The 56,863-nt window shown below is 56.5% G+C and carries 56 protein-coding genes (2 of these 56 cut by a window edge); 36 read left to right on the top strand and 20 right to left on the bottom strand.

The genetic code is table 11. The annotated features are described in order from the left end of the window. From AC1RKG_RS01535 to ydfG, 8 genes are all read left to right on the top strand, one after another. Positions 1-537 carry the 3' portion of a carbohydrate kinase family protein gene (locus tag AC1RKG_RS01535; protein WP_082144825.1) on the top strand. The gene continues 417 nt to the left of window position 1, outside the view, so only the last 537 of its 954 coding nucleotides appear in the window; the start codon falls outside the window, past its left edge; it ends in the stop codon at positions 535-537. Further along, positions 537-1,616 carry an ABC transporter ATP-binding protein gene (locus AC1RKG_RS01530; RefSeq protein WP_493181780.1) on the top strand — a complete coding sequence of 360 codons (1,080 nt, stop codon included), beginning with the start codon at positions 537-539 and terminating at the stop codon, positions 1,614-1,616. Before AC1RKG_RS01535 ends, AC1RKG_RS01530 begins: the two co-directional genes overlap by 1 nt. A gap of 93 nt (positions 1,617-1,709) precedes the next feature. Beyond that, positions 1,710-2,231: a ferric citrate uptake sigma factor FecI gene (fecI, locus tag AC1RKG_RS01525; protein ID WP_493181779.1), complete on the top strand. Its 522-nt coding sequence runs from the start codon at positions 1,710-1,712 to the stop codon at positions 2,229-2,231. Further along, positions 2,231-3,187: a ferric citrate uptake sigma factor regulator FecR gene (gene fecR, locus AC1RKG_RS01520; protein WP_142815255.1), complete on the top strand. Its 957-nt coding sequence runs from the start codon at positions 2,231-2,233 to the stop codon at positions 3,185-3,187. The genes fecI and fecR overlap by 1 nt, the downstream gene beginning before the upstream one ends. A 110-nt stretch (positions 3,188-3,297) precedes the next feature. Further along, entirely contained in the window at positions 3,298-5,628 is a 2,331-nt protein-coding gene (fecA, locus tag AC1RKG_RS01515) for a TonB-dependent Fe(3+) dicitrate receptor FecA (RefSeq protein ID WP_262255398.1), read from the top strand. A gap of 169 nt (positions 5,629-5,797) precedes the next feature. Then, positions 5,798-7,240 (top strand): MFS transporter, encoded by a 1,443-nt coding sequence (locus AC1RKG_RS01510; protein ID WP_122079221.1) that lies wholly within the window; start codon positions 5,798-5,800, stop codon positions 7,238-7,240. A gap of 97 nt (positions 7,241-7,337) precedes the next feature. Continuing rightward, positions 7,338-7,859, top strand: a complete 522-nt coding sequence (locus tag AC1RKG_RS01505; protein ID WP_041414537.1) for a GNAT family N-acetyltransferase — start codon at positions 7,338-7,340, stop codon at positions 7,857-7,859. Between the two features lie 177 nt (positions 7,860-8,036). After that, a complete protein-coding gene (gene ydfG / locus AC1RKG_RS01500; protein WP_115058896.1) occupies positions 8,037-8,786 on the top strand; it encodes a bifunctional NADP-dependent 3-hydroxy acid dehydrogenase/3-hydroxypropionate dehydrogenase YdfG in 750 nt (249 codons plus the stop codon). 35 nt (positions 8,787-8,821) lie between these two features. Here the strand turns inward: ydfG and AC1RKG_RS01495 are convergent, their stop codons facing one another. Further along, on the bottom strand, positions 8,822-9,148 hold the full coding sequence (locus tag AC1RKG_RS01495) for a YnfA family protein (RefSeq protein WP_020826763.1): 327 nt from the start codon (positions 9,146-9,148) through the stop codon (positions 8,822-8,824). Between the two features lie 148 nt (positions 9,149-9,296). Here AC1RKG_RS01495 and AC1RKG_RS01490 point away from each other — a divergent pair, with 148 nt between their 5' ends. Together AC1RKG_RS01490 and AC1RKG_RS01485 are read left to right on the top strand one after the other, a co-directional pair. Then, positions 9,297-9,665, top strand: coding sequence for a DUF1283 family protein (locus AC1RKG_RS01490; protein WP_020826762.1), 369 nt, complete (start codon positions 9,297-9,299; stop codon positions 9,663-9,665). 88 nt (positions 9,666-9,753) lie between these two features. Continuing rightward, on the top strand, positions 9,754-10,053 hold the full coding sequence (locus AC1RKG_RS01485) for a DUF1161 domain-containing protein (RefSeq protein WP_493181775.1): 300 nt from the start codon (positions 9,754-9,756) through the stop codon (positions 10,051-10,053). Positions 10,054-10,086: 33 nt separating this feature from the next. Here AC1RKG_RS01485 and AC1RKG_RS01480 read toward each other — a convergent pair whose 3' ends face one another. Next, positions 10,087-11,574 (bottom strand): MDR family MFS transporter, encoded by a 1,488-nt coding sequence (locus AC1RKG_RS01480; protein WP_493181774.1) that lies wholly within the window; start codon positions 11,572-11,574, stop codon positions 10,087-10,089. Between the two features lie 274 nt (positions 11,575-11,848). Between AC1RKG_RS01480 and clcB the strand changes: the two genes are divergently transcribed. After that, positions 11,849-13,129 (top strand): voltage-gated ClC-type chloride channel ClcB, encoded by a 1,281-nt coding sequence (clcB, locus tag AC1RKG_RS01475; RefSeq protein ID WP_493181771.1) that lies wholly within the window; start codon positions 11,849-11,851, stop codon positions 13,127-13,129. Here the strand turns inward: clcB and bioD are convergent. The 3 genes from bioD to AC1RKG_RS01460 all read right to left on the bottom strand — a co-directional run bounded on the left by bioD (position 13,126) and on the right by AC1RKG_RS01460 (position 16,217). Continuing rightward, positions 13,126-13,797, bottom strand: a complete 672-nt coding sequence (gene bioD, locus AC1RKG_RS01470; protein WP_020826758.1) for a dethiobiotin synthase — start codon at positions 13,795-13,797, stop codon at positions 13,126-13,128. The genes clcB and bioD overlap by 4 nt on opposite strands. A 152-nt stretch (positions 13,798-13,949) precedes the next feature. After that, entirely contained in the window at positions 13,950-15,167 is a 1,218-nt protein-coding gene (gene mlc, locus AC1RKG_RS01465) for a sugar metabolism global transcriptional regulator Mlc (RefSeq protein WP_020826757.1), read from the bottom strand. A 159-nt stretch (positions 15,168-15,326) separates the two neighbouring features. Continuing rightward, on the bottom strand, positions 15,327-16,217 hold the full coding sequence (locus AC1RKG_RS01460; protein ID WP_122079214.1) for a LysR family transcriptional regulator: 891 nt from the start codon (positions 16,215-16,217) through the stop codon (positions 15,327-15,329). A gap of 129 nt (positions 16,218-16,346) precedes the next feature. Here AC1RKG_RS01460 and AC1RKG_RS01455 point away from each other — a divergent pair, with 129 nt between their 5' ends. Beyond that, a complete protein-coding gene (locus AC1RKG_RS01455) occupies positions 16,347-17,612 on the top strand; it encodes an MFS transporter (RefSeq protein WP_198639676.1) in 1,266 nt (421 codons plus the stop codon). Positions 17,613-17,761: 149 nt separating this feature from the next. Then, positions 17,762-18,700 (top strand): DNA replication terminus site-binding protein, encoded by a 939-nt coding sequence (tus, locus tag AC1RKG_RS01450; RefSeq protein ID WP_122079212.1) that lies wholly within the window; start codon positions 17,762-17,764, stop codon positions 18,698-18,700. On the opposite strand, the gene AC1RKG_RS01445 is transcribed toward tus, so the two are convergent. The 4 genes from AC1RKG_RS01445 to AC1RKG_RS01430 form a co-directional block, all read right to left on the bottom strand. Beyond that, positions 18,690-19,058, bottom strand: coding sequence for a VOC family protein (locus AC1RKG_RS01445; protein ID WP_187962822.1), 369 nt, complete (start codon positions 19,056-19,058; stop codon positions 18,690-18,692). The two genes, tus and AC1RKG_RS01445, sit on opposite strands and share 11 nt — an antisense overlap. An 89-nt stretch (positions 19,059-19,147) precedes the next feature. Then, complete coding sequence (locus tag AC1RKG_RS01440; RefSeq protein WP_493181768.1) at positions 19,148-19,837, bottom strand: helix-turn-helix transcriptional regulator; 690 nt, start codon at positions 19,835-19,837, stop codon at positions 19,148-19,150. A gap of 58 nt (positions 19,838-19,895) precedes the next feature. Then, complete coding sequence (fumC, locus tag AC1RKG_RS01435) at positions 19,896-21,293, bottom strand: class II fumarate hydratase (protein ID WP_116690548.1); 1,398 nt, start codon at positions 21,291-21,293, stop codon at positions 19,896-19,898. Positions 21,294-21,554: 261 nt separating this feature from the next. Continuing rightward, the gene (locus tag AC1RKG_RS01430; RefSeq protein ID WP_122079206.1) at positions 21,555-21,887 is read right to left on the bottom strand and encodes a hypothetical protein; all 333 of its coding nucleotides are present in this window, start codon (positions 21,885-21,887) and stop codon (positions 21,555-21,557) included. 525 nt (positions 21,888-22,412) lie between these two features. Here AC1RKG_RS01430 and manA point away from each other — a divergent pair. Both manA and AC1RKG_RS01420 read left to right on the top strand, forming a co-directional pair. Then, a complete protein-coding gene (gene manA, locus AC1RKG_RS01425) occupies positions 22,413-23,591 on the top strand; it encodes a mannose-6-phosphate isomerase (RefSeq protein ID WP_128864961.1) in 1,179 nt (392 codons plus the stop codon). A 141-nt stretch (positions 23,592-23,732) separates the two neighbouring features. Then, complete coding sequence (locus AC1RKG_RS01420) at positions 23,733-25,256, top strand: YdgA family protein (RefSeq protein WP_493181765.1); 1,524 nt, start codon at positions 23,733-23,735, stop codon at positions 25,254-25,256. 193 nt (positions 25,257-25,449) lie between these two features. Here AC1RKG_RS01420 and AC1RKG_RS01415 read toward each other — a convergent pair whose 3' ends face one another. Continuing rightward, positions 25,450-26,616, bottom strand: a complete 1,167-nt coding sequence (locus AC1RKG_RS01415) for a serine hydrolase domain-containing protein (protein ID WP_493181763.1) — start codon at positions 26,614-26,616, stop codon at positions 25,450-25,452. Between the two features lie 101 nt (positions 26,617-26,717). On the opposite strand from AC1RKG_RS01415, the gene AC1RKG_RS01410 reads away from it, so the two are divergent. From AC1RKG_RS01410 to AC1RKG_RS01400, 3 genes are all read left to right on the top strand, one after another. Further along, on the top strand, positions 26,718-27,647 hold the full coding sequence (locus AC1RKG_RS01410; protein WP_493181762.1) for a LysR family transcriptional regulator: 930 nt from the start codon (positions 26,718-26,720) through the stop codon (positions 27,645-27,647). Between the two features lie 163 nt (positions 27,648-27,810). Next, complete coding sequence (locus AC1RKG_RS01405; RefSeq protein ID WP_493181761.1) at positions 27,811-28,413, top strand: TetR/AcrR family transcriptional regulator; 603 nt, start codon at positions 27,811-27,813, stop codon at positions 28,411-28,413. A gap of 75 nt (positions 28,414-28,488) precedes the next feature. Then, complete coding sequence (locus tag AC1RKG_RS01400) at positions 28,489-29,643, top strand: MFS transporter (RefSeq protein WP_048760933.1); 1,155 nt, start codon at positions 28,489-28,491, stop codon at positions 29,641-29,643. 45 nt (positions 29,644-29,688) lie between these two features. On the opposite strand, the gene ampC is transcribed toward AC1RKG_RS01400, so the two are convergent. Next, complete coding sequence (ampC, locus tag AC1RKG_RS01395) at positions 29,689-30,825, bottom strand: cephalosporin-hydrolyzing class C beta-lactamase (protein ID WP_130015675.1); 1,137 nt, start codon at positions 30,823-30,825, stop codon at positions 29,689-29,691. 204 nt (positions 30,826-31,029) lie between these two features. Here ampC and AC1RKG_RS01390 point away from each other — a divergent pair, with 204 nt between their 5' ends. Then, positions 31,030-31,908 carry a LysR substrate-binding domain-containing protein gene (locus tag AC1RKG_RS01390; protein WP_493181758.1) on the top strand — a complete coding sequence of 293 codons (879 nt, stop codon included), beginning with the start codon at positions 31,030-31,032 and terminating at the stop codon, positions 31,906-31,908. A 2-nt stretch (positions 31,909-31,910) separates the two neighbouring features. Here AC1RKG_RS01390 and AC1RKG_RS01385 read toward each other — a convergent pair whose 3' ends face one another. Beyond that, positions 31,911-32,942 carry a Mal regulon transcriptional regulator MalI gene (locus AC1RKG_RS01385; RefSeq protein WP_046373658.1) on the bottom strand — a complete coding sequence of 344 codons (1,032 nt, stop codon included), beginning with the start codon at positions 32,940-32,942 and terminating at the stop codon, positions 31,911-31,913. A 262-nt stretch (positions 32,943-33,204) separates the two neighbouring features. Here AC1RKG_RS01385 and malX point away from each other — a divergent pair, with 262 nt between their 5' ends. Then, positions 33,205-34,824 (top strand): maltose/glucose-specific PTS transporter subunit IIBC, encoded by a 1,620-nt coding sequence (malX, locus tag AC1RKG_RS01380; RefSeq protein ID WP_048760927.1) that lies wholly within the window; start codon positions 33,205-33,207, stop codon positions 34,822-34,824. Then, positions 34,817-35,998 (top strand): MalY/PatB family protein, encoded by a 1,182-nt coding sequence (locus AC1RKG_RS01375; RefSeq protein ID WP_493181756.1) that lies wholly within the window; start codon positions 34,817-34,819, stop codon positions 35,996-35,998. Before malX ends, AC1RKG_RS01375 begins: the two co-directional genes overlap by 8 nt. Before the next feature lie 44 nt (positions 35,999-36,042). On the opposite strand, the gene AC1RKG_RS01370 is transcribed toward AC1RKG_RS01375, so the two are convergent. Together AC1RKG_RS01370 and AC1RKG_RS01365 are read right to left on the bottom strand one after the other, a co-directional pair. Beyond that, positions 36,043-36,411 carry an NUDIX hydrolase gene (locus AC1RKG_RS01370; protein WP_493181755.1) on the bottom strand — a complete coding sequence of 123 codons (369 nt, stop codon included), beginning with the start codon at positions 36,409-36,411 and terminating at the stop codon, positions 36,043-36,045. Further along, positions 36,408-37,004: an NUDIX domain-containing protein gene (locus tag AC1RKG_RS01365; RefSeq protein ID WP_261448424.1), complete on the bottom strand. Its 597-nt coding sequence runs from the start codon at positions 37,002-37,004 to the stop codon at positions 36,408-36,410. The genes AC1RKG_RS01370 and AC1RKG_RS01365 overlap by 4 nt, the downstream gene beginning before the upstream one ends. A 100-nt stretch (positions 37,005-37,104) precedes the next feature. Here AC1RKG_RS01365 and AC1RKG_RS01360 point away from each other — a divergent pair, with 100 nt between their 5' ends. From AC1RKG_RS01360 to add, 9 genes are all read left to right on the top strand, one after another. Beyond that, positions 37,105-37,860 carry a DeoR/GlpR family DNA-binding transcription regulator gene (locus tag AC1RKG_RS01360; RefSeq protein ID WP_020826733.1) on the top strand — a complete coding sequence of 252 codons (756 nt, stop codon included), beginning with the start codon at positions 37,105-37,107 and terminating at the stop codon, positions 37,858-37,860. 384 nt (positions 37,861-38,244) lie between these two features. Then, positions 38,245-39,225, top strand: a complete 981-nt coding sequence (locus tag AC1RKG_RS01355) for a 6-phosphofructokinase (protein ID WP_048760914.1) — start codon at positions 38,245-38,247, stop codon at positions 39,223-39,225. Between the two features lie 10 nt (positions 39,226-39,235). Continuing rightward, positions 39,236-39,550: a PTS sugar transporter subunit IIB gene (locus AC1RKG_RS01350; protein WP_020826731.1), complete on the top strand. Its 315-nt coding sequence runs from the start codon at positions 39,236-39,238 to the stop codon at positions 39,548-39,550. Then, a complete protein-coding gene (locus AC1RKG_RS01345) occupies positions 39,543-40,910 on the top strand; it encodes a PTS sugar transporter subunit IIC (protein ID WP_129982929.1) in 1,368 nt (455 codons plus the stop codon). Before AC1RKG_RS01350 ends, AC1RKG_RS01345 begins: the two co-directional genes overlap by 8 nt. After that, entirely contained in the window at positions 40,897-41,739 is an 843-nt protein-coding gene (locus AC1RKG_RS01340) for a class II fructose-bisphosphate aldolase (RefSeq protein WP_493181752.1), read from the top strand. The genes AC1RKG_RS01345 and AC1RKG_RS01340 overlap by 14 nt, the downstream gene beginning before the upstream one ends. A gap of 95 nt (positions 41,740-41,834) precedes the next feature. After that, positions 41,835-42,101 (top strand): hypothetical protein, encoded by a 267-nt coding sequence (locus AC1RKG_RS01335; RefSeq protein WP_258089746.1) that lies wholly within the window; start codon positions 41,835-41,837, stop codon positions 42,099-42,101. 9 nt (positions 42,102-42,110) lie between these two features. After that, complete coding sequence (locus tag AC1RKG_RS01330) at positions 42,111-42,548, top strand: PTS sugar transporter subunit IIA (protein ID WP_041415363.1); 438 nt, start codon at positions 42,111-42,113, stop codon at positions 42,546-42,548. Beyond that, complete coding sequence (locus tag AC1RKG_RS01325) at positions 42,545-43,138, top strand: P-loop nucleotide/nucleoside kinase family protein (RefSeq protein WP_493181750.1); 594 nt, start codon at positions 42,545-42,547, stop codon at positions 43,136-43,138. Before AC1RKG_RS01330 ends, AC1RKG_RS01325 begins: the two co-directional genes overlap by 4 nt. 177 nt (positions 43,139-43,315) lie before the next feature. Beyond that, positions 43,316-44,314, top strand: a complete 999-nt coding sequence (gene add / locus AC1RKG_RS01320) for an adenosine deaminase (RefSeq protein WP_129982931.1) — start codon at positions 43,316-43,318, stop codon at positions 44,312-44,314. 37 nt (positions 44,315-44,351) lie between these two features. On the opposite strand, the gene AC1RKG_RS01315 is transcribed toward add, so the two are convergent. The 6 genes from AC1RKG_RS01315 to AC1RKG_RS01290 all read right to left on the bottom strand — a co-directional run bounded on the left by AC1RKG_RS01315 (position 44,352) and on the right by AC1RKG_RS01290 (position 51,147). Further along, on the bottom strand, positions 44,352-45,356 hold the full coding sequence (locus AC1RKG_RS01315) for a bile acid:sodium symporter family protein (RefSeq protein ID WP_115058920.1): 1,005 nt from the start codon (positions 45,354-45,356) through the stop codon (positions 44,352-44,354). A gap of 66 nt (positions 45,357-45,422) precedes the next feature. After that, a complete protein-coding gene (locus AC1RKG_RS01310; RefSeq protein WP_048760903.1) occupies positions 45,423-46,463 on the bottom strand; it encodes an oxidoreductase in 1,041 nt (346 codons plus the stop codon). An 81-nt stretch (positions 46,464-46,544) separates the two neighbouring features. Next, positions 46,545-47,462 (bottom strand): arabinose operon transcriptional regulator AraC, encoded by a 918-nt coding sequence (gene araC / locus AC1RKG_RS01305; protein ID WP_020826722.1) that lies wholly within the window; start codon positions 47,460-47,462, stop codon positions 46,545-46,547. A gap of 104 nt (positions 47,463-47,566) precedes the next feature. After that, positions 47,567-48,550 carry an L-arabinose ABC transporter permease AraH gene (gene araH, locus AC1RKG_RS01300; protein ID WP_493181748.1) on the bottom strand — a complete coding sequence of 328 codons (984 nt, stop codon included), beginning with the start codon at positions 48,548-48,550 and terminating at the stop codon, positions 47,567-47,569. Between the two features lie 17 nt (positions 48,551-48,567). Further along, a complete protein-coding gene (araG, locus tag AC1RKG_RS01295; protein WP_493181747.1) occupies positions 48,568-50,103 on the bottom strand; it encodes an L-arabinose ABC transporter ATP-binding protein AraG in 1,536 nt (511 codons plus the stop codon). Between the two features lie 60 nt (positions 50,104-50,163). After that, positions 50,164-51,147, bottom strand: a complete 984-nt coding sequence (locus AC1RKG_RS01290) for an arabinose ABC transporter substrate-binding protein (RefSeq protein ID WP_020826719.1) — start codon at positions 51,145-51,147, stop codon at positions 50,164-50,166. Between the two features lie 361 nt (positions 51,148-51,508). Between AC1RKG_RS01290 and AC1RKG_RS01285 the strand changes: the two genes are divergently transcribed. The 6 genes from AC1RKG_RS01285 to rsxC all read left to right on the top strand — a co-directional run. Beyond that, complete coding sequence (locus AC1RKG_RS01285; RefSeq protein ID WP_493181745.1) at positions 51,509-53,194, top strand: ribulokinase; 1,686 nt, start codon at positions 51,509-51,511, stop codon at positions 53,192-53,194. A 34-nt stretch (positions 53,195-53,228) separates the two neighbouring features. After that, positions 53,229-54,734: an L-arabinose isomerase gene (araA, locus tag AC1RKG_RS01280; protein ID WP_493181743.1), complete on the top strand. Its 1,506-nt coding sequence runs from the start codon at positions 53,229-53,231 to the stop codon at positions 54,732-54,734. Between the two features lie 159 nt (positions 54,735-54,893). Further along, a complete protein-coding gene (locus AC1RKG_RS01275; protein WP_128864973.1) occupies positions 54,894-55,334 on the top strand; it encodes a DUF2569 domain-containing protein in 441 nt (146 codons plus the stop codon). A gap of 144 nt (positions 55,335-55,478) precedes the next feature. Then, a complete protein-coding gene (rsxA, locus tag AC1RKG_RS01270) occupies positions 55,479-56,060 on the top strand; it encodes an electron transport complex subunit RsxA (RefSeq protein WP_004938443.1) in 582 nt (193 codons plus the stop codon). Then, on the top strand, positions 56,060-56,632 hold the full coding sequence (gene rsxB / locus AC1RKG_RS01265) for an electron transport complex subunit RsxB (protein ID WP_004943888.1): 573 nt from the start codon (positions 56,060-56,062) through the stop codon (positions 56,630-56,632). The genes rsxA and rsxB overlap by 1 nt, the downstream gene beginning before the upstream one ends. Then, positions 56,625-56,863 carry the beginning of an electron transport complex subunit RsxC gene (gene rsxC, locus AC1RKG_RS01260; protein WP_493181742.1) on the top strand. Its footprint extends 1,990 nt past the window's final position, so only the first 239 of its 2,229 coding nucleotides appear in the window; it begins with the start codon at positions 56,625-56,627; its stop codon lies off the right edge, out of view. Before rsxB ends, rsxC begins: the two co-directional genes overlap by 8 nt.

Genomic DNA, 56,863 nt, shown 5'->3' with positions numbered 1-56,863 from the left:
TTGTTGTGCGGCACCTTCCTGTGCACCACCTTGTTGGCGGACTACCCGGCGTTGCTGAAGACCCTGCGCCAGCGCGGCTATCGCATTGCGGTTGATACCGGTTGGCCCCCACAGGGCTGGAGCGAATCGTTACGCACGCAAATCGCCGACTGGTTGCCATTCTGTGATGTTTTGCTGCTCAATGAAGTGGAAACCTGTGGCATGGCGGGCAGTGAGGATCTGTACACCGCCGCTCGTACCCTGAATCGTCAACAGCCTGCCGACGCCGCCTGCGTGGTGAAATGTGGTCCGGACGGTGCGCGCATGTGGTGCGGCGAACGCTTATTGCAGGCGGCGGCACATCCGATCAAGGTGGTCGACACCATTGGTGCCGGCGACAGTTTCAATGCCGGTTTCCTGACCGCCTGCCTGCATGGCCACTCGTCAGCAGTGGCGCTGCGCTGGGGTATTCGTGCTGCCAGCCACGCTATCAGCAGCTCGCCGCGCCAATACCTGGACTGGAATACTCTGAAAACCTGCGCCGGAGAAATGGTCTGATGGCAAGTGTAGAACTGGTTAAAGTGGCCAAATACTACGGCAAACAACGGGTATTGAACCCCCTGGATCTGGTGATCCCCGACGGCAGTTTTACCGTGCTGGTCGGCCCGTCAGGCTGCGGCAAGTCCACGCTGCTGCGCCTGTTGGCCGGGCTGGACAGCCTGACGGAAGGCACGATCCTGCTGGATAAAAAGAAGATCAACGATCTGGATCCTGCCGACCGCGACATCGCCATGGTGTTCCAGAGCTATGCGCTCTATCCGCACCTGACGGTGGCGGAAAACATGGCTTTTCACATGCAGGTGATGAAGGTAACCAAGGCTGAGCAGCAGGCCAAGGTTCAGCAAGCAGCGCGCATTTTGGCGATCGATCATCTTTTGCAGCGCTATCCAAAAGAACTCTCCGGCGGCCAACGGCAGCGGGTAGCGATGGGCCGCGCCATGGTGCGTAATCCCAAGGTATTTTTATTCGACGAACCGCTGTCCAATCTCGATGCCCAACTGCGCATGGAGCTGCGTGCCGAGATCAAGGCCCTGCATCAGCAGTTCAAAACCACCACGGTGTATGTCACCCACGATCAGATTGAAGCCATGACGCTGGCGGACCAAATCGTGGTGATGAAAGACGGCAATATCGTGCAGCAAGGCAAACCGTTGGAGATCTACGACGCTCCCGCCGATACCTTTGTGGCGCGCTTTATCGGCTCACCGCCAATGAACCTGTTGGACGGCGTCGTCACGCCGCGCGACGACCGGCCTGGCGTCGCCTGTGGCGAACTCTGGCTGCCATTGCCCGCGAAATGGCGGCATGTTGCGGCAGGCAGCAAGGTGATCCTCGGGCTGCGTCCCCATGACTTCCACCTGGTCGACACCAGCGAGCAACCTGCCGCCCAACTGCGACTGATGGAGATCACCGGCGATGTCAGCCTGCTGCATATCAACTGGGGCGGTTATCGCCTGCACGTACAGTTCAACGGACGAATTAACGCACAAAGCGACCAGCCGCTGTGGTTAGCGCCCAACCGTGACGCGATCCACCTGTTCGATGCCGCAACGGGACTGCGCTTGAGTGAAAGTTGAAAGTTCGCGTGGCCAGGGATGGCGTCAAACTTGAAACGATAACCATTCTCAATTATCATCCGCGCATCTTTTTTGACCGGCAGCGCGGAACCCATGTCAGCCACAGCCCCTACTTCCTCAGATCCGCTTACACGCCTCTACGCAACCCATCACGGTTGGCTGCGGGGCTGGCTGCAACGTCGACTCGGTTGCGCTTTTGACGCCGACGACCTGGCACAGGACACCTTCATGCGGGTCCTGAAAAACGACTCCGCCGCCGCTATTCGCGAACCCAAAGATTTTTTGGTTACCCTCGCCAAGCGGGTGATGGTCGATTTCTTCCGCCGCAAAACGCTGGAGCGCGCTTATCTGGATATGCTGGCGCTGATGCCGGAGGCGCAGGCGCCCTCACCCGAACAGCGCCACAGCCTGCTTGAAAGTCTGCAACACATCGACAGCATGCTCGACGGGCTGGGGCCGAAGATCAAACAGGCCTTTTTGCTGTCGCAGCTCGAAGGACTGGGCTATGCCGAGATTGCACAACGCCTCGGCGTTTCGGTCAGTTCAGTAAAAAAATACATGGCCAAAGCCGCCGAGCATTGCCTGCTGTTCAGCCTGGAAACAGAATACCCGTAATGAGCCACACCCTCCCCCCCGAGCAGCGCCAGGCGCTGAAAATGGCCGCCCAATGGTTTGCCCTGTTATGCGACGAAAACGTCACCGAGCACCAACGGCAACAGTGGCAGGCCTGGCACCAACAAAACGAAGATCACCGCTGGGCCTGGCAACGCGTTGAAGCACTGCAAAGTCAGTTGCAGGGCGTACCTGGAAAATTCAGCTATCGCACGCTCGACCAGGCCGGCCGCCAGTCCACGCTGGATCGCCGCACCCTGCTGAAAAGTCTGTTGCTGTTGCTGGGCGTCGGTGGCAGTTGGTTGGGCTTTCAGTCCCCGTTGGGTCGCGAGCTGCGCGCCGACTACCGCACCGCTACCGGTGAAATTAAACCCATCGTCCTCAGCGACGGCAGCCAGTTGGTACTCAATACCGCCAGCGCTGTCGATGTTCGCTACAGCGCTGAAAAACGGCTGATCCTGCTGCACAGCGGAGAAATCAGTTTGATTACCGGCCGCGACGACCGGCCGTTTTGGGTCGAAAGCCGGCAAGGTGCCATGCGCGCACTCGGCACCCATTTCCTGGTGCGAGAAAACGACGATCAAACGCAACTGACGGTGCTTGAACACGCCGTGGAAGCCCAACTGGCACAGTTCCCACAGGAAAAACGACGGGTCAACGCCGGGGAACAAATCAGCTTCAGCGCTGTGGCATTCGGCCAACAACAGGCTGCCAGCAACGGCGACAGCTGGACCCGCGGCGTGCTGAGCGTCAGTCAATGGCGCCTGGAACAGGTGCTTGCCGAACTGGCGCGTTACCGTCACGGCCGTTTGGATTGCGATCCGGCCATTGCCGGCCTACGCGTGAGCGGCAGTTTCCCACTGAAGGAGCCCGATCGCGCACTCCTGCTGCTCAGCCAAACGCTGCCGATCCGGCTGCAAAGCTTTACCCGTTATTGGTTAAAAGTGGTCCCCGCCTGATTTATTTAAATGAAAATGATAAAAAATCGCATTCTTGATTGTCCCTTTTTCGTTTTCATCCGACTCCAGTTAAAACACTGCAGCAAAAAATAGAATAATCAGGAGAAGGTATGAACAATTTTTGGGGAAAACCGCTTCAACCACTGGCGGTCGCCGTGGGTCTGGCATTCGCTTCACCCTTGCTGGCAGCGCAGACAGCACCGGTTGCCGCTACCGCTTATCAGATCCCCGCAGGCGATCTGGATGGCGCGCTAAATGCCTTTGCCGCCCATGCTGGCATTGCGCTGTCCGTTGACGGAAGTTTGACCGCCGGCAAGCGTTCACCAGGGCTGAAAGGCAACTACGACGTTAATCAGGGGCTGAACGCACTGCTGGCGGGCAGCGGCTTACAGGCCAAGGCGTTGGGAGCTAATGGCTTTACGCTGGTCCAACAGCCGACGGTGCAGCAAGAACAAGACATCACCGTGGTCGGTGACTGGCTGGCTGAAGGCCGTCAGATTGACGTATTCGAACACGCCGGCGCGCGTGACGTGGTGCGCCGAGAAGAGTTTGCCAAAACCGGCGCAACCACCTTGCGAGAAGCACTGAATCGCGTGCCGGGCGTGGTTGCTCCGGAAAATAACGGCACCGGCAGCCACGATATGGCACTCAATTTCGGCATTCGTGGTTTGAACCCGCGCCTGGCCAGCCGTTCGACGGTGCTGATGGATGGCATTCCGGTGCCCTTCGCCCCTTATGGCCAGCCGCAGCTGTCGCTGGCGCCGGTATCCCTCGGCAATATGGATGCGGTAGACGTGGTCCGCGGCGGCGGTGCCGTACGTTACGGGCCGCAAAGCGTCGGTGGCGTAGTGAACTTTGTCACCAAGGCCATCCCGAAAACCTTCGGCATGGAAGCCGGCATGCAGGGCCAACTTAGCCCGACCTCCCGTCAGGATCACCCCAAAGGCACCGGCAACCTGATGATCGGTGGTACCGCCGACAACGGCTTTGGCAGCGCGTTGCTTTATTCCGGCACCCGCGGCAGCGACTGGCGCGAACACAGTTCGACCAAAATCGACGACGTGATGTTGAAAAGCCGCTATGCGCCAAACGAGGTGCACACCTTTAATAGCTTATTGCAATATTACGAAGGCCAGGCCGATATGCCGGGGGGATTAAGCCGGGCGGATTACAACGCCAATCCATTCCAGTCTACGCGTCCTTATGACAAATTCTGGGGCCGTCGCCAGTTGGCCAACTTCGGCTATCAATATCAGCCGGATCAGCAACACAAATTCGACGTGCAGAGTTTCTATACCTATACCCTGCGCAGCGGCTATCTCGATCAGGGCAAGAACCTGACGCTTTCGCCGCGCGAATATTGGGTACGCGGCGTGGAGCCACGCTACAGCCAAAGCTTCCGTTGGGGCCAGTCGGCGCATGAAGTCGGCGTAGGTTATCGCTACGTCAGCGAATCGACCCATGAGCTACGCTACTACAGCAAGGCCAGCAGCGGCGTATTACCTTCAACCAGCAGCCCTTACGATCGCGATACTCAGTCCGGCACTGACGCCCACGCCTTTTACATTGATGACCGCATAGATATCGGCGATTGGACCATCACGCCGGGCATGCGCTATGAGCATATCTCTTCCTATCAGAATAATTACATCAAGAATAATCGCCTCGACGTCAGCTACAACGCCCCGCTGCCTGCGCTGAATGTCATGTATCATCTGAACGAATATTGGAACCTGTACGCCAATACCGAAGGCTCGTTCGGCACGGTGCAATACAGCCAGATGGGTAAAGCGGTCGACAGCGGCAATATCGAACCGGAAAAAGCGCGAACCTGGGAACTGGGCACCCGCTATGAAGGCGATGCGCTGCAAAGTGAGATTGGCCTGTTCCTGATCAACTTCAATAATCAGTATGATTCGAACCAGGTCACCGACAGCGTCACCGCACGTGGCAAAACTCGACACGCCGGGCTGGAGGGCAACCTGCGTTACGATCTGTCGCAGTTGACTCCCAAACTGGACGACGTGACGGTTTACGCCAGCTATGCCTATGTCAACGCCACCATCCGTGAGGAAGGCGCCTACAAAGGCAACCAGGTGCCGTTCTCACCGAAGCATAAAGGTACGCTGGGGCTGGATTACACGCCGGGCAGTTGGACGTTCAACCTCAACAGTGAATTCCAGTCCAGCCAGTTCGCCGACAATGCCAACACCGTGGCGGAAAGTGCCGACGGCAGTACCGGCCGCATTCCTGGCTATATGCTGTGGGGCCTGCGCGCCGCCTATGATTTTGGACCGGAAATGGCCGGACTGAATCTGGGCCTCGGGGTTAAAAACCTGTTTAACCATGAATATTTCACCCGCGCTTACGACGATAACAACAAGGGGCTATACATCGGTCAGCCACGAACCCTGTATTTGCAAGGTTCGGTGAAGTTCTGATTTCCCTGTGCGGGCGCAAGCGCTGCGCCCGCTAATTATCACCCGCTCAACCTCTTTTTAACCTCGGCGCAATGCGTTATCCTCAAAAACTCTTCCGGCGTTAACATTTTTGAAACGGGGTTTCTGCCATGTCCGCATCCTGTCTGCGCTTCGCCCGGTGTGCTTTGCCATGAGTTTCTTTTCACGCGCCAGTGCGCTGCCACTGCTGGTGGCGGGTGCCTTTTTTATGGAAAACCTCGACGGGACAGTGATCGTCACCGCCATGCCGCAAATGGCGGCGGCTTTCGGCGTGCGACCGGTGGACATGAACATCGGTATTTCGGCCTATATTCTGACGCTGACGGTATTTATTCCTGCCAGCGGCTGGATTGCCAACCGCTTTGGCGCGCGCAATATCTTCGCGGCGGCAGTGCTGATTTTTACCCTGGCATCGGTGCTCTGTGCCGCCAGCGTTAACCTGCCGACGTTTACTGCTGCCCGAATTCTGCAGGGCTTCGGCGGAGCGTTGATGGTGCCGGTCGGGCGCCTGGTGGTGCTGCGCAATACCGCCAAACCCGATTTGATCAAAGCCATCGCCACCATTACCTGGCCGGGCCTGGTGGCCCCGATCCTCGGCCCGCCGGTCGGGGGATTTATTACCACTTACGCCTCGTGGCACTGGATTTTTATTCTGAACGTGCCGCTGGGCATCGCCGCACTGTGGCTGGCCTGGCGACTGATCCCTCAGGAAGCGCCGCAGAAAGGCGTTCCCTTTGACGCTCTCGGCTTCGTGCTGACCGGCATTGCCTGCTTCGGCCTGATGTTCGGTTTGGATCTGATCAACCATCCGCAATTGTCCTGGCTGGTACCCGCGTTGTGCATTTTTGGCAGCCTGGCACTGGGTGCACTGGCGGTTCGCCATGCCAAGCGTACGGCACATCCTTTAATCAACCTGTGGGCGATGCGGATAAAAAGTTACGCCGTCACGATTTGGGGCGGTACGCTGTTCCGTATCGCCATCGGCGCCGTGCCCTTCTTGCTGCCGCTATTGTTCCAGATTGGGTTTGGCCTTAACGCCTTCGATGCCGGGCTGTTGGTGCTGGCGGTGTTCGCCGGCAACCTGGTGATGAAGCCCTTTACCTCGGCGGTGCTGTACCGTTTTCGCTTCCGTACTACGCTGGTGGTGAACGGTTTGCTCAATGCCGCTACCATTTTCGCCTGCGCGTTGTTGACGCCGCAGACGCCGACCTGGCTGATTTTGGGGCTGCTGTTCGTCAGTGGACTGACGCGCTCCATGCAGTTCACTGCGCTCAACACGTTAGCATTTTCCGAAGTGCCGCAGCCGCAAATGAACGGCGCCAATACGTTGTTTAATGTCTCGCAGCAAATGGGCAGCGGGCTGGGTATCGCCATCGGCGCGTTGGCACTGCGCCTGGCGGAAATGCTGATGCCGCAGTCTACAGCGCGCATTCCATTGGTCGATTTCCAACTGGCGTTTGTGGTCATCGGCGTTATCGCGCTGCTGGCGGTGATTGACAGCTTTACCCTGGATCCGAACGCTGGCAGTGAGGTACGCCAGCGAAAACCGGCGGCCGAACCTTTGCCGCTCTCGCCTCAGCGATTGCAGAAATAAGTCGCATCTGTCGCCAATCAACGTAATATCGATGATCCGCCCCGTTTCACCGGTGCGGATTTTTTGCCGTTTTGGCCTGAAAAGCGAGGTAATAATAATGATCCACAGTGACCTTTCTCAGTGCCGCGTGAACACCGACCGGTTGTTGATTGCCCCTTTTACCGCAGCAGATGCCGATGATGTTTACCAGGCGATTACCCCTACACTGACGCGCTTTATGAATTTTGAGCCTGAAGAGTCGCCGGAGGCCTTCGCCAACGTTTGGCAAACCTGGCTGCCGCTGATCCGCGAAGGTGAGGAGCTGATTTTCGTCGCTCGCCTGCGCGACAGCAAAGAGTTTGTCGGCATGGGCGGCCTGCATGACTTGCACAACACCACCCCGGAGCTGGGTATCTGGGTAAAAGAGAGCCTGCACGGTAACGGCTACGGCCGCGAAATCGTTCATGCCATGGCGGTGTGGGCCAGCGAGCGCTACCGGCCGCGTCACTTTATCTATCCGGTGGCAGAACAAAACACCCCCAGCCGACGCATCGCCGAATCTCTGGGCGGCGTAGTGGCAGGCCGACGCGAAAATACCAAATATGACTGCGTGGTGTACCACGTACCGCCTCAGCTGTAGCAACATTGCAGAACCGGCACTTTCAGCCCGGCTTGCATAACCCTCTGACCAAAAAACCGCCCGTCTGGCAGCAGCGATGGCGGTTTTTTTATGTCGACGCTGATAACCACTGCCACTTAAACCGGGATTATGCTAATGCTATTAGCATGTGGTTAAAAACAGTTGAGGAACAGTAGCATGATCATTTTTGTCACGGGCGCCACCTCAGGGTTTGGTGAGTCCATCACACGACGTTTTATCCGCGAAGGCCATCAGGTGATCGCCTCCGGCCGCCGTATTGAACGTCTGGAAGAGTTGAAAGACGAATTGGGCGAGGCGCTGCATATCGTCCGTCTGGACGTACGTAATCGCGCGGCAATTCAGCAGGTGATTGATGAGCTGCCTGCGGCACTGCGCCAGATTGACGTGCTGGTGAACAACGCCGGTCTGGCGTTAGGTTTGGAGCCTGCGCACAAGGCCAACGCCGATGATTGGGAAACCATGATCGACACCAATGCCAAAGGCCTGGTGAACATGACCCGCGCCCTGCTGCCGGCAATGGTTGAACGCAACGTCGGCCATGTGATCAATATCGGCTCCGTTGCTGCCAACTGGCCCTATGCCGGCGGTAACGTCTACGGCGCGACCAAGGCCTTCGTCAAGCAATTCAGCCTCGGCCTGCGCGCCGACCTGCACGGCACCCGCATCCGCGTAACCGACATTGAGCCAGGCCTGGTGGGCGGCACGGAATTCTCTAACGTGCGCTTCAAAGGCGATGACGGCAAGGTGGATAAGGTCTACGACGGCGCCAATGCGTTGACGCCGGAAGATATTGCCGAGTCGGTGTTCTGGGTGGCGACTCTGCCGCCCCACGTTAACATCAACTCGCTGGAGATCATGCCGGTCAGCCAATCCTTTGCCGGATTGAATATCCACCGCGAAGCGTGATTTTATGCGGCAGGGCCAGCCCCTGCCGCCGCTTGTCAGGCCGCTCGCCAGCCCGAAACAATAATCAGCATCCCCGCCAACGCCACCCCGGCGCCCAGCCAGTCCAACGCCGACAGTTTCACCCCATCAACCACCCGCAGCCACAACAGTGCCGTCGCAACGTAGACTCCGCCATACGCCGCATATACGCGCCCGCTGGCTGCAGGATGCAGCGTCAATAACCAAACAAACAGCATTAGGCTGGCCGCCGCCGGCAGCAGCAGCCAGGCGCTGGCGCCCTTTTTCAACCACAGATAAGGTAAGAAACAGCCGACGATCTCAGCCAGCGCAGTGGCGAAAAATAACAGGGTGGTCTTTAACATGGGGAAAGCTTTCTCTCTGTAAAGTAAACGATGCGGCGCTTAATTGGTGCACTCCAAGAGCAGGATGGTATATTTATCAGCACGCCCGAGGGCGCGTTAAAGCCAGTGCTGCCGCTATCAGGCAACACTAACTCATAAGGATGAAACGATGAAAACACTTTCTACTCAACGACTGCTGCGCGGGATGCTGCCGGTCGCCATGCTGATGCTGATGGGCGCCTGGCAGGCACCGGCACTGGCCGCCAGTTGCACTCAGGGCAGCACCTGCGTGACCGTCGACGGCAGTAACAGCGGCGCCATGAGTACCGAAGCGGCTCGTCAGAGCAAAGAACAGTTCAACGACACCAAATCTCTGCGCCATAAGGTCAACACCCGCGTGGAGAAAGAGTTCGACAAGGTAGACAAGGCGATTGATAACGAAGACCGCTGCAACGACAGCCTGAACGTTAATGCATATTGGGAACCCAATACTCGCAAGTGTCTGGATCGTCAGACCGGTCGTCAGATTAATCCTTAATCTTGCAGCAGCACGCGGCGGCCGTTACTCTCCGCCGCCGTTGCTGCTATTCTGACTAAGGAAGCCCATTCTCAAAAAGGACGAATTGATGAAAAAAGCGCTTATCTTGGGTGCAGTGCTGATGGCCGCAGCCCCCCTGGCCGCCCTGGCCTCGTGCGAGAGCGTGAAGGCGGACATTTCGCAGAAAATTATCAACAACGGCGTGCCGGAATCCGGCTTCAAGCTGGATATCGTGCCTAACGATCAGGCCCAACAGGCCGGCGGGCTGGTGGTTGGCCACTGCGAGAACGACACCCAAAAGATTGTATATACTCGCCTGAGCAACGGCGACGACAGCGGTGATGCGGCCCAGACCGGCACCAGTCAAGATACCAAAATCGCACAGTAATTCTGATCCAGGGCGCTATCGGCGCCCTTTCCTTTAGGCTTGTTCCGCCTCTTCTCCCTCACCCTGCGGCCGATGCCGGGCGGGGATCAACATCGCAGCCGCCAATGCCAACAGTGAAATGATGGCGGAGACCAAAAATACCCAATGCAGTGAGGCGGCAACCTGCTGCGTCATCTCTGCCAGCATTTCCGACCCCATTGCGCCACGCGTAGCCGGCTCCATCAACTGTTGGACCGGATCGGTCGTTTGCGGCAGACGCACCTGAAGGTTAATGTTCAGCGTGGCCCCCAAGATCGCGGTACCGATCGCCGAGCCCATCATACGGGTAAACACCGTGCAAGCAGTGGCGATGCCACGGATGCTGTGGTGCGCGGCGTTCTGCACCGAAACCAAAAACGTGGTGTTGCACAGCCCCATACCGGCGCCGATCATAAAGGCGGCCACTCTGCCCCACAGCAAACCGCCGCTCGGTTGCATCAGCAATAAGATCACCCCGCCGGCCACCAGCAACAGCGCGCCCAGCAGCGCCGTCGTACGGTAGGACGTCATCAGCATCAGCCGTCCGCTGAAGGTGCTGGCCAGCGGCCAGCCAATCGACATCAGCGCCAGCGTGGTACCGGCTTCCAGCGGTGTCCCGCCCATCACGCCCTGAATAAAGGTCGGCAGGAAAGCGCTGATCCCCATCATCGCCGCACCAATCACCAGACCGCCAATATTGCCGGCCACAATCACCCGGCTTTGCCACAGCGCCAGCGGGAACAATGGCTCCGGCGCACGGCGTTCCTGTCGAACCAACAACATCAGCGCAACGGCCGCCACCCCTAACAGCGGCAGCACCCACCACCCGAGGTTTTCGGCCTGCAGCAGCGACAACAACAGCGCCGAAACAAACAGCGTCAGCCAAGCCGTGCCCGCCAGATCCAACGCATGCTTACGTAGCTGTTGGTGAGAAGGCAAATAGCGGCCAAGGAAAAACATCGCCAACAGGCCAATGGGTAAATTAACCCAGAACACCAACGCCCAAGGCAGATGTTGGACGATAAACGCGCCCAGCAGCGGGCCAACGATCGCCGAAACACCCCAGACGCTGGACAGATAGCCCATTACCTTCGGCCGTTCGGTGGCGCTGTAAACATCCCCGATGATGGTGGTGGCTATCGGCATAATCGCCCCGGCCCCCAGGCCCTGCAGCAGCCGAAAACCGATCAGCCAGTACATATTGGGTGAGAAACCGCACAGTACCGAGCCCAGCAAAAACAGCGTGGCGCCAAAGAAAAATACCCGTTTGCGCCCGAGGAAGTCCGCCAGCCGGCCATAAATCGGAATGGTAATGGCCTGCGCCAATAAATACACTGCAAACACCCAGCCCAGCAGAGAAAACCCGCCCAGATCGCCGATAATTGTGGGCATCGCCGTGGCGACAATCGTCGCCTCAATGGCTGACATAAACATCGCCAACATGCAGGCAATCAGGATCAACGGACGATGAGGGAGTGGCGCTGGGGCTTCGTTATTTGTCATAGCGTGAATACAAACCTTGGATTCTCATTTTCATCCCATTATATCAGCCCGACGAGTCGCTGCCGTTACCGCTGTCTAGTTAGCTGTTTTCGCTGGCGAAAAACGCACCATTTGAACTTCAAGTGACATCGTCACAAAAATCAGGGTGAATCCCTGCCACCCCGCTAAACCATGAGCCCTCCGCCAATTCTGCAAAGATTCACTGGCCTTCGGCTGACACGGCAAGCACAATACTCCGCTGTACCTTTCATTTTTCTCCTGATTTTACTGACGCATGAAACGATGGGTCCACCTGCACCACTATCGCGCCCTGCTGCGCCGCCTGTTTATTGCCATCTTTCTTGGTATCGCCGCCGCGTTGGTGGTTTGGCTGTTTCACCGTGCGATGCTGGGCCTGGAATGGCTGTTGCTCGACCATGAGAGCGGCAGCCTTGTCGCTGCCGCCTCCGCGTTACCGGGCTGGCGAAGAGCGCTGACCCCGGCGTTAGGCGGCCTGGCGGCGGGCACGCTGCTGTGGGTTTACCAGCGCTATCAACATCAACGACAGATAGCGCCAACCGATTATATGGAAGCGATCGAAACCGGCGACGGGCGGCTGGACGTCAGTGCCAGTCTGGTGAAATGCCTGGCTTCGCTGCTGGTGGTCTCCAGCGGCAGCGCCATCGGTCGCGAAGGTGCGATGATCCTGCTGGCCGCGCTGGTGGGTTCCGTGTTTGCTCAACGCTTCACCCACGAGAAAGAATGGAAACTGTGGGTCGCCTGCGCCGCGGCTGCGGGGATGGCCAGCGCTTACCACGCCCCGTTGGCAGGCAGCCTGTTTATTGCGGAAATCCTGTTTGGCACGCTGATGCTGGCCTCGCTGGGCCCGGTGGTGATTGCCGCCGTTTGCGCACTGTTGATGACCAACTTGCTTAACGGTGGCCAGGCGCCGCTGTATCTGGTTGAGCCTCTGCCCGCCCCCTGGCCGGTGCAATATCTGCTGATGGCGCTACTGGGCGTATTGGCCGGCATTTGCGGCCCGCTATTTTTATGGGCGATGCAGGCCACCGGCCATGCTTTCCGTTCGCTGCGCCTGAAGCCCCCTTTGCAATTGGCGCTCGGCGGGTTGATCGTGGGGTTGCTTTCGCTGCTGTTTCCTGAGGTGTGGGGCAATGGCTACAGCGTGGTGCAGTCACTGCTCAGTGCGCCGCCCGGCGTATTGCTGGTTGGCGCCATTCTGATTTGTAAACTGTTGGCGGTGCTCGCCAGCAGCGGTTCCGGAGCGCCCGGCGGCGTATTCACGCCAACGTTGTTTGTCGGGGCCGCTCTGGGTTCGGTGGTTGGGCAACTGTGCGCCACCTGGCCGGAACTGGGCAGCGCGGTGCCGCTGCTGATGGCGCTGACCGGTATGGCCACGCTGCTGGCCGCAACCACCCACGCGCCGATCATGGCTGCGTTGATGGTGTTCGAAATGACCGGTGAATACACCCTGCTGCCGGGCATTTTGCTGGCCTGCGTGATCGCCACTACCGTTTCACGGGGTTTGCGCTCGGTGTCGGTCTATCACAACGCCTAGCGGTTCAGCAGCGGTGAGATATCCAGGTAATGCGCCAATTCACGCTGCTCAGCCCGCGGCAGATAAGGAATTTCACCCAGCAACGGCGCAGGAATGCGCTGCTGCAACGCGTCGATGGTTTCGGCATAGTGCGCCAGCCCCGGGTTAATGCGGTTAGCCACCCAGCCCAGCAAAGGTAAGCCGTCATTAATGATCGACTGAGCCGTTAACAACGCATGGCTGACACAGCCCAATTTAATCCCCACCACTAAAACTACCGGCAGCTGCTCCTGCACCACCCATTCGGCATAAGGCCGCATGTCGTTCATCAGCACGCGCCAGCCGCCACTGCCCTCGACCACCACGGTATCGGCCTTGGCGGATAGATGCTGCAGTCCGCTGCTCATCACACCATAGTTGATATCGTCGGTAGGTTGCGCGTGAAACACTTCTTCCAGACAAGTGATGGGATTAATTTCCTGATATGACAGCGGCAGAGTTGAAGAGGCCTGCAGAACCAAAGCGTCTTTATTGCGAAGGCCTTCACTGGTTTCCTGACAGCGTGCGGCAACCGGCTTGTAGCCGGCCACTGAGCGGCCCTGTGCGGCAAAGGCCTGCAACAAAGCGCGAGAAACCACGGTTTTACCGACATCGGTATCCGTTCCTGTTACAAATAAACGCGTTAACATGACTTAATTGCCCCGAGATACACCGTTAACCAAAATATCGCCGGGTTTACGGCGAAAGAGTAGAACGGGGAAAAGTCTAGAGGATGCCGACAGGCACGAGCTTGAGGTAGCGCAACATTTTGGCGTTAAACGATAAGTATTACTGATTGGTGTTAGCCTTGCAGCAACTGAACCAATAGTGAACCGTTGTATAACGCTTCTTTCACCAAAGCCGCACCAGGCATGGTGCCTTTGTTGAAGAACTGGGTGGACTCCACCTTAATATGCTCGCTGTAAGCCGGCAGAGATTGCTGACGAATGCAGGAGGCAATGGCCGGGTGCAGAATTTCCGCCGCGCGGTTTAGCGGGGAGCCGACCAGGATTTTTTCCGGATTGAACAGGTTGACCATGATAGCCAGGATACGGCCTACGCTGTGGCCCACGCCAAGGATGATATCTTTGGCCAGTTGGTCGCCTGCCAGCGCTGCATCACACAGCGATTCGACCGTCAGCGGCATGCCGTGCAGGCTGGAACTCATCGAGGTCCCGAGCCGCGTGCGGGCGATTTCCAACATATTCTCGATACTGGCTACGGTTTCCAGGCAGCCGTGGTTACCGCAGTAACAGCGTTTGCCGTAAGGGTCGACCTGGGTATGACCAATCTCTACCACGCTGCGGCTACCGGCATGCAGCACCCGACCACCGGTGATGACGCCGGCGCCGACGTTATGATCGATCACCACCTGAATGACGTTTTGGCTGCCGCGTGAAGCGCCGTATAAGGCTTCGGCCATGGTCCAGGCGCTGATGTCGTGCTGCAGATACACCGGCAGACCGGTGCGCGTTTCCAACGCCGGCCCCAAGGGCATATCTTCCACGTCGTAAAACGGCATGCGATGCACCACGCCGGAAATCGCATCCACCATCCCCGGTAAGGTAATGGCAATGGCCGTCAACCGCTCCAGTTTGCTTTGATGGCGGATAAAGAACTGATCGACTTCGGTCAGAATGCGTTTCAGCAGCGGATCGGGGTGTTCGGCGGCCAGGGGGAGGATTTCCTCAACTACCAGCTTGCTGCTGATATCACGCAGCGCCAGCGTGATGGTGCCACGGCTGATGCGGGCGGAAAGGTAATGCCAGGCTTCGGTGTCCAGCACCAGGCCCACCGCCGGGCGGCCGCGGCTGCCCACTTCCTGATATTCGGTTTCTTTAACCAGATGGGCTTCCAACAGCTCCCGCACGATTTTGGTGATGCTGGCGGGCGCCAGCTGTGCTCGCTTTGACAGTTCGATGCGCGAAATTGGGCCCAGTTGATCGATTAACCGATAAACTGCCCCTGCATTTGTTTGCTTGATTTGATCAATATGCCCAGGCTGCCCAACAGCAATCACAAACCTGCTCCTACTATTTTTCGCGCTTCTAAATAAAGACTATCGGCTATGGTGGGGCTTTTGGAATACAGCGTCAACTATTTGATTCGTTATGTGATTTGCTGCACAAATTCACCCTGCTTTCGCTACGGATTGTGTTTTATTTACCCAGTTGGTCCGTCAGGCCAACAGTAACGCCATCAAGGATTTTGCCGCCGCCGTCAACGGCCGTTGACGATGGTGCACCAGCCAAACTTCAGTCATCGCCTCCGGCTCCGCCAGCGGCAAATATTGTACTCCATCGATTTTAACCCGGGCGAAAGAGGCCGGAAGTATAGAGATACCCAAGCCAGAAGACACCAGGCCAATGATGGTCATCGCCTCACCAACCTCCTGAGTGATATAGGGCGTGATCCCCGCCTTGGCCAGCAGCGACAAAATTTCGTCATGCAACGCGGTTCCCACCTCACGCGAGAAAAACACAAAGGGTTCTTCCGCCAAATGTTGGAAACGCAAGGTACCGGAAGCCACCTGGGTTAGCGGATGCCCTTCCGGCACCACCGCCACCAGGGGCTCGCACAGTAAAAGTTGATGTTTCAACACGTCCGGCAAGCGGGTGTTACGCATCACGCCCAGATCGAGCTCGCCATTGAGCAAGGGTTCGATCTGCTGCTTGGTGTTCACTTCTCGCATCTTGATGTGCACCTGCGGGTGTTGCTGACGGAAAGCCCGCAGACTGCGCGACACTACGCTGATAAAGGGTGCCGAAGAGGTGAAACCAATGGTCAGTTCGCCAAGTTCGCCGCGTTCCAATCGCGCTGCCTTTTCCGCCGCACGACTGACCTGATCGAGCACCTGATAGGCTTCTTTCAGAAACATCTCTCCCGCCTGAGTCAGGCTGACATTCCGGTTATTCCGCGCCAAAAGGCGAGCGCCAACCATTTCCTCCAGCGCCTGGATTTGTTGGCTGAGCGGCGGTTGTGAAATACGCAGCCGCTCCGCTGCACGGCCAAAATGCAACTCTTCTGCCACGGCGATAAAATAACGCAGATGCCTCAACTCAATATTCATACTTTAAACGTCTTAATTTTAATTATTAATATATTAGACAAAAAACTGCCCTCTCCCTATCATTTTGTTAACTCATCAAGTGCTGTGTAAGGAAAGACTGTGACAACCCCTGTGCGTTCTGCGGCCGGTATGCCGTCGACGCTGGCCGCTAACGACGACGCGGCTGCTGCGCCAAAAACCCAACGTTCCACTCTTAACAAACTTCCCTACATCGAGCGCGGTACGCCGCAGTTTATGCGCGTGACCCTGGCGCTGTTTTCCGCCGGACTGGCTACCTTCGCCTTGCTGTATTGCGTGCAACCGATTCTGCCGGTTTTGTCGCAAGACTTTGGCATATCCCCGGCGGAAAGCAGCCTGTCGCTGTCGGTGTCTACCGGATTGCTGGCCCTGGGCCTGATGTTTACCGGCCCGCTGTCTGACGCCATCGGCCGTAAACCGGTGATGGTTGTGGCGCTGCTGCTGGCGGCAATTTGTACCCTGATTTGCGCCTTTATGACCAGTTGGCAAGGCATTCTGCTAATGCGTGCGCTGATCGGGCTTTCCCTGAGCGGAGTCGCCGCCGTTGGCATGACCTATTTGAGCGAAGAGATCCACCCCAGTTTTGTCGCTTTTTCCATGGGGCTGTATATCAGCGGGAATTCCATCGGCGGCATGAGCGGCCGATTGGTCACCGGTGTGCTGACCGACTTCTTCTCCTGGCGTGTGTCACTGGCGGTGATCGGGCTATTCGCTCTGGCCGCCGCCTGCATGTTCTGGCGTATTTTACCCGCTTCAAAACATTTTCGCGCCAGTTCGTTGCGCCCACGTACCCTGCTGATCAACTTCCGTCTGCACTGGCACGATAAAGGCCTGCCGCTGCTGTTTGCCGAAGGCTTTCTGCTGATGGGCAGCTTTGTCACCATGTTCAACTATATTGGCTACCGCCTGCTGACCGATCCTTACCACCTGAGCCAGGCGATTGTCGGCCTGTTGTCGGTGGTCTATCTGACCGGTTCATACAGTTCGCCGAAGGCCGGTGCCATGACGTCCCGCTTCGGCCGCGGGCCAGTGTTATTGGCTTCGACCCTGATTATGCTGATCGGGATACTGATTACTGCCCTGGCCCCGGTCGCGGTGATTTTTATCGGCATGATGCTGTTCACCGCCGGTTTCTTTGCCGCCCATTCGGTTGCCAGCAGTTGGATCGGACGTCGCGCCCGCCGCGCCAAAGGACAAGCATCCTCGCTGTATTTATTCTGCTATTACGTTGGCTCCAGCGTCGCCGGGACCCTCGGCGGTGTTTTCTGGCACAGCTTCGGTTGGAATGGCGTCGTGGCATTTATCAGCGTGATGTTGCTACTCGCCCTGCTGGTCGTGCATTACCTGAAAAAACTGCCGGAAGCGGCGCGCGTTTAACCCTCCCCCCCTGTACCCACGGGTGCGGGGGGCCTTAACCCCTCTGGTTAGCCTGGACCACTCGGTGTCTCATTCCTCACTTTAGCCGATGCTGCCCTTCCGTTTATCGCCCCCTTAATGTATGTTGTAACTAAAATGAGAGGTGCCAGATGGATAAATACGATTTAATTGGCAGGATGAATGGTTGTTTTAACCAACTGGAACAGGCGCTGACAGCCCTCCACCAGCAGGTTTTACCGTTACGTTTGTTAGCCGGCAGGGTGTTCAGCCTGCCGGAAATCGAGAAAGGCAAAGAGCATGCGACGGTAGAACAGATTGCCGTCGAGCAGCATGTCGGCCAGGCCGCACGCGACTTGGCGCTGGAGCATTATCAGCGGTTATTTATCCATCACAATAAACACAACGTCAGCAGCAAGGCGGCGGTACGCCTGCCCGGCGTTATTTGCCTGGCGGTAGAGCAGCCGGAATACCTGCAGATCCAGACGCAAATTGGCCTGATAAACCGGCTGAAAGCCGAGCTGGAACAGATTATTACCGTCGATTCCGGCCTGGCGCCGGAGCAACGCTTTGACTTCGTTCATACTCATCTGCACGGCCTGATTACTCTTAGCGCCTACCGTAGTTTGACCGTTGTGACGGATCCGGACTCGGTGCGTTTCGGTTGGGCCAACAAGCATATTATCAAGAACGTAAAGCGCGACGATATTCTGGCGCAACTGGAAAAGAGCCTGAAAGCCGGCCGAGCGGTACCGCCACATAACCGTGAACAGTGGGCAGAACTGGTCAGCCGTGAAATCGATGATGTCAGTCGCCTGCCCCAGCAGGCGGCGCTGAAAATCAAGCGGCCAGTGAAAGTACAACCCATTGCGCGGGTATGGTATCAGCCGCAGCAAAAACAGGTGCAGCACCCCTGCCCGTTGCCGCTGATTGCACTATGCCAGGTGGAACATGGCGCCCAGGTGCCGAAGATTGGCGAGTTGCTCAATTACGACGCGGCGACGGTCAAACATAAATATAAGCCGGACGCCAAGCCGTTGAGGTTGCTGATCAAACGGCTCCACCTGTATACCGACGCCCCTACTCGCTGAGGCTGTAAACCCGCAGACGGTGGCCGTCAGGATCGCTGGCGACGAAGCTATGACCGAAGTCCAGCGTCACCGGCGGCTGAATGATATTTAGCCCCCGATCGCGCCACTGCTGATAAAGCGCGTCCACCTGCTGCGGCAATTCGCACAGAAAACCGAGTTCTCCGCCGCCACCGGTCACCGTCGCGCCAGGCTGCACGGTATGCTTCGACCACATCGCCAATTTAAGGCCGTTACTCAACACAAACAGCGCAAAAGTGGGCGAAAGCTCCACCGGCTCCTGCCCCAGTAACTGACGGTAGAAGATGGCGCTTTTTTCTGGGTTATCGACATAGAGAAGGGTCATATTTGGGGTTGTCATCGCATTAACCTTTGGGTGAGGGAACCGGCTGGCTCCCGAGACCTTAAGACTAAGCGCCCCTACTGACAGTTTTTGGCAGCAGTGTGGGATTACTGCGTAGGGATGCCCTGCGATTGATGCCACTCTTTCATCAGCAGGCGGCGTCCTCGTGGATAGCGTTGCGCCAGCGGCGTAGCCAGCCGGATACGATCGAGACGAAAATGGCGGAATGACTGACGCAGTTCGCACCAGGCCACCAGCATCCTCGCCTGCTCAAAATAACCGAGGGCAAAAGGCCAGAGGATACGCTCGCTTTCATTGCCGTTGTTATCGCAGTAATGCACCTCGAGCTTGCGTTCCTGGCGAATGACTTCGCGGATCAACACCAGGGTTTCGTCCGCCACCTTGATCAAATCCAAGGGACCAATCAATAACGTGCTGGCCTCTAGCTCGTCGCGTAATGCTGCAGGCAGCACGTCGGCAATTTTTACCAGGGCATTATTGGCCGCTTCGGCTAACTGACTGTCACCCCGGCTGCCTACCCAGCGCATGCCCAACACCAGTGCTTCAATTTCCTGCTGTGAGAACATCATCGGCGGCAGCATAAACCCCGGCCGCAGCACATATCCCACGCCCGCTTCCCCAACAATCTCGGCTCCCTGCTGCTGCAAGGTGGCAATATCGCGGTACAGCGTGCGCATGCTGATATTCATTTCCTGCGCCAACGCGTGACCGGCAACCGGGTAGCGATTCCGTCGCAGTATTTGCATCAGCTCGAGTAGACGCTCGGTGCGTGACATGCATTTTCTCCATAAAAAAGGCTTACCTCAGTAAGCCTTTTACAAGCCGAGCAATCAATTACTTCTTCATACTGCCAACCATGTCTTCCGGACGTACCCACAGGTCGAACTGCTCTTCGGTCAGGTAGCCCAGCTTCAGCGCGGAGGCTTTCAGCGTCAGGCCTTCCTTATGCGCTTTCTTGGCAATTTCGGCCGCCTTGTCATAGCCGATATGCGTGTTCAGCGCGGTAACCAGCATCAGCGACTCATTCAGCAACTGGCTGATGCGATCGCGATTAGGTTCAATGCCCACAGCACAATGCTCATTAAAGCCCTGCATGCCGTCAGCCAGCAGGCGGATCGACTGCAGATAGTTGTGGATCACCATGGGCCGGAACACGTTTAGCTCAAAGTTACCGGAGGCGCCGCCAATATTGACCGCCACATCATTACCCAGCACCTGAGCACACAGCATGGTCATCGCTTCACACTGGGTCGGGTTGACCTTGCCCGGCATAATGGAACTGCCCGGTTCGTTTTCGGGGATCGCGATCTCGCCAATGCCGCAACGTGGGCCGGAAGATAGCCAGCGCACGTCATTGGCAATTTTCATCAGCGAAGCCGCCAGCCCTTTCAACGCGCCGTGGCCGTGCACCAGTGCATCGCAGGTAGCCAGCGCTTCAAATTTGTTAGGGGCGGTGACAAACGGCTGCCGGGTCAGATCAGCCAGGGCCTTGGCTACGCGAACCGCGTATTCCGGATGAGTATTCAAGCCGGTGCCCACAGCGGTGCCGCCCAGCGCCAGTTCGCAAATATGTGGAATGCTGGCTTCAATATGCTGCAGGTTGTGCGCCAACATCGCCGCCCAGCCGGAAATCTCCTGCCCCAGCGTCAGCGGCGTGGCATCCTGTAAATGGGTGCGGCCAATTTTGACGATATCGCGATAGGCTTCCGCTTTGTCGCTCAGCGTTTTATGCAGCACTTTCAGTTCGGGAATCAGGTGTTCACGCACGGCGATCACCGCCGCCACGTGCATCGCCGTCGGAAACACGTCGTTGGAGCTTTGGCTCTTGTTAACGTCGTCGTTCGGATGGACTCGGCGCTCTTCCCCACGCACGCCACCCAACAGTTCACTGGCGCGGTTGGCCAGCACTTCATTCATATTCATGTTGGTCTGGGTGCCGGAGCCGGTTTGCCAGATAGACAGCGGGAACTCGTTCGTATGCTGGTCCGCCAGCACTTCATCGGCGGCGCTGATAATGGCGTTGGCCCGCTCCGCAGGCAGCAGCCCCAGGTCCATGTTCACGCTGGCAGCGGCGCGTTTGGTCAATGCCAGCGCATGAATCAACGCGGTCGGCATCTTTTCGGAAGAAATGCGGAAGTGCTCCAGGGAACGCTGCGTTTGTGCGCCCCATAGCCGGTCGGCCGGCACTTCGATGGGTCCCATAGAGTCTTTTTCAATACGAACGGCTGCCATCACTATCTCCTTAGTACAATTCCTAAAAATGTACGATTACGCCAGCGCGCGCGAGGCCGCCGGCACACCCATCCAGTATAGTGACATAATAACTATTCGCATTAAGAGAGTTGCCTCACAGCATTTTTCCTCCATTGTCATGGTTATTGTGCGGGTTTTATTTTCTGGCAACACGTCCTTGCCGTTTTCATCGGCCAATTGAATATCGACAATAGAAAAAGCGCCGTCTGGCGCTCTCTTTATTAATTTCTGACGAGGGAATTAATGGTGATGTTGATTATAAGCATTAATTCTTTGGTCCTGCAGATGGTTGATTTCATCGTAGGCATCCTGGCGTTCATTATGGCGGTAAACGCCCACCCCCACAGCACCGGCCGCGGCGGCAACCGGGTGGGCGACCGGTGCTGTAGTTACTACGGGCGCCGTTGTCACCACCACCGGAGCCGGCGCAACAACCACCGGGCGCGGTACGACTACCACCGGGCGAGGTGCGACGACAACCGGGCGGACACCGTAGCCGTAAGCATGGGTCACCACCACGGCCGCATTGGCACCGGAAGTACACATCAGCAGAACCAGCAAAATTTTTTTCATTAGCGCCTCGGCGTTAGGAATAATCGGAGAATCATTTTATTGGCCTGCACTGTATAGCGGTGCTACAGGTTAATTTAAGCCATTTGTGTGGTTAGCAATTTAAACGGAGTCATTATGGTGATAGATATATTCAGCAGGTAATAATTTGCGTCAAAAAACACAGCTTGAAATATAACGAACAAATAAAGCCAAAAATAACATTTATTTTTGCGCTCACGCCGTCTGAAATTTTGTTATTGCCACCGTCAACTTGCCCACAAACGAAAATGGCGTTTTTTAAGCCGTTCAGGCCAATGTTCAATGATATCTGGAGGGTGACAGAGGTCGTTATCTCGTTATACTTTACCCACCCTGAGCTGCGGCCCGGCGCGAATACCTTATACCGCCGACCACTGCGCCACTTGTTTGATCGCGCACCATTTTGTCACCCTCTTTCGGGTGTAGGATAAGACGCACAAAATTTGTTTGTTTTACAGTCAGCCAATTACCGTCACCTGGCGGCGAATGCAAAGGACGTTTATCAAAATGCAAAAAATGACCAACGCAGTGCAAAACTATGCATGGGGCAGCCACGACGCGTTAACCCAGCTGTATGGCATTGCCAACCCACAAGGACTGCCGATGGCGGAACTGTGGATGGGGGCTCACCCGAAGAGCAGCTCTCGCGTAGCCGGTACCGACGGTAATTTGCGCTCGCTGCGCGATGTTATTGATGAAGATCAGCCTAAGCAGCTGGGTGCCGAAGTCGCACGTCGTTTCGGCGAGCTGCCGTTCTTGTTCAAAGTGCTGTGCGCCGATCAGCCGTTGTCGATTCAGGTGCATCCAAGCAAATCCGCCGCCGTAGCGGGCTTCGCCAAAGAGAACGCGGCCGGCATTCCGTTGGATGCTGCCGAGCGTAATTACAAGGATCCCAATCATAAGCCGGAACTTGTATTTGCCCTGACGCCTTTCCTGGCGATGAATGGCTTCCGCGAACTGTCCGACATTGTTTCCCTGCTGCAGCCGATCGCCGGTGCACACCACGATATCGCCGCCTTCCTGCAGCAACCGGATGTCAGCCATCTGTCCGCTCTGTTTGCCAGCCTGCTGGCGATGAGCGGCGAGCAGAAATCGCTGGCGCTGGGGGTGTTGAAAGCCGCGTTGAATAACCAACAGGGGGAAACCTGGGACACGGTGCGCTTCATTGCCGGTTTCTATCCGGATGACAGCGGTCTGTTCTCGCCGCTGCTGCTGAACGTGGTGCAGTTGCAACCTGGCGAAGCGATGTTCCTGTATGCCGAAACACCACACGCTTACCTGAAAGGGGTGGCGCTGGAAGTGATGGCCAACTCGGACAACGTGCTGCGCGCCGGTCTGACGCCAAAATTCATCGATATCCCAGAACTGCTGGCCAACCTGCAGTTCCGCCCGCAACCAGCCTCAGGGCTGCTGACCCAGCCGCAAAAGCGCGGTGACGAACTGTTCTTCCCGATCCCGGTAGAGGACTTCGCCTTCTCGCTGCACGATCTTTCCGCCGCTCCACAAGCATTGGCGCAAGATAGCGCGGCCATTGTTTTCTGCGTTGAGGGTGAAGCAGTACTGAGTAAACAGGATCAGCAACTGGTGCTTAAGCCCGGTGAATCCTGCTTTATCGGCGCTTTCGAATCGCCGGTCAGCGTTAGCGGTACCGGTCGAATCGCGCGTGTTTATAATCTGTTGGCGTAAACACTCGGTAAATTTCCGCAAATTAGTTGCTGAAAGAGTAGCTTACCTTCACAATTAAACGCCTGCGGGCGTTTTTTTGTTGGCCCAAATTTGCCCATCCATCTGCGAGAGACAGATGGCTCAATAAGGATGAACAGAACTATGAAAAAATCGTTAGTCGCTGTTAGCGTCATTGTGGTTCTTGGCGCGGCATGGACCGGGGCTTCCTGGTACACCGGCAAACTGATCGAACAACGGATGGGTGAAGTGGTTGAGAACGCCAACAGCCAGCTGAAAGCCTACCTGCCGAAAGCCGGCGTTAAACTGGGTTATGAGAATTACCAACGCGGTATTTTCAGCAGTAAAATTCGCTATGTGCTGCGTGCCGACGGCAGCGTCACTACCGACGACGCTCCGCTGAAGCCGGGTGACGAAGTGGCGTTCCAGGAAACCATCGACCATGGTCCGTTTCCGTTTGCCCAGTTGAAGAAATTCAACCTGCTGCCAAGCATGGCATCGGTGCACACCGAGCTCGAAAACACCGCAGCGACCAAAGGCCTGTTTGATATCACCAAGGGCAAGTCGCTGTTTACCGCGGAGTCGCGTATTTCCTGCAGTGGCGACACCTCCTCCGCCATTGACGTGATCCCGCTGGATTACCAAAAGGACAAGTCGGCGCTGAAGTTTAGCGGTGCGACCATCAATGCCGATGTGTCACGCGACATGAAAGCCATCACCCTGGACGCCAACAGCGACAGCGCGGTGATCAGCGGCCCGAACCAGTTTGGTCAGACCGAGCAGGTTCAGTTGCTGGGTGTATCACTGAAGAGCCAGACCCATGCCGGGCAGTTCGATCTCAGCCTGGGGAATCAGAACCTGGTGTTGAAACAGATTAAGGTTGCCGTTGACGGTAAAGACACCCTGTTGTTGGACGGCTTTAAGCTGGCGAGCCAATTTGGCGAAAAAGACAGCAACCTGAACGGTCAAATTGATTACACCATCGATTCGCTGAAGGTGCAGAACAGCGACTTCGGCTCCGGCAAGCTGTTGCTGAAAATCGACAAACTGGATGCCAAATCACTGAAAGAGTTCGCCGACCGGTACAACCAGCAGGCGATGGCCATGCTGCAACAGGCGCAAACTATGGATCCGGTGGCTTACCAACAGCAGACCACCGACATCCTGCTGCAGAACCTGCCGCTGTTGTTGAAGGGCAATCCGTCCATCAGCATCGCGCCACTGAGCTGGAAAAACAGCAAGGGTGAAAGCACCTTTACGCTGAATCTGGATCTGACCGATCCAGCGCAGGCCGGCTCCCCGGCAGAATCTCCGGACCAGTTGATTGCTCGCTCGGTGAAAAAGATCGACGCCAACCTGAGTATTCCGGTGGCGATGGCGACGGAAACCACTTCGCAAACGGCCTTACTGCAAGGCTACAGTGCCGAAGAGTCGCAAAAACTGGCGGAACAACAGGTGCAAGGGTTAGCAGCCATGGGCCAGATGTTCAAACTGACCACCCTGAAAGAGGGTGTGATCGGCAGTAGCTTCCACTACGCTGATAACCAGGTTGATCTGAACGGCAACAAAATGTCGCTGCAGGAATTCATCGGCATGTTCGGCCTGTTGGGCGCCCCGGCCGAAGACAGCGCACCGGCACAGGACGCGGTACCCGCCCCTGCACAGTAAAAGCTAATTCACGCTCAAGAGGCCCGACGTTCGGGCCTCTTTTTTATCCCCCGCCCGCTCTTTCCTGCTTTGCCTTTTTTCCTGCCTGGCGTTAATCGTCATCATGGTCAGGCCATATCGTTTTATACACGCTCAGCGCTGGTCGATCGCGCCAAAGCCGCAACCTTCCTTCATAGGCTTAAGCAGGAGATGCTTAGCGAGTGGGTGCGTTTATCCCGTAGACGGCATCGCGGATTTGTTGCGGGTAAAGTCCGCTCATGCCTTCAAAGGCCGTATTGGTCAAGGCTACCACGCTGATCGCCGCTTGCGGATCGTAAAACCAACTGTGGCCATAGACACCGCCCCACTGCAAAGTGCCGTTATGCTGAGGCGTTGCCGCCAACTGCGCATCTTCCAGTACCGCACCGCCGAAACCAAACCCCCAGCCGGGCCCCTGAGTCTCGGCGTGCGACCCGACATGCGCTTGACGCATCAGCGCTGCGGTGGCCGGCTGTAAAATGCCTTCCTTGCCAGTGCGCAAGGTTTCCACCAACTGCAACACATCGTCTGCATCGCCGACCATGCCAGCGCCGCCAGAAGGATAGGCCTGAGCGTCCAGCGCACGCGAGGGTGCCATTTCAATCTCGAAGCCGAACCCTTCCGGCAGGGTCAGCAACATGCCATCTCGTATAGGTTCCGGCTGCGCGGCAGTGTCGTGATACGCCGTTGCCAGATTATCGGCATCGGCGGTGTAAAAACCGGTATTACGCAACCCCAAAGGTTGGGCAACCCAGTGGTTGAACACCTGCGGCAAGGGCTCGCCCGCCACCTGTTCCAGCACCGCCCCCAGCACATCGATTGCCAGTGAATAGCGAAACTCGCTGCCCGGCTCGGCCAACAGATCGGCCTGCGCCAACAGGCGCAGATTCTGCTCCAGCGTTAACGACGACAGTTCCATACCGTCTTTAATGCCGAGTCGATGATACGGTCCTTCCGCAGGCTGACTCAGACCATAATCCAGCCCGGCAGTATGGCTCAGCAAATGACGGATTTTAATTGGCGGGCGAACCCCATCGGCCAGCGCCGGAGTAAACCACGGCAACCAACGGCTGACGGTATCATCCAGCCCCAGCTTTTGCTGTTCGACCATGCGCATGGCCGCCAGCGTAATGTAAGGCTTGGACACCGACGACAGCCGAAATTGGGTCTCACGCCTCATAAGCTTCTTCTGTTCACGATCGGCATAGCCGCTGGCATTGGCGTAAACCACGCGACCGTGCCGAGCGACCAGCACCACGCTGCCAACGATACGCCCTTCCTCAATCGCCCGTTGGCTAACGCCCTGCACTCTTTTTGCTAATGACTGATCCGCTATCGACATGTTTTGTTGCTCTCTGAGGATGATGAAATCAGTCTAAAGCGATTATTATAAAATTAAATGCCGCATTTCTTAACGGATCATTAAGCAGGAATTACTGATAGATGAGCTCACTGTTGCAGCTGCTGCCGTTTTTCGAAGCCGTCGCCCGATTGGGCAGTTTTACTCAGGCAGCCAATCAATTGGGCGTCACGCCTCCGGCTGTCTCGCAAAACATTCAGGCGTTGGAAACCCGCCTGGGCGTACGGCTGTTCAACCGCACCAGCCGCTCCGTGCGGCTAAGCGATGAAGGCCGCTTGTTTTATCAACGGGTGGCTCCGGCTATGGGTCAGATTGACGTGGCGGCCGAAGATCTGCGAACTTTGCGCGGCCGCCCTTCCGGGCTGTTACGCATCACTCTGCCACAGCTGGCGGCTTCGCTGCTGGTTATCCCGCATTTGGCCGAGTTTCAGGCGCGTTACCCCGAGATCCAGCTTGAGCTGTTTACCGACGACCATTTCTCCGATCTGGTGCTGGACAGCTTTGATGCCGGTATCCGTATGCACGCCATGCTGCAAAAAGACATGATTGCGGTCCCCATCGACAACGGTCAGAAACGGGTGGTGATCGCCGCCCCCGGCTATTTGGCGCAGCACGGCACGCCGCAAACACCGCAAGCGCTGAGCGATCACGACTGTTTGCGCTACCGCTTTCCCGGCAGCGGTAAATTCGAACCCTGGTACTTCAAGCAGGATGGCGCGCAGCTGACGCTGGAGGTCGGCGGCAGCCTGATATTTAATGAAGACAGACTGATTAAAGATGCCGCGCTGGCGGGATTGGGCATCACCCAGCGGTTTATCGGCACGGTACACCGTGAACTGAGCAGTGGGCAACTGGTGGAAGTTCTGGCCGATTACGGCAGCGATGCTCCCGGGTTTTTCCTCTATTTTCCCGCCAGTCGACATATGCCGCTCAAGCTGCGCGTGTTTATTGATTTTATGCGCGAAAAACGAGCGCAACAGTCTCCTTTCGAAAACAGCCTTAGCGCGCCCTGAGTCTTTTTTGGCTGCACCGTGACCGAAAATATCGTAATTAACTGATAAATATAAATATATTTTATTTAGCCATTCGATAAATAACCGAGGGGAAATTATTTGACTGATCGTTCCACAATCAATACTATACGGCCTCAACTCATTTAAAGCCCCCCAATCCGCCATGAGTGCTGAAAAACCTATCTATCCAGGTCGTCCGAGACAGTTCGAAGATGAGGATGTCATTGATGCCGCCGTGGCCGTTTTTAGCGTCAATGGCTATGCAGGCACCTCTGCGCAAGATTTATGCAACGGTACCGGGTTGGGGAGAGGAAGCCTATATAATGCCTTTGGTAGCAAGCAAGCTCTGTACGAGCAAGCGTTATTGCGCAGCCATGAACACACCATGTCGGCGCAATTAGCCATTCTCACCCAGCCTGGCCTGGTGAAGGAGCGACTACGTACCCTGCTGCTGTGGGGAATTGCCGAAGATCTCTCGCAACCCGAGCAACATGACGCCATGGTCTTGTTCTCAGCACTGGAGCGAGGCAGCAAAGACCAGGCGGTCGCCAGTCTGAATCAGGAATATCGGCAACGTTTAGAACAAACCCTGGTCGCGGTGTTTACCGAAGGCCAACAAACAGGAGAACTCGGTTGCAAAGCATCCGCGATTGAAATGGCCAGAGGCTTTTTAGCCGGTTATTACGGTTTGCGCGTGCTGAATAAAAACATTTCAGATAGAAACACCCTCGAAGACGTCGTCGCAGGTCTGTTAATCAACTTATAAAACAAAGAAAAATCTCACGCAGAGTATTAAATATTTTTGTAACGATCATTCAAAATCCAGGAGAGCAGTAAAGCTATGCCGTTAGCAGTGTATATATTGGGGTTGGCCATTTTTTCAATTGGCACAGCAGAATTAATGGTGGCGGGCATGATGTCTACTTTGTCCGAAGCCTTTAGCATCACCGTCGGGGAAGTTGGCCATTTAATTTCTTATTATGCCTTTGGCGTAATGTTGGGTGGCCCGGTATTAACCTATTTTTTCTTAAAATTTAAAGCCCCCTATCGAACCACCTTATTGTGGCTATTAGCTCTGTATGTGGTGGTACAAGGTTTGAGTGCCTTTATTTCCGACTATTCTATTCTGGTTGCTATCCGAATTGTGACGGGCATTTTATGCGCTGGGTGTTTGAGCCTCTCGCTGGCAACCAGCATGGCGCTGGTTCCGATACAACACCGCCCGCGCGCCGCTTCAATAGTCATCGGCGGTTTCATGGTCTCTAACGTATTCGGCGTCCCTCTTGCGACTATCATCGATCAACACTGGGGCTGGCGCATCACCTTCGGTCTGGTCGCCGTGTTGGTCTTTATCTGTTTGCTTGCGCTGGTGCGCCTGTTACCCGCAATCGCCGCAGGCAGGACGCTCAAAATGGCAGAGGAAATCAAGGCGTTTAAAAACAAGGCCTATTGGAAAGCCTGCACCACCAGCTGCTTAATTCTGGGTGCCAGCTTCGCGGCCTTCAGCTATTTCGTTCCCGTTTTGGTCGACGTCAGCGGCTTTAGCATGCAGACCGTGCCCTTTATTTTGATGCTTTACGGCCTGGCCAATATTGTCGGTAACATGATCACCGGGCGCTTGGCCTATCGCCACAGTCTGGCGATTATGGTGGTGGGGTTGTCTATTCTCAGCCTGTCGTTGTTCGGCATGGCGTTATTTGCCGAATACCCGTTAATCGCCATTTGCGCGGTAATACTGATTGGCCTATCCGGTGTGCCAATGAACCCTGCCATGATGGCGAGAATTGTTAGCGTGGCGCATCCAGGGCCTATGGTTAATGCGGTTCATACCTCAGTGATTAATATTGGTTTAGGTGGCGGTTCTTATTTGGGGGGAATGGCGATCGCCTCCGGTTATGGTTTGCGTTCGGCGTTGTGGATCGGGATGGCATTGGCAGTATTGGCGCTGTTGTCAATTTTACCCTATTTGCGTCGCGGTCAGCAGGGCTGGCGTTAATTTATAACGAGTGAAGTCAGGGGCGCCGCAGCGCCCCTATTGGTATCAGCGTTTGTCCAGCGCCTGAACAATACGGTAAGTGGCTGCAACCCGGTCATCGTTCGGGAACCATTTATTGGCCAGCATCACCACCGCAATTTTTTGCGATGGAATAAATACCGCATAGGTGGAGAAGCCGCCGGTCGAACCAGTTTTGTTGTACCAGGCCGCGCCCTGATCCTGCTTCGGCGGCGTTATCGCCGTGGCCGGCGCCCCGTTCATGATCATTCCGGCATTGTTGCCTTCCGTCAGCGTCGCCAACTTCTCTGGATACGCATAGCTTTCCCACATCAGATCCTGAGTAAACACCCCGGTGCGGTAATAACCGGTATGGGTGGCCGCCAGCGCCTTGCGCCAAGGATCCCCGACCTTGACCACCTGCATGTTGGCGTCGAGGTAGCGGATCAGATCCTGGGCATTGGATTTGATGCCGTAGGCTTCGGCATCCAATGGCCCCGGCGTGACGCGCACCGGTTGGTCTTTTTTATTGTAACCCTGGGCGTAATTCGCCATTTCTTCGGCCGGCACCTTAATATAAGTGTGATTCATCCCCAGAGCCGGCAGCAGCTGTTTTTCCATCGCCTGGGTAAAGGGCTGGTTCAGGCTCTTGGCGGTAATCATCCCCAGCATACCGATGCCCAGGTTGGAATAAACGCGGTAGCTGCCCACCGCATGCGGCGGCTGCCATTGTTGGTAATAGGCCATCAACTGCGCATCGTTGGTCACGTCATCCGGGACAAACAGCGGCAAACCGGAGGTGTGGGTCGCCAGATTCAACAAGGTGACATGGTCAAAGGCACTGCCGCGCAACGCCGGCAAATATCGACTGGCCGGATCGGCAAACGACATTTTGCCTTCACTGACCGCGTAGGTCGCCAAGGTCGCAGTGAAGGTTTTGCTCAATGAACCAATTTCAAACAGCGTCTGGTTGGTGATTGGTTTGCCGGTCTGCCTGGACGCCACGCCATAGTGATAAAACTGCTGTTTCCCCTCTACCGAAACCGCAATTGCCATGCCTGGAACGGCATATTTCTGCATCAGCGGCTGAATAATGGCGTCAATGTCGGCTTTGTCGGCGGCATGGCCTGCCGGCAGGATCAGTGCGGCGAACAACGCGGCCGCCAAGCGATTTATTTTCGTCATAATGAAGCTCTTGAGTTTTAGGGTATCGGCCGAGGCTAAAAGATTTTGTTGTCATTCGACACAAAGACATCCCTGGTTGATGAAGGTATTCCTTTTCTGACTGCGTGATATCCGCACCAGCTGCGCAAAATATCGGGGTTTAGACATAGATTGACAAGCGATAATAATTTCAGCCAGCATAAAGAAAAACTTATGGCTTAGCTTATGCGCAATCGACTTCCTCTGAATGCTCTGCGGGCGTTTGAATCCTCCGCCCGCCACCTGAATTTTACCCGCGCCGGATTGGAACTGAGCGTTACCCAGGCCGCCGTCAGCCAACAGGTGCGAACGCTAGAACAACAGTTGGGTATTCAACTGTTCCGGCGGCTGCCGCGTGGTCTGGATCTTACCGAAGAAGGACAGGCGTTGCTGCCGATATTGACCGACGCCTTCGACCGCATTGAATCGGTGCTACAGCAGTTCGAAGGCGGGCATTTCCATGAGGTGCTGACGGTGGCGGTGGTTGGTACCTTTGCCGTTGGGTGGCTAATGCCGCGTCTGGCGGCCTTCAGAGCATCGCATCCGTTTATCGATCTGCGTGTCTTGACCAACAATAACCTGGTTAACCTGTCCGCCGACGGAATGGATTTTGCTATCCGCTTCGGCGAAGGACGCTGGCCCGCTACCCACAACCTTAAATTGTTTGACGCCCCGCTGACGGTGCTGTGCCCGCCGGAAATCGCCCAACGCCTTCGCACGCCGCAGGATCTGCAACACGAACTTCTGATGCGCAGCTATCGCAAAGACGAATGGGAGCGATGGTTCACCGCGGCACAGGTCACGCCATGGCGGATAAACGGCCCGGTATTCGACTCTTCGCGGCTGATGGTGGAAGGTGCCATTCACAGCGGCGGCGTCGCCCTGGCACCGGCCCGCATGTTTGCTCGCGAATTACGCGAGGGGGTATTGCAGCGCCCCTTTGCCGCCGAAGCCAATCTTGGTGCTTACTGGCTCACCCACCTGAAATCACGCGATATGACACCCGCGATGAAGATGTTTGTCGGGTGGATACAGCAACAGGCCAATAATGAAGAGTCGGCGTAAATTCAGGCAGAACCGCGTTTAATCAACATTGGTGGCAGGATAACGTTTTGCGGCGGCAACCCGGTATCAGCAATCCGCTGTAGCAAGCGTGAGGCCGCGCTGCGGCCCACTTCACGCGCAGAACTGGAAACCAGCGTCAAGGGCGGCTCGGTCAGTTCGGCTTCCGGAACGTCGCCAAAACCGATCAGGGCCACCTGCTGACCGTAATAGGTATCCACGCCTTCCGAGCCAATACTGCGCCCGCTACGTACGATGCCAAAATAAGCCCCCAGCGCCACCGACGCCTTGTGGCACACCAGTGCGCTGATGTTCGGATACTGGCGCAGCAGATTTTCTGCCGCTTCCGCCGCCGCCCGTTGCTGACAGTCGCACTCGACAATCCATTCGGTGCGAAAAGGCAGGCCGTACTGTACCAACGTGGCGCAAAAGCCCCCCAGGCGCTCGGCGCGGGTCAACGAGCTGCTTTGCCCGCCGAGATAGGCGATTTGGCTGTGGCCGCGTTTGATCAGAAATTCAGTGGCCAGTTTGGCGGCCTGCATATTGTCCGGCCGCACCACGTCTACCCCGTCCAAACCGTTGGAACGTGCCGCACAGACCAGCGGAACCCCCTGCTCTGCGGCTTTTTCCTTCAGCCCCTCGGCCATACGCACGCCGCCCGCCAGCACCATGCCGTCAACGCCGTGCTCCAGCAGGGTATCAAAACAACGCATCAGCCCTTTGCCATCGCGACCGCTTTGGGTCAGGAACAGCACTTTGCCGTGTTCCTCCAGCACTTCACTCAGCCCGGCGGTCATTTCCGCATAAAACGGTTCGCAAATATCACGCAGGATCAGCCCAATCACGCCCGACTCTCCGCCACGCAGCGTCGCCGCCTGACGGTTACGCACGTAGCCCAGGCTTTCAATCGCCTGATTCACCCGCGTTACGGTGGTCGATGAAATGCGCCCTTTGCCACTCAGCACCAGCGAAACCGTGGTGACGGAGACGCCGGCCTGCTGCGCAACATCAGTGATGGTGATCTTTTTGATGGTCATGACCTCGGCGAGCCCGATCCTGGGCATTCTGTCCCCTGGCCACTCAAGGGTAGCAAGCCAGGGGGATGTCTCTTGAAGCAAATGGTATACCGAATCTGTTTGATCAGTAAAACGTTTTACTGGCTCATTCATTCTCACCGCAAAGCAGGCTTTGAAATTGTGATTAGCGGCGCATTTTTGCTAGGTAAAACGTTTTATCTTATTTTTACCTAACAGGGGTACACACCACTTTTGCACGCTTTTTCGCCAGGAGCCGCCGGTTATGCCAGCACCTAAAAAACAAAAAATTACGCTCTGGGAGTTTTTCCAGAGCCTGGGCAAAACATTCATGCTGCCCGTCGCCCTGCTGTCGTTCTGCGGCATCATGCTGGGGATCGGCAGTTCGCTAAGCAGCCGCGACGTCATCACCCTGATGCCGTTTATCGGCCACCCTGCCTTCCAGTTGTTGTTCACCTGGATGAGCAAGATTGGCTCATTCGCCTTCAGCTTCCTGCCGGTGATGTTTGCCATCGCCATTCCGTTGGGCATGGCGCGTGAAAACAAGGGTGTCGCCGCGTTCTCGGGCTTTGTCGGTTTTGCGGTGCTGAACCTGGCCACCAACTTCTATCTGACCACCGCCGGCATTTTGCCCACCACCGATCCGCTGGTGTTGAAAGCCAATAACATCCAGAACATCCTCGGCATTCAGTCGATCGATACCGGCATTCTGGGGGCGGTGATCGTCGGCATTATCGTTTACCTGCTGCATGAGCGTTTTAATACCATTCGACTGCCGGATGCGCTGGCGTTCTTTGGCGGCACCCGCTTCGTGCCGATCGTCACTACCCTGGTACTGGGCCTGTGTGGGCTGGTGATCCCTCTGATCTGGCCGTGGTTTGCCGCCGGCATCAACGGCCTGGGCTGGGTGATTAATGGTGCCGGTGCCTTTGGGCCGATGATTTTCGGTACCGGCGAACGCCTGCTGTTGCCGTTCGGCCTGCACCATATTCTGGTGGCGCTAATTCGCTTTACCGAGGCGGGCGGCACGCTGGACGTATGCGGCCATAGCGTCAGCGGCGCACTGACCATCTTCCAGGCTCAACTCTCCTGCCCGACCACCACCGGCTTTGCCGAAAGCGCCACCCGCTTCCTGTCACAGGGTAAAATGCCGGCATTCCTCGGCGGTCTGCCGGGAGCGGCGTTGGCAATGTATCACTGCGCCAAACCGGAAAACCGCCATAAGATTAAGGGCCTGCTGATCTCCGGCGTCGTGGCCTGCGTGGTCGGCGGGACTACCGAACCGATCGAGTTCCTGTTCCTGTTCGTCGCACCTTTCCTGTACTTCATTCACGCCATCCTGACCGGGCTGGGCTTCACCGTGATGGCGCTGCTGGGTGTGACCATCGGCAACACCGACGGCAACATCATCGACTTCGTGGTGTTCGGCATCCTGCACGGTACCGCCACCAAGTGGTATCTGGTGCCGATCGTTGCCGCCATCTGGTTCGCGGCCTATTACGCTATTTTCCGCTTCTCCATTCAGCGCTTTAATATCAAAACGCCGGGCCGTGAAAGCGAGACTGCCGGCAGCCAAAGCGCCCCTGTCGGTGCGGTAGGCAAATCCGGTTATAACGTGCCGGCAATCCTGGCGGCGCTGGGCGGTAGCGAGAACATCGTCTCATTGGATAACTGCATCACCCGTTTACGCTTGTCCGTTGATGATATGAGCAAAGTGGACGATGCCGCGCTGAAAGCCAACCGCGCGATTGGCGTGGTGCACCTTAACGAGCATAACCTGCAGGTGGTGATCGGCCCGCAGGTGCAATCGGTGAAAGATGAATTAGACTCACTGATAGCCGCCGCGCAACCTGCTGCGGCCCTGCAGGGAGCGTCTCATGTTTGATTTTTCTACCCCGGTCGATCGGCACGGTACCTGGTGCACGCAGTGGGATTACATTGCCGATCGCTTTGGCCATGACGATTTATTGCCTTTTACCATCTCCGATATGGATTTCGCCACCGCACCCTGCATTATCGAGGCGCTGCAACAGCGCCTGCAGCATGGCGTGCTGGGGTATAGCCGCTGGCAACATGAAGATTTTCTCGGAGCGGTACGCCACTGGTATCAACAGCGGTTTGCGACCGCCGTCGACACCAACATGGCCGTGTATGGCCCGTCGGTAATTTATATGGTGGCGCAATTGATTCGCCAGTGGTCGGCACCGGGTGAATACGTGGTCACCCATACCCCGGCCTATGACGCCTTTTATAAGGTGATCCTCGGTAATCAGCGCCAACTGTTGGCCTGCCCGCTGCATCAGCAGGGTAACGACTGGCTGTGCGATATGGCGCACCTGGAAGCCTTGCTGGCACGGCCACAGACCAAAATTCTGCTGCTGTGCAGCCCGCAGAACCCGACCGGCAAGGTATGGCGCGCAGAAGAATTACAGCAGATGGCCGAGCTGTGCGAACGCCACGACGTACGGGTGATCAGCGATGAGATCCACATGGATATGGTCTGGGGGGAAAACCGCCACACGCCGTGGAGTCAGGTCGCCACCACGCCCTGGGCACTGCTGACTTCAGGTTCGAAAACCTTCAATATCCCGGCGTTGACCGGCGCCTACGGTTTTATCAGTGACGATGCCAGCCGCGAGGCTTATTTCCAGCAGTTGAAAGCGCGCGACGGCTTATCTTCCCCGGCGGTGCTGGCGGTGGCGGCGCATATTGCCGCTTATCGCCACGGCGAACCCTGGTTGGATGCGCTGCGTGATTACCTGCAGGACAACCTGACGTACGTCGCCGAGCGGCTGAATCAGGCCTTTCCTGCCCTGGCCTGGCAGCCGCCGCAGTCTACCTATCTGGCCTGGATCGATCTGCGCCCACTGGGCATAGACGATCGCCAGCTACAGCAGGTACTGATCGAACGCGAGAAGGTAGCGATTATGCCCGGTTTCACCTACGGCGAAGAAGGCCGTGGCTTCCTGCGGCTGAACGTAGGTTGCCCGCGCAGCAAGCTTGAGGCGGGCATGGACAAGTTGATAAATGGGTTGAAGTTTGTGTTGGACGAGGTTTGAACTGAGGGGCTGGAAGGCAGGCGAAAGCCTGCCTTTTTTCATTCTTACGGTGTCAACTGCGGGATATCATCCAGACGATAATACACCGGTATTCCCCACTCATTAGCCAGACGCACGTCGTTATCCGCGCCGGCCGACGCCCCTTCGATGCGATAAATAGCCTGGCACTGGGCTATCAGTCGGTGGGCCACCGGATAGAGAAACGCTTCACTCACCGCATCCCCCAACTGGGTCGAACCGGCCGCCGCTGCCAGGGGCAGCGCCAACCATTCGCCGATCACCGGCACATGCCCACGCTGATAGACCGCCAGCGCGGCCTGCTCCAACCAGTGCAAGTTGTCGGCAATGCGCTGTGTATCGCCATCGGTGCCGCTACGGTACGGGCCGGCAATCAGGATCAGTTGGGCGCTCATAAACGCTTCTCCAGAGTGTGGTTTAGGGCAACAAACTGCAGCAGCATGATGGTTTTGGCATCGACAATGGTGCCCTGGCTGACAGCGCGCAGTGCGTCTGCCAACGGCAGTTCCAGCACTTCGAGATCTTCGCCTTCCGCCTCCACCCCGCCGCCATCGCTGACCCGCTCATCGGCCTGGTATTCGCCGACAAAAAAGTGCAGTTTCTCCGTCACCGAACCGGGGCTCATGTAAGCTTCAAACACCTTTTGCACGTTTTGCACGATATAGCCGGTTTCTTCTTCCGCTTCGGCCCGGATGCGTTCTTCCGGCGACGCATTGTCCAGCAACCCGGCGGCAGCCTCTATCAGCATGCCGTCGTGCCCATTGACGAACGCCGGGAAGCGGAACTGGCGCGTCAGCACTACCTTTTGCCTTTGCCGGTTAAACAGCAAAATGGTGGCTCCATCGCCGCGGTCGTAGGTTTCACGGCTTTGTCGCTGCCATACGCCATCGCGACGCAAAAAATCAAAGGTGGTTTTTTTCAGCAAATACCAGTCATCAGACAGTACCCGGGTTTCGACAATGCGAACCCGATCTTGGGTAGCGATCATGGTGCTCAACTCCACAAGCAGGAAAGGAAATTGATACTATCGTGCATTTTCGTGTATGATCAAGATATTTCCTGCAGTGCAAATTTAACGGGAAAACGCCATGCTCACCAGCCAACGTAAAAAAATCATTCTGGAAAAACTGGCTCAGGACGGACAGGTTCTGGCCAAACAGCTCAGCGAGATGTTCGGGTTGTCCGAAGATACCCTGCGGCGCGATCTGCGCGAATTGGACAGTGAAGGCCTATTGCAACGAGTGCACGGCGGTGCGCTGCCGGTTTCCCCGGCCATTGCCACCTTTGCCGAAAGAAACGGGCAGGAATCAGCCGCCAAACGTGCGATTGCCAAAGCCGCGGCGGCAATGATTACCCCTGGGCAAGTGGTAATTCTGGATGGCGGCACGACTTCTGCCGAATTGGTCAGGCAGCTCCCGCCCACGCTGGAAGCCACCGTCGTCACCCACAGCCCCAGCGTGGCCGTCGGTCTGGTAGACCACCCGAAGGTCGAAGTGATCCTGATCGGCGGGCGTTTATATAAACATTCGATCGTCAGCGTTGGCGCAGCCGCAGTGGAAGCCATGTCTCATATTCGCGCCGATATTTATTTTATGGGCGTGACTGGCGTGCACCCTACCGCCGGCCTGAGCACCGGCGATCTCGAAGAGGCTTACATCAAGCGGGCACTGGCAGCACGGGCGGCAGAAACCGTGGTATTGGCCTCGGCCGCCAAGCTCAATGCCGCTTCGCAATATGCCATTGGCGATATTTCCATGGCGCAAAGTATTATCGTCGAGCGCTCCACCGATGTTGCACTGACGGGCCCGCTGGAACAGGCCGGTTTGACCGTGGTTAGAGCCTGAATAACCTCAGTCATTAAATAACTTAATAAATACGTGGCTATTTCTTTTATCCGCGTATTTATTAACGTCACACTCAGCGTATCGAATAAAAATGCGAGAGTTATCACACTTCATTAAACTTATTTCTTTGCTCCTCGCCATTGATGCCGGTAATACCGGCCTTAACGCGACGTGAACGCAACTCGTTGATTATTAATGATCATCATCTAAAAACCTCGAAGCCGCCAAAAATAAAATGAGATCTCCTTCGCAAAATTAATCCTGCCGGCAAGCCTGTCAAGGCCATCCATAAAAATATTTGTGATTGTTTTGTGATATCGCCTGCAAATTTTACCGATGCCAAAAATGACAATGAGCTCCACGGAATTGGCTGGAGACAGGTATATGAAGATTGGCGTAGTAATAAGCGGCGGCGATGTCACCGGGATCAATAACTTTATTTTCCAGGTCGCCAGGTTGGCGCAGGCAGATATCATTCTGTTTAACGGCGGCATCCCCGGATTATTGGCTAATCAGCACCATCCTATTGCCCAACGCGATTTGGTTGATTTCTCCATTTCATCAATGCCGATAATCTCTTCCGGCCGCACGGCCAAGAAATTGACGGCTGGAGAATATGAAACCATCAGCAAACAGCTTAAGGCCTTGCACATAGACGTGCTTATTATGGCCGGTGGTGACGGGTCGCTGCAGTTTTTAAATACGCTCAGTGAATTCGGTATTAACTGTTTTGGCGTGGGGATGACTATCGACAATGACGTTTTCGGCAGTCATTACAGCATTGGCTTTTCCACCGCCTGCGAACAGGTGATAAAAGAAGTCTCAAAACTGAGAAACACCGGACGCGCCCTGCCCGGACGCGTGTTCATGATTGAGCTGCTGGGCGGCTACTGCGGTGAGTTGACGCTGCAATCGGCCATCAAATCCAATGCGGATTTTGCCCTGATCCCGGAATGCCAATATGCCTTGAATCAGCTGGCAGAAAAAATAACTCAACGACTTGAGCAGCAAAATAGCGTGATTATTTTGTGCTCAGAGGGTTATACCAAAGAATACTCGCCCGGTTTTCAAGGCGCTATCGACACCATGATAAAACAATTGGAGCCAAAAATTGGCGTGCGTATTCGTAAAACGATTATGGGCTACGGTCTGCGCAATGGTGAACCGACCGGCGAAGAGATTTATCAGGGGACCATTATGGCCAGCGAAGTGGTTCGCTGTATTTATTCAGGAATGAAGAACAAGGCAATCATTATTAATGCCGGCAACCAACCTATTCCCATCGATTTAATCAGCATGCAGAAACGTTTGGTTGATACCGAAGGACACCATTACAAACTCGCCAGGCAATTAAATATAATCTGAGGAGATACCCATGCTTAAAATACTGTGCGTATGTGGCTGTGGCCTCGGCTCCAGCTTTGCCATCGAAATGAGCGCAAGAGCGGTGCTGAAGAAATTAGAGATTGAGGCAGATATTGATCACACTACTATCTCTGAGGCCAGCGCCTTTAAATCAGATATTATTCTTACCCAGAAAACCTTCGCCGATATTTTAAATGCCGACGCCAGCGAAGAGGAAAAGAAGCGGGTCATTATTCTGCATCGGCTTACCGATAAAGTGGAAATTGAGCAAAAGATCGTGGCCTTCCTGAAAGAACGTGACATGAAGGAAACCCGCCATGAATAGTCTGATTGACTTTATCGTCAAAGATCTGTTGGGCCAGGCTTCCATTCTGGTCGCTTTTATCGCCATGCTGGGGCTATTGCTACAGAAGAAATCCATCGGCAAAGTGGCCGAAGGCACCTTCAAAACCCTGCTGGGTTTCCTGATCATGATGGCGGGCATCAACATTATTGTCGGTGCCTTGACCTATCTGAACAGTATATTCACCCAAGGGTTCGGCATGACCGGTTATATCACCGACGTCGCCGCCATCGCCGGCCTGGCCAACCGCGAGTTGGGTTCAGAAGTGGCGCTGACCCTGATGGTAATTTTCGCGGTGAATATCATCATTGCGCGCATTACTCCGTTCAAATACATCTTCCTGACCGGCCAGGCATTGCTGTGGATGGCCACCATAGGGGCAGTGATCGGCTACAAGGCCGGGCTGACCGGCATGCCGCTGATTCTGACCGGCGGCATATTCGGCGGCGTGATGGCGGTTTTGATGCCTGCGCTGGCCCAGCCGGTGGTGCGCAAAATCACCGGTTCGGACGATGTGGCCTTGGGGCACTTCTGCACCATCGGTTATCTGGTACAGGCTGCCGTCGCCAAGGTAGTCGGTAAGGGCTCCCGCTCTACCGAAGACCTGGAGCTGCCCGATAACTTCAAGTTCCTGCAGGACACCTACCTGTCGATGGCGGTGGTGATGATCCCGATGTATCTGATCCCGGCGCTGGCTGCCGGTCCGCAGTATATCGTCCAGTATGCCGGCGGCATGAACTACCTGATGTATTCCTTTATGCAGGCCATCCAGTTTGTCGCCGGCGTATTTATCCTCTATAGCGGCGTACGCCTGCTGCTCAATGAGCTGGTACCCGCCTTCCGCGGTATCGCCCTGCGCGTCGTGCCGGATGCCAAACCGGCGCTGGACTGCCCGGTGCTGTTCCCTTACGCCCCCAACGCGGTGATCGTCGGCTTCCTCGCCACCACCCTTGGCTCAATCATCGGCATGATCGTTTTCCCAATGTTCGGTCTGGCGATGATCCTGCCCGGTCTGCTGACCAACTTCTTCGCCGGCGGCACCGCAGGCATCTTCGGTAATGCGCTCGGTGGCCGTCGCGGCGCCATGATTGGCGGGGTGGTTCATGGCCTGTTTATCACCTTCCTGCCGGCCATTCTGGTACCGATGCTGGAAAGTTACGGCTTTGTCGGGGTGACCTTCAGCGACTCCGACGTCATCAGCAGTGGGCTGGTGATGGGACATGCTTTCCAGGGCAACTGGCTGTTCATCGCCCTGTTCATCGCCTTCGTCACGCTGATTGCGTGGTTTGTTAACGGTAAATCAACCAAGCACCATGAGGAAAAAGTCCATGAAACTCTATAATTTCAACGAGCTGTTGTCAGTGGCCAAAGCCCGAGATTTCAAGGCGATAGGTTCATTCAATCTCCACTGTCTGGAAATGTTACCGGCCTTTTTCAAAGCGGCCAAAAGTATGCGCAGCCCGTTGATGATCCAGATTTCGACCGGTACTGCCGAATATTTGGGTTACAGGCTGCTGGTTGATTCGGTACGTTCTCTGGCCCAAAGCGAGGATGTTCCCACCTGCCTGCATTTGGATCACTGCTCTGACATTGCCTCCATCGAGACGGCGATTGACGCAGGCTTCAGTTCGGTAATGTATGACGGTTCGCACCTGGAAATAGATGAGAACATCGCCAATACCCGTCGAGTGATCGACATTGCTCGCCAACATAACGTGTCGGTAGAAGCCGAATTGGGTGCCATCGGCGGCTCCGAAGACGGTAAGGCGGTGGCAGAAGAGGATATCTGCTTTACCACGGTGGAAGATGCCAAACGCTTTGTCGATGAAACCGGGGTCGATATGCTGGCGGTCTCGGTAGGCACCGTCCACGGGCTCTATACCGGCAAGGCGCATATCCAGCACCAGCGTCTGGCGGAAATCACCGCCGCCACAGGTACCCCGCTGGTGCTGCATGGCGGTACCGGCGTCAGCGATGAGGATATGCGGCTCGCGGTAGCCGGTGGCATCGAGAAAGTGAACGTGGGCACCGAGATGAACGTGCAATGGGTAGACCGATGCAAACAAACCTTTGAAAAGGGCAAGGTCAATGACAGCGTGCGCAAATTCCTGATCCCCGCCAACAATGCCGTTACCCAGGTATTAACGGAAAAGATCGGCCTGTTTAAATAATCACTGCCCTATTTTCTTTTTTATAAAACCCACAACCCTGGTGCCCCGGCGCCCGTCGGGGCTGGAAAGTTCACGCTTAATTTGTGGAGAAGGTCATGTTTAATTTTATGAAAAGCCCGCGAAACAAAGAACTTGAGCACGGCCTACAGAATGCCGAAGCCAATGAAATATCAGCCGAAATTAATGTATTAGAACAGCAGTTGGCCACAGCGCCGGCGGATGGCGAAATTCATAAGGCTTTAATGCTGGCTTATAATCGCGCATTAAAGATTTATGCCAAAAATAAAAGCTATCGCCAGCAGATCGATGGGATTTTTATTAAAATGGATGAGCTGCGCAATATTATCAGGAAGTCTCTTTGAGGGAATATGATGACGATTAAACAACTGCTGATAGAAGCCGGTGCGATACAGGTCGGCGTGCAGGAAACCGACTGGAAGAAGGTAATTGAGCTGGCAGCCCGGCCCCTGGTCGAAAACGGTTATATTCACGCATCCTATTATCAGGCGGTGATCAGCAATACGCTGGCCCATGGGGCTTATTACGTGTTCGACGAAGGCATTGCCATTCCCCATGCGCGCCCGGAATGCGGCGTGATCAAAAACTGTTTCAGCATGGTGCTGCTGGAGCAGCCGATCGCCTTCGAAGACAGTGAAGAGGCCGACATCGTGATCCTGTTCGGGGCGACCGACAGTAACAGCCACATTGAGGAAGGCATCCGCGCGATTGTGGATTTGCTGGATAACAAGCCGCGGCTCGAGCGGTTACGCGCCGCAAAACTCTGGCAAGAGGTGGTGGAAATATTATGACTTCGACAGATAGCGACGGTAAAACCGTTATTTTGGTCAATGGCGTTCCGGCTTCCGGTAAAAGCACCGTTGCCCGCGCGCTGGCGCACCATTTTGATCTGCCTTATCTCTCCCTCGACGGTATCAAAGAACCTTTTATGGCACGCCTGGATAACATAAACCGCGAACTGAACCGTCAGTTGGGTTATGCCGCATACCAGGCTATCTGGTCAATGGTGGCGCAGGCGCCCCTGCGCTGCATCTATGTCATCGACGCCTGGTTTGGCTTTCAGTCCAGAGAACAGCTACGCCAGTACCTGCGCGAGGCGGGCGTGACGCAAGTTTTGGAGGTGTGGAACCAAATATCCGGTGAACTGGCCGCAGAACGCTACGCCGCCCGTACCGGCCAGCGTCCCAAAGGCCACCCCGGCGCGGAGTACTTGCCCGAACTGCGGGCGCTGGCCGATCGCGCCATGCCGATGGCCCTGGGCCCGGTGCTGCGTATTGAGCAGGCAAAACCGCTGGACATCGACAGGGTTAACCACTGGCTGGTGCAGCACGGCGTCGGCGATATCCAGGAAAAAAACATCGCAAAACTGAGGGTCGGATAAGCTCTGTTACCGACATCAATGCGGGAGTGGCGCGCTCCCGCATTGGCGCATAAATGCAGCAACCAGCAACATTAATGTGATTGCCGTCACTTTTTTATGCAACACAATGGCAATTTTCATCATTTTGTTTTTATACTGATCTGCACTTTACCTACAACAAAATAACGAGTGCACATCATGATTGACCCACGCCTCCCCTTGACCGACATCCACCGCCATCTTGACGGCAATATCCGTGCGCAAACCATTCTTGACCTGGGCCGTCAGTTTAACCTTGCCCTGCCCGCCAACGAACTGGAGGCGCTGCGCCCGCACGTGCAAATCACTCACGCCGAACCGGATCTGGTCAGCTTTCTGCAGAAGCTGGACTGGGGCGTAGCGGTGCTGGGCGATCTGGACGCCTGCCGCCGGGTCGCCTACGAAAACGTCGAGGATGCGGCCAATGCCGGTCTGCACTATGCCGAACTGCGCTTCTCGCCGTATTACATGGCGATGAAACATCAGTTGCCGGTGGCTGGGGTGGTGGAAGCCGTGATTGACGGCGTTCGTTCCGGTTCGCGCGATTTGGGTATCGACGTACGCCTGATCGGCATCATGAGCCGTACCTTCGGCGAAGCGGCCTGTTTACAAGAGTTGGAAGGCCTGCTGGCGCACCGCGACGGTATTACCGCACTGGATCTGGCCGGCGACGAACTCGGCTTCCCTGGCAGCCTGTTCCTCAGCCACTTCAACCGCGCCCGCGACGCCGGCCTGCGCATCACCGTACACGCAGGTGAAGCCGCGGGTCCGGAAAGCATCTGGCAGGCGATCCGTGAACTGGGTGCCGAACGTATTGGTCATGGCGTGAAAGCGATTGAGGATCCGGCACTGATGGACTTCCTCGCCGAGCATGGCATCGGTATCGAATCTTGTCTGACGTCCAACATTCAGACCAGCACCGTGCCTTCTCTGGCGCAGCATCCGCTGGCGAAGTTCCTGCGCCACGGCGTTATGGCGTCGATCAATACCGATGACCCGGCCGTACAGGGCATTGAAATTGAACACGAATACCGCGTGGCGGCACCGCAAGCCGGCCTGACGCCAGCTGAAATCCGCACCGCCCAGGAAAACGGCCTGAAAATGGCGTTCCTCAGCGAACAGGAAAAACAGGCGCTGCGCGATAAAGTGCAGGGCTGAGTGAAAATGGGCGCGCCAAGCGCCCTTTTTATTTCTTTCATTTCGCGGTCAACGCGCCTGCTTCTGCGCGCTGTTTGGCCGTTTTACGCGCGTAACGCTGCGCCAGTACGGCACACACCATTAACTGCACCTGATGGAAAATCATCAACGGCAGCACCATGGCACCCACCGCCGCCGCCGGGAACAGCACGTTGGCCATCGGGATGCCGTTCGCCAGGCTCTTTTTCGAACCACAGAACACGATGGTGATCTCGTCGGCAGTATTGAACCCCAGCCAGCGCGCGGCATAGGTGTTGATAATCAGCACCACCGTCAGCAACACCAGCGACATCACTAAAATGGTCAACAGCGACCAGCCGTCAATCTTGTGCCAAATCCCTTCCACCACCGCAGCGCTAAAAGCGGTATACACCACCAGCAGAATCGATGAACGGTCAGTGAGATTGATCAGCTTGCGATGACGATCGACCCATTTGCCGATTAACGGCCGAGCCAAATGCCCAACCACAAAGGGCACCATCAGTTTCAAAATGATCGAACCTATGGCGTGCAACACATCGGTATTACCGCCCTGGGTATGCATCAGCGCCCCGACCAGCAGCGGCGAGAGGAAAACACCGAGAATGCTGGATGCCGAAGCACTGCACACCGCGGCCGCCACGTTACCACCCGCCGCCGAAGTAAAGGCAATCGCCGACTGAACGGTCGCCGGCAGTGCGCACAGATACAGGAAGCCCAGATAAACCGTCGGTGTCATCAAACCCGGCACCATCAGGTTCATCGCCAGCCCCAGCAGCGGGAACAGCGCAAAGGTGCTGAGAAACACCACCAAATGCAGCTTCCAGTGCCCCATGCCGGCGATAATCGCCTCACGAGACAGCTTGGCACCGTGCATAAAGAACAACAGCGCGATAGCCGCGGTGGTCAGATGCTCAAAAAAGGTTGCCCATCTGCCTTCGCAGGGGAAAACCGAAGCGACAATCACCACCAGAATCAATACCAGCAAAAATTTATCAATGCGCAGACGCTGCAACCAGGACATGGGTCAGGATCCCTCGAGGAGTAAGACGGGTTCGGCACGCCGAACCCTGAGAATAAAACGCCGCGGTCAGACTACCGGCAACGCCTTTTGTTGTTTCGCAGATTCAATCCCCAGCTCGATCATTTCCATCACTTTGATGGCGTCAGCAGCCGTGACCGGATTTTCACCCTCACCGTTAATCGCATCGCGGACAGCCGCGTAATAGGCTGGGTAATTGCCAGGAATGCTGAGCAAAGGTTTTTCAGCCAGCACCCCATCACGTGACAATGTCACCACACCATCACGCATGTCGTAACCCCAATCGGCCTGCGGCAGACGCTCGCCCGCTTTGAGGCGGTCTTCCTGCGGATCCAGCCCAAACTTGATAAAGCTACCCTGAGTCCCGTGCACGATATAACGTGCGGTTTCCGCCGCGGCCAGCACGGTACCATGCAGAACGACCCGGCGTTTGCCGTAGTTCAATATTGCGTGGAAATAGTCCACCGATTGTGCACCCGGACGCAGTTCACCCAGATCGACAAACAGCGTTTCCGGTTTGCCGAACAGTTGCAGTGCCTGATCGATCAGATGCGGCCCCAAATCGTACCAGATGCCGCTACCGGCACCGCCCAGCTCACGCCAGCGCTGACGCACTTCCGGGCGGAAACGATCGAAATGAGACTCGAAATAAACCACCTCACCAAGCGCGCCTTCTTTCAACAATGCCTTGAGCGTCAGAAAATCGCTGTCCCAGCGGCGATTGTGGAACACCGACAGCAGCTTGCCGCTCTGCTGCGCTTGCTGCTCCAGCTGCTGAGCCTGTGACAACGTCACGGTGAAAGGCTTATCCACCACCACGTGCTTGCCGGCCGCCATTGCCTGCTGCGCCAGAGGGAAATGGGTATCGTTGGGTGTAGGAATGACGATCAGATCGATAGAGGGGTCGTTAAACAGCGCCTGCGGATCGCTGACTACCGTCATCGATGGCCAGTCTGCGTGCACTTTGCCGGCATCGCTGCTGGAAACCGCAGCCAGCTCTACGCCTGGGGTGCCGACAATCAGCGGCGCATGAAAGGTTTTGCTGGCATAGCCGTAACCGACCAGCCCAACCCGAATTTTTTCTGCCATGGTGTTTCCTCTTACTGGCTCGCAATAGACCAGTCAGATTTGACACCATGACGCAGGCGGGAACAAGAAGTAAATGTAATGTTAATTTGTAGCCACAGCATAAGGCGTCTCACGCTGATTCCTGGCCGGATAGTTTATCTCCAGGCTACGGCGGCGAAAATCGCTCGGGCTGACCCCGACCCGTTTGCGGAATACGCGGGAAAAATAGAGCTGATCGTCATAACCCACCACCCGGCCGATGGTGGCAATCGACTCCTGGGTGGTCTGCAGCAGCAGCTTGGCGCGGATCACCCGCTGATCTTCGCGCCAGCGCAGAATATTGATACCCACCTGCTCACGGAACAGATGCGCCAGCCGCGAAGGCGACAGGCAGACGTGGCGCGCCACTTCGTCAATGCGCAACTCACCGGCCAGATTACCGGTAATAAACTGGCAGGCCTCTATCACCCGGGGATCCATGATTTTCTGTGGGCTGAGCGGATCTTCTTCCATCGCGCGCAGCAGCAAGCGCTCCAGCAGGTTCATCCCCAACTCTTCGGCGAAACGCCGGCCGGAACGCTGCGTTTGCTCGATATTGGCGAACAGCCGATCGAACTCCAGCAGTAAATTATTGTTCGGTAAAGTTAAACGCCCGACCTCATGGGTTTTGCTGTGCCATTCCAGCCAGTCGGCCCAGTAGGCTCGTGGTCGGAAATACACCCAGCGGTGATACCAGCAGTCGCTGTCCGGCGAACGCCCATAGTAATGCGCCGCCTTGGGGGGAAACAGCAGCAGATCGCCAGGATTGCAGTAAAGGGTGTCTTCGCCGTCGAACACCTTGCCCTGGCCCTTGATGGTCAGGTTGAGAATATAGCCCTTCATGCCGCCGGGGCGGTCGATAAAGAAATCCAGCGGGCCGTCCGCCATGATGGGCGTTAATCCCGCCACCAGATAGGCGTTAAAGGTGTAACCCGGCAACAGCGGGTTCGGCTGCGGTTCCTGTGCCATGCGATGGTACATCTGTCCTCCCGGAACGGCTGATAGAACTATCCTGAACAAGTGTATCGGCCCGGCAGAGAACTGCCTGAGCCGATAACAGAACTGTGAACGCGGTTGCCGATTTTCTAAACCCGACGTTTGGCCTGCTGCTTGTAACGGTCAAAAATCACCGCCGCCAGCAAGATCACGCCGCGCACCACATACTGCGAGAACGGTGAGATGTTCAGCAGGTTCATGGCGTTTTCCACCGTGCCGAGGATCAAGATGCCGGCGATGACATAGGAGATTTTACCGATACCACCTTTCAACGAAACCCCACCCAGTACACAGGCGGAGATCACGATCAGCTCATAGCCGATCGAGGTCATTGGCTGGCCGCTGGTCATACGCGAAGCCAGAATGATGCCGGCAGCGGCGGAAACCAGCCCGGACAGCATAAAGATCACAATCTTGGTGCGTACCACCGGCACCCCGGCCAGTCTGGCCGCCTCCTCGTTACCGCCAATCGCCAGCGTATTGCGGCCAAAGGTGGTTTTATTGAGCAGGAAGCCGAACAGGATCAGACAGGCTACGGTGATCCAAATGGGCGCAGGCAACCCCAGCCAGTTGGCATAACCCAACGTAAAGAAGCGCTCGTCTTCAATGCCTACCGCTTTCCCGTCGGAAATGATGTACGCCAACCCGCGGAATATCTGCATGGTGGCCAGGGTGGTGATCAGCGCGTTGATTTTCAGCCGGGCGATAACAAAACCGTTGATCAACCCGGAGACCATTCCCAGCAGCAAACCGGCGCCCACGCCGATCCACAGGCTTTCGGTCATATTGATCACCACCGCGGTAGTGACCCCGGCGCAGGCAATCACCGACGCGACTGACAGATCAAAGTCGCCGGAGGCCAGACAAAACAGCATGCCGCAGGCCACCATGCCGGACATGGATATCGCCAACCCCAGCCCTTTCATATTGATAAATGAGCCGAAATTAGGCACAAACAGCACGCAGGCGATATACAGTACCGCGAACACCACCAGCATGCCGTAGCTGTCCCAAATCCGCGCCAGCCCCTGGCCGCTGCGGTTTTTCACAGAATCGGTCGTTATGGTCGACATCTCTTTCTCCTTCACTTTCAGGCCACCGCCGCAGCGGTATCGGGGGCAATCTCGGGGGTGCGCAGCATCGCCAGGCTGAGGGCTTTTTCCTCGCTGGCGTCATCATGGAGTAACTCACCGGACAGGGCTCCTTCACGCATCACCAGGATACGGTCCGCCAGCCCCAGGACTTCGGGCAGATCGCTGGAAGCAAACAGCACCGCGATGCCGCGCTGCGCCAGTTGGTAAATGACGTTATAAATCTCGTGCTTAGCGCCAACGTCGATGCCGCGTGTCGGTTCATCCAGCAGGATCACCTTCATGTCTTCCGACAGCCAACGCCCCAGAATCGCCTTCTGCTGGTTGCCGCCGGACAGATTCATAATTAGCTGCTCGGCGCTTGGGGTTTTGATATTCAACGCACGTATATGATGCTCGGCGTTGCTGGTCTCCCAACCGTTGTCGATCAGACAACCCGCGCGGACACTGTTCCGCCGCGCGCTGATGTTGATATTGTCGCGTACCGAATGCACCGGGATAATACCGTCCGCCTTGCGGTCTTCCGGACACAGCATGATGCCGGCACGAATAGCGTCTATTGGCGAGCGAATGGCGAGCACCTGCCCATCCAGCATCAGTTGCCCGGCACTGACCCGCGTGGCGCCAAAGATCCCCTTCATCAGCTCGCTGCGGCCGGCGCCGACCAGGCCGAACAACCCGACGATCTCCCCGGCACGCACGCTCAGATCGATCGGCGTTTTCACGCCAGGCGCTTGCACCCCCTGTAGCGCCAAACGCACCGGCCCCAGTTCACGCGGTTGATAGCCGTAGACGTCACCGAGATCGCGCCCCACCATCGCCTGCACCAACTGGGCATTATCAACCTGACGCATATCGTCAAAGGTGCGCACATAGCGGCCATCTTTGAACACCGTGATGGCGTCGCTGAGGGCAAAAATCTCCTCCATGCGGTGTGAGACATACAGGATCACACGCCCTTCAGCGCGCAATTCGCGGATCACCCGGAACAGCTGTTCGATCTCCCGGGCGGACAGCGAACTGGTGGGCTCGTCAAACGCGATTACCTTGGCGTTGCGCGCCAGCGCTTTGGCGATTTCCACCATTTGCCACTGGCCGATCGACAGGTATTTCAATGGCGTATCCGGATCGATATCCAGCCCGAGATGCTCCAGTTGAAGCCGGGACTCGTAACGCAGCAGTTTGCGATCCACCAGCCCGCGCCTGGTCGGCAGTTGACCGAGATAAATGTTCTCCGCCACGGTCATTTCCGGCACCAGATGCAGCTCCTGGTAGATGATTGCCACCCCGGCATCCAGCGCGTCGGTAGTGTTGGCGAAGGTGACCGAACGCCCCTGCAGCTGAATTTCTCCCTGAGTAGGCGAATAGTTGCCGCTGAGGATTTTCAGCAGCGTGGATTTCCCGGCACCGTTTTCCCCCATCAGCGCGTGGATCTGCCCGGCCTGACAGCTGAAACTGATGTCATCCAGCGCCTTCACCCCTGGGAAAGTTTTACCTATGCCTTTAAACGCCAGATACGGCAGCGCGGTAGTCATAGTGTTTTCCTCCTGCAGTTAAAAATGCCGCCCGACAGCATGCTGTGGGCGGCCCGGTAATTACATCAGGCCTTTCTTCTGCAGTTCGGTTTTAAAGTTGTCGCGCGTGATCAGCACCACGTCGGTCACTTCGGTGAATTTTTGCGGTTCTACCCCTTTTTCGACCCAGTCATGCAACATCTGGATGCTCTTGTAACCGTGAATGTCCGGGCTAGGCAGCAGCGAACCGTAGAAGCCGGTGGCCTGCGCCTTGGACAGCTCACTGACCGCATCCACCCCGTTGATCCCGATGCCAATCACGTTCGGCGCCTTAAACCCCTGGCCTTCGGTAGCGCGCACGCCGCCGAGCACGGTGTTGTCGTTCATGCCGACAATCAGCCAGTTTTTCACTTCAGGATGCTGCACCAGCATTGAGTTGGCGGCGTCGAACGCTCCTGGGATATCGTTGGATTTGGTCGGTACCCGGTAAATCTGCTTTTCCGGGAAACCGGCGGCTTTCAACGCGGCAATAGAACCGCCGGTGCGGCGACGGGCCGTGTCCAGTTCATCGGCGGTAATGGCCATCACCGCGGTATCCGGCAGCTTCCAGCCGCGCTTGTTCAGCTCTTTCCACAGCTCTTCCCCCTGGCGTTCGCCGATTTTGGTGGCGGCCATCATCACCAGCGGCACGCTGTCCATAGGCTTGCCTTTGGCGGTAACGAACTGGTCGTCCACCGCGATCACTTTCAGATTGTAACTGCGCGCCTTGGCGACGATCGCCGAGCCCAATTTCGGATCCGGCGTGCAGATGACAAACCCTTTGGCCCCGCTGGCCGCCAGGCTGTCGATGGCGTTCAGGGTCTTCTCGCCGTCCGGCACCGCGATTTTAATCACCTCAAAACCGAGATCCTTACCGGCCTTATCAGCAAATTTCCATTCGGTCTGGAACCAGGGTTCTTCCGGCTGCTTGACCAAAAAACCCAGCTTCATGGTCTCGGCGATAGCCGAATGTGACATAACGGCCGCCAGCCCCAGTGTCGCCAGCGCCTTAGTGAATTTATGCATGATGCTCTCCGCTATTTTGTTCTCTGTGGCGACGAAACCCGCTCGCGGTGAAAACGTTATCATTAGAGTAATGGCTGTAGGTGTAGCGCTTATCTCGCGGCATTGCCTTACAGCCGGGGTAAGACGGCTTAAGTTTTAGCGGGTATTTGTTGCTGAAATGTAGAGCGCTATCACATCCGTGGAATACAGCAGATATGTGCATATATTTAGCGAATTTCGCCAAGCGTTAACTTATGACAGCCGTCACAAAACCACTGTGGGAAGCAGAAAAGTGCATACTTCCAGCCAATGGCTCCTCACCCGCCCAGCGCTTCGGCTCCTATGGTTGTCACAGCGTATTAACACATCAGGAGTCAACATCATGACGGCAGGTGCTATTGCCCTGGGATTGGACTTCGGCAGCGACTCGGTGCGGGCGTTGGCGGTCGACTGCCAAAACGGTGCGGAGCTGGATACCGAAGTGGTTTATTACCCTCGCTGGCAGCGCGGTGAGTTTTGCAATGCGTCGGAGAATCGCTTTCGTCATCATCCGCTCGACTATATTGAAGCCATGGAACAGGCGATGGTCAGTCTGGTGCAGCGCATGACCCCGGCGCAACGGCTGCAGGTCGTGGGTATCGGCGTCGACTCAACCGGCTCCACCCCTGCGCCGATCGACCAGCAGGGCCAGGTGTTGGCGCTGCGGCCAGAATTTGCCGACAACCCAAACGCCATGTTTGTGCTGTGGAAAGATCACACGGCTCTTGAAGAAGCGGATGCCATCAATCGGCTCTGCCGCAGCGGCGAATTCCCCGATTATTCCCGCTATATCGGCGGCGTGTACTCTTCCGAATGGTTCTGGGCCAAAATTCTGCACGTCACGCGACGGGACGCCGTGGTACGTCAGGCGGCGGCTTCCTGGGTAGAGCTGTGCGACTGGGTGCCGGCGTTACTGTCCGGGACCACCGCCCCACAGCAGTTGAAACGCGGGCGTTGTAGCGTAGGCCACAAAACCTTGTGGCACCCCGACTGGGGCGGCCTGCCGCCAAAACCCTTTTTTGCCGCACTCGATCCCTTACTGGTTGAGCATTTGCCCTACCCGCTGTTTGACGACTGCCACACCGCCGAGCTGCCGGTCGGCACACTGAGTGCCGAATGGGCCGCACGCCTCGGATTGCCAACTACGGTGGTGCTGTCAGGCGGCGCCTTCGACTGCCATATGGGCGCAGTGGGGGCCGGAGCCCAGCCTTATACCCTGGTGAAGGTGATTGGCACTTCTACCTGCGACATCCTGATCGCCGATCGCCAGCGGGTGGACGGGCGCGCCATCGAGGGCATTTGCGGCCAGGTTGACGGCAGCGTGGTGCCGGGGTTAATCGGTATGGAAGCAGGACAGTCCGCCTTTGGCGATATGTACGCCTGGTTCGGTCGCCTGCTGAGCTGGCCGCTGCGCGAAGCGGCAAAAAGCCAACCGCAGCTGCAGCCGCAATTGCAACAGATAGAAGCCGGCATGCTGGCCGCGCTGACCGAGGCCTGGGCCGATAAACCGTCACTGGATCATCTGCCGGTGGTGCTGGACTGGTTTAACGGCCGCCGCACGCCCTATGCCAATCAACGTCTGAAAGGCGTGATCGCCGATCTGAACCTCGGCACCGATGCGCCGACGCTGTTCGGTGGCTTTATCGCCGCTACCGCCTTCGGTGCCCGCGCCATCATGGAGTGTTTTGAGCAGCAGTCTATTCCGGTGGACAACGTACTGGCGCTGGGGGGGATTGCGCGTAAATCACCGGCGATCATGCAGGTCTGCGCCGACGTGATGAACCGACCGCTGCAGATCGTGGCTTCAGACCAATGTTGCGCGCTGGGGGCGGCTATCTTCGCCGCGGTGGCGGCCGGTCATTTCCGCAGCGTGCCCGAAGCACAACGCCACATGGCCTGCGGCATCGAACGCACTCTCCAGCCGGATCCGCAGCGCGTCGCCCGCTACCAACAGCTTTATCAACGCTATCAGCAATGGTGCCAGGCCGCCGAGCCGCGCTATGCCCCTAACGCCGGTTCAGCCTGCTGAACCCCCATTTCGACATGACAATTCAGGAGTCTCCATGGACGCATTCAAGCAGCGCGAAGTCTGGTTCGCCATCGGCAGCCAGCACCTGTACGGCCCGCACACCCTGCAACAGGTCAAGACACACGCCGAGCAGGTGGTGGAAAATCTCAACCGTGAGGCCGGATTGCCGGTAAAACTGGTGCTGAAACCGCTGGTGACCACGCCGGATGAAATCACCGCCCTGTGCCGCGACGCCAACTATCAGCCACAGTGCATCGGCATCATGGCCTGGCTGCACACCTTTTCGCCGGCCAAAATGTGGATCGCCGGACTGTCGATCCTCCATAAGCCGCTGTTGCAATTCCATACCCAGTTCAACGCTCAGATCCCGTGGGACAGCATGGACATGGACTTTATGAACCTCAATCAGACCGCACACGGTGGCCGCGAATTTGGCTTTATTGGCGCACGTATGCGTCAGCAGCACAGCGTGATAGCCGGCCATTGGCAAGACCCGGAAGCGCACCGGCGCATTGCGCAGTGGATGCGTGCAGCCAACGCCAAACAGGCCAGCCAGCAGTTGAAGGTGGCCCGCTTCGGCGACAACATGCGTGAGGTCGCCGTGACCGAAGGTGACAAAGTCGGGGCGCAGATCCAATTCGGCTATTCGGTGAATGCCTATGGCATCGGTGATTTGGTCAGCGTGATCAATGAGGTCAGCCGTGGCGATGTGGATACGCTGATTGAAGAATACGAAACCCGCTACGTCTTGAGCGATGCGGCGCAAATCAACGGGGAAAAGCGTGAAAACCTGCTCGACGCGGCGCGAATCGAATTAGGCATGAAGCGCTTCCTCGAACAGGGTAACTTCCAGGCCTTCACCACCAATTTTGAAGACTTGCATGGCATGAAGCAGTTACCGGGGCTGGCGGTACAACGCCTGATGCAGCAGGGTTACGGCTTCGGCGGCGAAGGCGACTGGAAAACCGCCGCGCTGTTGCGCATCCTGAAAGTGATGGCACAGGGACTGGAAGGCGGTACCTCATTCATGGAGGATTACACCTACCATTTCCAATCGGGCAACGATTTGGTGGTCGGTTCGCACATGCTGGAGGTTTGCCCATCGATCGCCAAAGAACAAAAACCGCTGTTGGATATACAACCGCTGGGTATCGGCGGCAAGGCGGATCCGGCACGGCTGATTTTCTCCACCCCGGCCGGTGCGGCGATCAATGCCAGCCTGATCGACCTGGGCGACCGATTCCGCCTGCTGGTCAATCAGGTGGACACCGTGGAACAACCGCATCCGTTGCCCAAACTGCCGGTGGCGCGTGCCATCTGGCGGGCTCAGCCAACGCTTGCCACCGGTGCCGAAGCCTGGATCCTGGCGGGTGGTGCACACCATACCGTGTTCTCACAGGCGTTGGATGCCGACCTGCTGCGACTTTACGCCGAGATGCATAGCATCGAGTTTGTGACGATCGACCACAATACCAGCCTGCCGGCGTTCAAAAATGAGCTGCGCTGGAACGAAGCCTACTATCAGCTTAATCGCCGTTAATCGGCCTGCTACCGGCGGCTTATCATGCCGTCGGTAGCCAAACGTGCTGCACCGGCCTCCTGGCGCCGACCATCCGCTTGATATTGATGACGAAGCCCGCATTACCCGCTAAGCTATGCGGCTGTCACATTGAATCATGTCTTACCCAGGAAGCCGTTTATGTCTCAAGCTGATTACAACCGTATTGGCGGTTGGTTGCTGGCCCCGATGTCCTATCTGATCGTCACCCTGCTTAGCGCCAGCCTGATGCTGCTTCTGTATGCCATGGCGATTTTCATGCCGGAATCGCGCGAATACCTGCTGACCAACGCTCAGGCGTTTAGCCTACAGTGGTATTTTTCAGTGCTGACCACGATGGCAATGTGGTGCTTTACGCTGTGGCTGCTGTGGCTGTTCTGCCATCGTTCGCAACGCTTCCCCAAGTTTTTCCTGCTGTGGTTGCTGATTACCGTGCTGCTGGCGGTGAAAGCCTTTGCCTTTGCGCCGGTGCCGGATGAGTTGGCCGTACGCAGCCTGGGTTGGCCCCTGCTGATGGCGGCATTGTTAGTGCCTTATATGAAACGTTCCAAGCGGGTCAAAGGGACCTTTACCGAGCACTAGGAGCGTTGTGGCACGTTTTGTGCGTATGATTGTGTAAATTTTCGCCAAAAAAGGGCGAAAATAGCAATAACCTTGCTATCACTGTGTTGTGGTCAGGCCGCCAATTCCCGATAATAGGCGGCTTTTATTTTTTTAGGCATCGCAATGACCGAATACCTGCTCCTGTTTGTCGGCACCGTACTGGTGAACAACTTCGTCCTGGTGAAGTTCCTCGGCCTGTGCCCGTTCCTCGGCGTTTCCAAGAAACTGGAAAGCGCCATCGGCATGGGCATGGCTACTACCTTTGTCATGACGCTGGCCTCCGTCAGCGCCTGGGTGATCAACACCTTTATCCTGGTTCCGTTGGATCTGGTGTATCTGCGCACCCTGTCATTTATTTTGGTGATCGCCGTCGTGGTGCAATTTACCGAGATGGTGGTACGCAAAACCAGCCCGGCACTGTATCGCTTGCTGGGCATCTTCCTGCCGCTGATCACCACCAACTGTGCGGTGCTTGGCGTTGCGTTGCTTAACGTTAACCTCGGCTACAACTTCTTGCAGTCTGCAGTTTATGGCTTCAGCGCCGCCGCCGGCTTCTCGCTGGTGATGGTGCTGTTCGCCGCGATCCGTGAGCGTCTGGCGGTTGCCGACGTGCCTGCGCCATTTCGTGGTTCTTCCATCGCGTTGATCACTGCCGGGTTGATGTCTCTGGCCTTTATGGGCTTTACCGGGCTGGTGAAATTCTAATGACCGCGTTATGGATTGCGATTGCTGCGCTCAGCGCCCTCGGCCTGTTGTTCGGTCTGGTGCTGGGCTTCGCCGCCCGCCGCTTTGAAGTGGAAGAAGATCCGGTGGCCGAGCAGGTCGACGAGATCCTGCCGCAGAGCCAATGCGGCCAGTGCGGTTACCCCGGTTGCCGCCCTTACGCCGAGGCGGTGGCCAACGGTGAGATGATCAACAAATGCGCCCCCGGCGGCGAGCAAGTGATGCTGAAATTGGCCGAACTGCTTAACGTCGAGCCGCAGCCGCTGGGCAGCGAAGCCGCCGCCGAGCCGGTGCGTCAGGTCGCTTATATCGATGAAGCCAACTGCATCGGCTGCACCAAGTGCATTCAGGCCTGTCCGGTGGACGCAATAGTGGGTGCCACGCGCGCCATGCACACCGTGATTACCGATCTTTGTACCGGCTGCGACCTGTGCGTCGCGCCGTGCCCTACCGATTGTATTGAAATGAAACCGGTCGCCACCACTACCGCCAACTGGAAGTGGGATATGAAGACGATCCCGGTGCAAGTGATCCACGTGGAGCAACATGCTTAATTTGTTCGCCGCCTTCAAAAAAGACCGGATTTGGGATTTCGACGGCGGGATCCATCCCCCGGAAATGAAAACCCAGTCCAGCGGCGTACCGCTGCGTACCGCCCCGCTGCCCGACACCTTTGTCATCCCCTTGCAACAGCATTTGGGACCGGAAGGCGAATTGTGCGTCAACGTCGGCGAGCACGTGCTGAAAGGCCAGCCGCTGACCGTCGGCCGTGGCCGTACCGTGCC

The sequence above is a fragment of the Serratia sp. GW822-FHT06D09 genome (assembly GCF_058799515.1).
Note: the sequence above shows the minus strand (reverse complement) of the source record. Positions and strands in the feature narration are given on the sequence as shown.

Coding starts and splice junctions, on each gene's coding strand:
- AC1RKG_RS01355 (WP_048760914.1), top strand. CDS start 38,245: ATGAAGATTGGCGTAGTAATAAGCGGCGGCGATGTCACCGGGATCAAT.
- AC1RKG_RS01405 (WP_493181761.1), top strand. CDS start 27,811: ATGAGTGCTGAAAAACCTATCTATCCAGGTCGTCCGAGACAGTTCGAA.
- AC1RKG_RS01430 (WP_122079206.1), bottom strand. CDS start 21,887: ATGAAAAAAATTTTGCTGGTTCTGCTGATGTGTACTTCCGGTGCCAAT.
- AC1RKG_RS01530 (WP_493181780.1), top strand. CDS start 537: ATGGCAAGTGTAGAACTGGTTAAAGTGGCCAAATACTACGGCAAACAA.
- AC1RKG_RS01485 (WP_493181775.1), top strand. CDS start 9,754: ATGAAAAAAGCGCTTATCTTGGGTGCAGTGCTGATGGCCGCAGCCCCC.
- AC1RKG_RS01360 (WP_020826733.1), top strand. CDS start 37,105: ATGCTCACCAGCCAACGTAAAAAAATCATTCTGGAAAAACTGGCTCAG.
- AC1RKG_RS01370 (WP_493181755.1), bottom strand. CDS start 36,411: ATGAGCGCCCAACTGATCCTGATTGCCGGCCCGTACCGTAGCGGCACC.
- AC1RKG_RS01285 (WP_493181745.1), top strand. CDS start 51,509: ATGACGGCAGGTGCTATTGCCCTGGGATTGGACTTCGGCAGCGACTCG.
- AC1RKG_RS01375 (WP_493181756.1), top strand. CDS start 34,817: ATGTTTGATTTTTCTACCCCGGTCGATCGGCACGGTACCTGGTGCACG.
- AC1RKG_RS01325 (WP_493181750.1), top strand. CDS start 42,545: ATGACTTCGACAGATAGCGACGGTAAAACCGTTATTTTGGTCAATGGC.
- fecI (WP_493181779.1), top strand. CDS start 1,710: ATGTCAGCCACAGCCCCTACTTCCTCAGATCCGCTTACACGCCTCTAC.
- AC1RKG_RS01460 (WP_122079214.1), bottom strand. CDS start 16,217: ATGAATATTGAGTTGAGGCATCTGCGTTATTTTATCGCCGTGGCAGAA.
- bioD (WP_020826758.1), bottom strand. CDS start 13,797: ATGTTAACGCGTTTATTTGTAACAGGAACGGATACCGATGTCGGTAAA.
- fecR (WP_142815255.1), top strand. CDS start 2,231: ATGAGCCACACCCTCCCCCCCGAGCAGCGCCAGGCGCTGAAAATGGCC.
- AC1RKG_RS01335 (WP_258089746.1), top strand. CDS start 41,835: ATGTTTAATTTTATGAAAAGCCCGCGAAACAAAGAACTTGAGCACGGC.
- fumC (WP_116690548.1), bottom strand. CDS start 21,293: ATGGCAGCCGTTCGTATTGAAAAAGACTCTATGGGACCCATCGAAGTG.
- araH (WP_493181748.1), bottom strand. CDS start 48,550: ATGTCGACCATAACGACCGATTCTGTGAAAAACCGCAGCGGCCAGGGG.
- AC1RKG_RS01495 (WP_020826763.1), bottom strand. CDS start 9,148: ATGTTAAAGACCACCCTGTTATTTTTCGCCACTGCGCTGGCTGAGATC.
- araG (WP_493181747.1), bottom strand. CDS start 50,103: ATGACTACCGCGCTGCCGTATCTGGCGTTTAAAGGCATAGGTAAAACT.
- add (WP_129982931.1), top strand. CDS start 43,316: ATGATTGACCCACGCCTCCCCTTGACCGACATCCACCGCCATCTTGAC.
- fecA (WP_262255398.1), top strand. CDS start 3,298: ATGAACAATTTTTGGGGAAAACCGCTTCAACCACTGGCGGTCGCCGTG.
- AC1RKG_RS01385 (WP_046373658.1), bottom strand. CDS start 32,942: ATGACCATCAAAAAGATCACCATCACTGATGTTGCGCAGCAGGCCGGC.
- AC1RKG_RS01480 (WP_493181774.1), bottom strand. CDS start 11,574: ATGACAAATAACGAAGCCCCAGCGCCACTCCCTCATCGTCCGTTGATC.
- araC (WP_020826722.1), bottom strand. CDS start 47,462: ATGTACCATCGCATGGCACAGGAACCGCAGCCGAACCCGCTGTTGCCG.
- AC1RKG_RS01290 (WP_020826719.1), bottom strand. CDS start 51,147: ATGCATAAATTCACTAAGGCGCTGGCGACACTGGGGCTGGCGGCCGTT.
- AC1RKG_RS01510 (WP_122079221.1), top strand. CDS start 5,798: ATGAGTTTCTTTTCACGCGCCAGTGCGCTGCCACTGCTGGTGGCGGGT.
- AC1RKG_RS01445 (WP_187962822.1), bottom strand. CDS start 19,058: ATGACAACCCCAAATATGACCCTTCTCTATGTCGATAACCCAGAAAAA.
- AC1RKG_RS01420 (WP_493181765.1), top strand. CDS start 23,733: ATGAAAAAATCGTTAGTCGCTGTTAGCGTCATTGTGGTTCTTGGCGCG.
- AC1RKG_RS01505 (WP_041414537.1), top strand. CDS start 7,338: ATGATCCACAGTGACCTTTCTCAGTGCCGCGTGAACACCGACCGGTTG.
- AC1RKG_RS01410 (WP_493181762.1), top strand. CDS start 26,718: ATGAGCTCACTGTTGCAGCTGCTGCCGTTTTTCGAAGCCGTCGCCCGA.
- AC1RKG_RS01345 (WP_129982929.1), top strand. CDS start 39,543: ATGAATAGTCTGATTGACTTTATCGTCAAAGATCTGTTGGGCCAGGCT.
- AC1RKG_RS01415 (WP_493181763.1), bottom strand. CDS start 26,616: ATGTCGATAGCGGATCAGTCATTAGCAAAAAGAGTGCAGGGCGTTAGC.
- AC1RKG_RS01350 (WP_020826731.1), top strand. CDS start 39,236: ATGCTTAAAATACTGTGCGTATGTGGCTGTGGCCTCGGCTCCAGCTTT.
- AC1RKG_RS01440 (WP_493181768.1), bottom strand. CDS start 19,837: ATGTCACGCACCGAGCGTCTACTCGAGCTGATGCAAATACTGCGACGG.
- ampC (WP_130015675.1), bottom strand. CDS start 30,825: ATGACGAAAATAAATCGCTTGGCGGCCGCGTTGTTCGCCGCACTGATC.
- AC1RKG_RS01400 (WP_048760933.1), top strand. CDS start 28,489: ATGCCGTTAGCAGTGTATATATTGGGGTTGGCCATTTTTTCAATTGGC.
- AC1RKG_RS01455 (WP_198639676.1), top strand. CDS start 16,347: ATGCCGTCGACGCTGGCCGCTAACGACGACGCGGCTGCTGCGCCAAAA.
- araA (WP_493181743.1), top strand. CDS start 53,229: ATGGACGCATTCAAGCAGCGCGAAGTCTGGTTCGCCATCGGCAGCCAG.
- rsxA (WP_004938443.1), top strand. CDS start 55,479: ATGACCGAATACCTGCTCCTGTTTGTCGGCACCGTACTGGTGAACAAC.
- ydfG (WP_115058896.1), top strand. CDS start 8,037: ATGATCATTTTTGTCACGGGCGCCACCTCAGGGTTTGGTGAGTCCATC.
- AC1RKG_RS01310 (WP_048760903.1), bottom strand. CDS start 46,463: ATGGCAGAAAAAATTCGGGTTGGGCTGGTCGGTTACGGCTATGCCAGC.
- manA (WP_128864961.1), top strand. CDS start 22,413: ATGCAAAAAATGACCAACGCAGTGCAAAACTATGCATGGGGCAGCCAC.
- clcB (WP_493181771.1), top strand. CDS start 11,849: ATGAAACGATGGGTCCACCTGCACCACTATCGCGCCCTGCTGCGCCGC.
- rsxB (WP_004943888.1), top strand. CDS start 56,060: ATGACCGCGTTATGGATTGCGATTGCTGCGCTCAGCGCCCTCGGCCTG.
- tus (WP_122079212.1), top strand. CDS start 17,762: ATGGATAAATACGATTTAATTGGCAGGATGAATGGTTGTTTTAACCAA.
- AC1RKG_RS01490 (WP_020826762.1), top strand. CDS start 9,297: ATGAAAACACTTTCTACTCAACGACTGCTGCGCGGGATGCTGCCGGTC.
- AC1RKG_RS01275 (WP_128864973.1), top strand. CDS start 54,894: ATGTCTCAAGCTGATTACAACCGTATTGGCGGTTGGTTGCTGGCCCCG.
- AC1RKG_RS01330 (WP_041415363.1), top strand. CDS start 42,111: ATGACGATTAAACAACTGCTGATAGAAGCCGGTGCGATACAGGTCGGC.
- AC1RKG_RS01390 (WP_493181758.1), top strand. CDS start 31,030: ATGCGCAATCGACTTCCTCTGAATGCTCTGCGGGCGTTTGAATCCTCC.
- malX (WP_048760927.1), top strand. CDS start 33,205: ATGCCAGCACCTAAAAAACAAAAAATTACGCTCTGGGAGTTTTTCCAG.
- AC1RKG_RS01365 (WP_261448424.1), bottom strand. CDS start 37,004: ATGATCGCTACCCAAGATCGGGTTCGCATTGTCGAAACCCGGGTACTG.
- AC1RKG_RS01340 (WP_493181752.1), top strand. CDS start 40,897: ATGAAACTCTATAATTTCAACGAGCTGTTGTCAGTGGCCAAAGCCCGA.
- AC1RKG_RS01315 (WP_115058920.1), bottom strand. CDS start 45,356: ATGTCCTGGTTGCAGCGTCTGCGCATTGATAAATTTTTGCTGGTATTG.